This is a genomic window from Bacillus sp. C28GYM-DRY-1 (assembly GCF_030519405.1).
Classification (GTDB): Bacteria; Bacillota; Bacilli; order Bacillales; family Bacillaceae; genus Bacillus; species Bacillus spizizenii_A.
Genome location: NZ_JAUMKF010000001.1, coordinates 1 through 57,671, shown reverse-complemented (window position 1 = coordinate 57,671; position 57,671 = coordinate 1). Strand labels below are relative to the sequence as shown.

General features: G+C 42.9%; 59 protein-coding genes and 1 pseudogene (1 of these 60 running past the window's edge). 12 read left to right on the top strand and 48 right to left on the bottom strand.

The window, feature by feature from the left end; all coding sequences use genetic code 11:
* From ftsA to Q3W56_RS00215, 18 genes are all read right to left on the bottom strand, one after another.
* Positions 1-1,018: the 5' portion of a cell division protein FtsA gene (ftsA, locus tag Q3W56_RS00300; RefSeq protein WP_302894119.1), read on the bottom strand. 305 nt of this gene lie to the left of the window's left edge; 1,018 of the gene's 1,323 nt are visible here — the first part of the coding sequence; it begins with the start codon at positions 1,016-1,018; the stop codon falls past the left edge of the window.
* A gap of 176 nt (positions 1,019-1,194) precedes the next feature.
* Entirely contained in the window at positions 1,195-1,560 is a 366-nt protein-coding gene (locus Q3W56_RS00295) for a small basic family protein (RefSeq protein ID WP_268399442.1), read from the bottom strand.
* A 17-nt stretch (positions 1,561-1,577) separates the two neighbouring features.
* On the bottom strand, positions 1,578-2,285 hold the full coding sequence (locus Q3W56_RS00290) for a DUF881 domain-containing protein (protein ID WP_302894118.1): 708 nt from the start codon (positions 2,283-2,285) through the stop codon (positions 1,578-1,580).
* Positions 2,286-2,308: 23 nt separating this feature from the next.
* Positions 2,309-3,001, bottom strand: coding sequence for a DUF881 domain-containing protein (locus Q3W56_RS00285; RefSeq protein WP_302894117.1), 693 nt, complete (start codon positions 2,999-3,001; stop codon positions 2,309-2,311).
* Positions 2,998-3,789, bottom strand: a complete 792-nt coding sequence (gene divIB, locus Q3W56_RS00280; RefSeq protein WP_268399446.1) for a cell division protein DivIB — start codon at positions 3,787-3,789, stop codon at positions 2,998-3,000. Before divIB ends, Q3W56_RS00285 begins: the two co-directional genes overlap by 4 nt.
* 130 nt (positions 3,790-3,919) lie before the next feature.
* Complete coding sequence (gene murB, locus Q3W56_RS00275) at positions 3,920-4,831, bottom strand: UDP-N-acetylmuramate dehydrogenase (RefSeq protein ID WP_302894116.1); 912 nt, start codon at positions 4,829-4,831, stop codon at positions 3,920-3,922.
* Positions 4,832-4,862: 31 nt separating this feature from the next.
* The gene (murG, locus tag Q3W56_RS00270; RefSeq protein ID WP_302894115.1) at positions 4,863-5,954 is read right to left on the bottom strand and encodes an undecaprenyldiphospho-muramoylpentapeptide beta-N-acetylglucosaminyltransferase; all 1,092 of its coding nucleotides are present in this window, start codon (positions 5,952-5,954) and stop codon (positions 4,863-4,865) included.
* Positions 5,955-6,073: 119 nt separating this feature from the next.
* Entirely contained in the window at positions 6,074-7,174 is a 1,101-nt protein-coding gene (spoVE, locus tag Q3W56_RS00265; protein ID WP_019714328.1) for a stage V sporulation protein E, read from the bottom strand.
* A gap of 60 nt (positions 7,175-7,234) precedes the next feature.
* Positions 7,235-8,590 carry a UDP-N-acetylmuramoyl-L-alanine--D-glutamate ligase gene (murD, locus tag Q3W56_RS00260; RefSeq protein ID WP_302894113.1) on the bottom strand — a complete coding sequence of 452 codons (1,356 nt, stop codon included), beginning with the start codon at positions 8,588-8,590 and terminating at the stop codon, positions 7,235-7,237.
* Positions 8,591-9,565, bottom strand: coding sequence for a phospho-N-acetylmuramoyl-pentapeptide-transferase (gene mraY, locus Q3W56_RS00255; protein ID WP_302894112.1), 975 nt, complete (start codon positions 9,563-9,565; stop codon positions 8,591-8,593).
* Positions 9,566-9,676: 111 nt separating this feature from the next.
* A complete protein-coding gene (locus tag Q3W56_RS00250; protein WP_302894111.1) occupies positions 9,677-11,161 on the bottom strand; it encodes a UDP-N-acetylmuramoyl-L-alanyl-D-glutamate--2,6-diaminopimelate ligase in 1,485 nt (494 codons plus the stop codon).
* A gap of 175 nt (positions 11,162-11,336) precedes the next feature.
* Complete coding sequence (locus tag Q3W56_RS00245; RefSeq protein WP_302894110.1) at positions 11,337-13,277, bottom strand: stage V sporulation protein D; 1,941 nt, start codon at positions 13,275-13,277, stop codon at positions 11,337-11,339.
* 116 nt (positions 13,278-13,393) lie between these two features.
* Complete coding sequence (pbpB, locus tag Q3W56_RS00240) at positions 13,394-15,535, bottom strand: penicillin-binding protein 2B (protein WP_483298512.1); 2,142 nt, start codon at positions 15,533-15,535, stop codon at positions 13,394-13,396.
* A gap of 5 nt (positions 15,536-15,540) precedes the next feature.
* A complete protein-coding gene (gene ftsL / locus Q3W56_RS00235; RefSeq protein ID WP_003221405.1) occupies positions 15,541-15,894 on the bottom strand; it encodes a cell division protein FtsL in 354 nt (117 codons plus the stop codon).
* Between the two features lie 36 nt (positions 15,895-15,930).
* A complete protein-coding gene (gene rsmH, locus Q3W56_RS00230) occupies positions 15,931-16,866 on the bottom strand; it encodes a 16S rRNA (cytosine(1402)-N(4))-methyltransferase RsmH (protein WP_014113706.1) in 936 nt (311 codons plus the stop codon).
* Positions 16,867-16,935: 69 nt separating this feature from the next.
* Positions 16,936-17,367, bottom strand: coding sequence for a division/cell wall cluster transcriptional repressor MraZ (gene mraZ, locus Q3W56_RS00225; RefSeq protein WP_003221402.1), 432 nt, complete (start codon positions 17,365-17,367; stop codon positions 16,936-16,938).
* 125 nt (positions 17,368-17,492) lie between these two features.
* The gene (gene bshC / locus Q3W56_RS00220) at positions 17,493-19,112 is read right to left on the bottom strand and encodes a bacillithiol biosynthesis cysteine-adding enzyme BshC (protein ID WP_302894108.1); all 1,620 of its coding nucleotides are present in this window, start codon (positions 19,110-19,112) and stop codon (positions 17,493-17,495) included.
* A 70-nt stretch (positions 19,113-19,182) separates the two neighbouring features.
* Complete coding sequence (locus Q3W56_RS00215; protein ID WP_302894107.1) at positions 19,183-20,079, bottom strand: 2-dehydropantoate 2-reductase; 897 nt, start codon at positions 20,077-20,079, stop codon at positions 19,183-19,185.
* A 159-nt stretch (positions 20,080-20,238) separates the two neighbouring features.
* On the opposite strand from Q3W56_RS00215, the gene Q3W56_RS00210 reads away from it, so the two are divergent.
* On the top strand, positions 20,239-20,721 hold the full coding sequence (locus Q3W56_RS00210; RefSeq protein WP_014113703.1) for an N-acetyltransferase: 483 nt from the start codon (positions 20,239-20,241) through the stop codon (positions 20,719-20,721).
* Positions 20,722-20,777: 56 nt separating this feature from the next.
* On the opposite strand, the gene gerR is transcribed toward Q3W56_RS00210, so the two are convergent.
* The 3 genes from gerR to Q3W56_RS00195 all read right to left on the bottom strand — a co-directional run bounded on the left by gerR (position 20,778) and on the right by Q3W56_RS00195 (position 22,224).
* Positions 20,778-21,359, bottom strand: coding sequence for a sporulation-specific transcriptional regulator GerR (gene gerR / locus Q3W56_RS00205; RefSeq protein WP_302894106.1), 582 nt, complete (start codon positions 21,357-21,359; stop codon positions 20,778-20,780).
* Positions 21,360-21,504: 145 nt separating this feature from the next.
* Complete coding sequence (rpmF, locus tag Q3W56_RS00200; RefSeq protein ID WP_003154457.1) at positions 21,505-21,684, bottom strand: 50S ribosomal protein L32; 180 nt, start codon at positions 21,682-21,684, stop codon at positions 21,505-21,507.
* A 21-nt stretch (positions 21,685-21,705) separates the two neighbouring features.
* Positions 21,706-22,224 (bottom strand): YceD family protein, encoded by a 519-nt coding sequence (locus Q3W56_RS00195; RefSeq protein WP_019714319.1) that lies wholly within the window; start codon positions 22,222-22,224, stop codon positions 21,706-21,708.
* A 27-nt stretch (positions 22,225-22,251) separates the two neighbouring features.
* Between Q3W56_RS00195 and Q3W56_RS00190 the strand changes: the two are divergent.
* A pseudogene (locus Q3W56_RS00190) lies at positions 22,252-22,435 on the top strand (hypothetical protein).
* The gene (locus Q3W56_RS00185; RefSeq protein ID WP_302894105.1) at positions 22,432-23,679 is read left to right on the top strand and encodes a nucleotidyltransferase; all 1,248 of its coding nucleotides are present in this window, start codon (positions 22,432-22,434) and stop codon (positions 23,677-23,679) included. Before Q3W56_RS00190 ends, Q3W56_RS00185 begins: the two are co-directional and overlap by 4 nt.
* A 15-nt stretch (positions 23,680-23,694) precedes the next feature.
* On the opposite strand, the gene ddcP is transcribed toward Q3W56_RS00185, so the two are convergent.
* Together ddcP and Q3W56_RS00175 are read right to left on the bottom strand one after the other, a co-directional pair.
* Positions 23,695-24,720 carry a protease DdcP gene (ddcP, locus tag Q3W56_RS00180; RefSeq protein WP_302894104.1) on the bottom strand — a complete coding sequence of 342 codons (1,026 nt, stop codon included), beginning with the start codon at positions 24,718-24,720 and terminating at the stop codon, positions 23,695-23,697.
* Between the two features lies 1 nt (position 24,721).
* Positions 24,722-25,504 carry a patatin family protein gene (locus Q3W56_RS00175; RefSeq protein WP_302894103.1) on the bottom strand — a complete coding sequence of 261 codons (783 nt, stop codon included), beginning with the start codon at positions 25,502-25,504 and terminating at the stop codon, positions 24,722-24,724.
* A 180-nt stretch (positions 25,505-25,684) separates the two neighbouring features.
* On the opposite strand from Q3W56_RS00175, the gene spoVV reads away from it, so the two are divergent.
* A complete protein-coding gene (spoVV, locus tag Q3W56_RS00170; protein WP_268399473.1) occupies positions 25,685-26,911 on the top strand; it encodes a dipicolinic acid transporter SpoVV in 1,227 nt (408 codons plus the stop codon).
* Between the two features lie 10 nt (positions 26,912-26,921).
* On the opposite strand, the gene coaD is transcribed toward spoVV, so the two are convergent.
* The 8 genes from coaD to Q3W56_RS00130 form a co-directional block, all read right to left on the bottom strand.
* Positions 26,922-27,407 carry a pantetheine-phosphate adenylyltransferase gene (gene coaD / locus Q3W56_RS00165; protein WP_019714314.1) on the bottom strand — a complete coding sequence of 162 codons (486 nt, stop codon included), beginning with the start codon at positions 27,405-27,407 and terminating at the stop codon, positions 26,922-26,924.
* Between the two features lie 4 nt (positions 27,408-27,411).
* Entirely contained in the window at positions 27,412-27,966 is a 555-nt protein-coding gene (gene rsmD / locus Q3W56_RS00160) for a 16S rRNA (guanine(966)-N(2))-methyltransferase RsmD (RefSeq protein ID WP_302894102.1), read from the bottom strand.
* Positions 27,967-28,290: 324 nt separating this feature from the next.
* The gene (locus tag Q3W56_RS00155) at positions 28,291-28,563 is read right to left on the bottom strand and encodes a YlbG family protein (protein WP_019714312.1); all 273 of its coding nucleotides are present in this window, start codon (positions 28,561-28,563) and stop codon (positions 28,291-28,293) included.
* A gap of 54 nt (positions 28,564-28,617) precedes the next feature.
* Positions 28,618-29,067 carry a regulatory iron-sulfur-containing complex subunit RicF gene (gene ricF / locus Q3W56_RS00150; protein WP_019714311.1) on the bottom strand — a complete coding sequence of 150 codons (450 nt, stop codon included), beginning with the start codon at positions 29,065-29,067 and terminating at the stop codon, positions 28,618-28,620.
* Between the two features lie 118 nt (positions 29,068-29,185).
* Positions 29,186-29,425 carry a YlbE-like family protein gene (locus Q3W56_RS00145; protein ID WP_268399477.1) on the bottom strand — a complete coding sequence of 80 codons (240 nt, stop codon included), beginning with the start codon at positions 29,423-29,425 and terminating at the stop codon, positions 29,186-29,188.
* A 15-nt stretch (positions 29,426-29,440) separates the two neighbouring features.
* Positions 29,441-29,839 carry a YlbD family protein gene (ylbD, locus tag Q3W56_RS00140; protein WP_019714309.1) on the bottom strand — a complete coding sequence of 133 codons (399 nt, stop codon included), beginning with the start codon at positions 29,837-29,839 and terminating at the stop codon, positions 29,441-29,443.
* Positions 29,840-30,089: 250 nt separating this feature from the next.
* Complete coding sequence (locus Q3W56_RS00135; RefSeq protein ID WP_302894101.1) at positions 30,090-31,127, bottom strand: CAP domain-containing protein; 1,038 nt, start codon at positions 31,125-31,127, stop codon at positions 30,090-30,092.
* 84 nt (positions 31,128-31,211) lie between these two features.
* Complete coding sequence (locus tag Q3W56_RS00130; RefSeq protein WP_302894100.1) at positions 31,212-31,658, bottom strand: CBS domain-containing protein; 447 nt, start codon at positions 31,656-31,658, stop codon at positions 31,212-31,214.
* A 139-nt stretch (positions 31,659-31,797) separates the two neighbouring features.
* Between Q3W56_RS00130 and Q3W56_RS00125 the strand changes: the two genes are divergently transcribed.
* Complete coding sequence (locus tag Q3W56_RS00125; RefSeq protein ID WP_080010280.1) at positions 31,798-32,160, top strand: YugN family protein; 363 nt, start codon at positions 31,798-31,800, stop codon at positions 32,158-32,160.
* A 31-nt stretch (positions 32,161-32,191) separates the two neighbouring features.
* On the opposite strand, the gene ctaG is transcribed toward Q3W56_RS00125, so the two are convergent.
* The 6 genes from ctaG to cyoE all read right to left on the bottom strand — a co-directional run bounded on the left by ctaG (position 32,192) and on the right by cyoE (position 38,199).
* On the bottom strand, positions 32,192-33,085 hold the full coding sequence (gene ctaG / locus Q3W56_RS00120) for a cytochrome c oxidase assembly factor CtaG (protein ID WP_302894099.1): 894 nt from the start codon (positions 33,083-33,085) through the stop codon (positions 32,192-32,194).
* Between the two features lie 26 nt (positions 33,086-33,111).
* Positions 33,112-33,444 carry a cytochrome c oxidase subunit IVB gene (gene ctaF / locus Q3W56_RS00115; RefSeq protein ID WP_302894098.1) on the bottom strand — a complete coding sequence of 111 codons (333 nt, stop codon included), beginning with the start codon at positions 33,442-33,444 and terminating at the stop codon, positions 33,112-33,114.
* A 2-nt stretch (positions 33,445-33,446) separates the two neighbouring features.
* A complete protein-coding gene (gene ctaE, locus Q3W56_RS00110; protein WP_019714303.1) occupies positions 33,447-34,070 on the bottom strand; it encodes a cytochrome c oxidase subunit III in 624 nt (207 codons plus the stop codon).
* Positions 34,070-35,938, bottom strand: coding sequence for a cytochrome c oxidase subunit I (ctaD, locus tag Q3W56_RS00105; RefSeq protein ID WP_302894097.1), 1,869 nt, complete (start codon positions 35,936-35,938; stop codon positions 34,070-34,072). Before ctaD ends, ctaE begins: the two co-directional genes overlap by 1 nt.
* Before the next feature lie 32 nt (positions 35,939-35,970).
* Entirely contained in the window at positions 35,971-37,041 is a 1,071-nt protein-coding gene (gene coxB / locus Q3W56_RS00100) for a cytochrome c oxidase subunit II (protein ID WP_302894096.1), read from the bottom strand.
* Between the two features lie 240 nt (positions 37,042-37,281).
* The gene (gene cyoE, locus Q3W56_RS00095) at positions 37,282-38,199 is read right to left on the bottom strand and encodes a heme o synthase (protein ID WP_019714300.1); all 918 of its coding nucleotides are present in this window, start codon (positions 38,197-38,199) and stop codon (positions 37,282-37,284) included.
* Between the two features lie 354 nt (positions 38,200-38,553).
* Here cyoE and ctaA point away from each other — a divergent pair, with 354 nt between their 5' ends.
* Positions 38,554-39,474 (top strand): heme A synthase CtaA, encoded by a 921-nt coding sequence (gene ctaA, locus Q3W56_RS00090; RefSeq protein ID WP_302894095.1) that lies wholly within the window; start codon positions 38,554-38,556, stop codon positions 39,472-39,474.
* 425 nt (positions 39,475-39,899) lie between these two features.
* Here the strand turns inward: ctaA and pyc are convergent, their stop codons facing one another.
* From pyc to glsA, 4 genes are all read right to left on the bottom strand, one after another.
* Positions 39,900-43,340 (bottom strand): pyruvate carboxylase, encoded by a 3,441-nt coding sequence (gene pyc / locus Q3W56_RS00085; RefSeq protein WP_302894094.1) that lies wholly within the window; start codon positions 43,338-43,340, stop codon positions 39,900-39,902.
* 75 nt (positions 43,341-43,415) lie between these two features.
* A complete protein-coding gene (gene ftsW, locus Q3W56_RS00080; RefSeq protein ID WP_302894093.1) occupies positions 43,416-44,627 on the bottom strand; it encodes a cell division protein FtsW in 1,212 nt (403 codons plus the stop codon).
* Between the two features lie 199 nt (positions 44,628-44,826).
* Positions 44,827-45,108, bottom strand: coding sequence for an Fpa/YlaN family protein (locus Q3W56_RS00075; protein ID WP_003221339.1), 282 nt, complete (start codon positions 45,106-45,108; stop codon positions 44,827-44,829).
* Between the two features lie 97 nt (positions 45,109-45,205).
* Positions 45,206-46,135, bottom strand: a complete 930-nt coding sequence (glsA, locus tag Q3W56_RS00070) for a glutaminase A (protein WP_302894084.1) — start codon at positions 46,133-46,135, stop codon at positions 45,206-45,208.
* 102 nt (positions 46,136-46,237) lie between these two features.
* On the opposite strand from glsA, the gene Q3W56_RS00065 reads away from it, so the two are divergent.
* The gene (locus tag Q3W56_RS00065; protein ID WP_302894082.1) at positions 46,238-46,723 is read left to right on the top strand and encodes a peptidyl-prolyl cis-trans isomerase; all 486 of its coding nucleotides are present in this window, start codon (positions 46,238-46,240) and stop codon (positions 46,721-46,723) included.
* A 2-nt stretch (positions 46,724-46,725) separates the two neighbouring features.
* Here the strand turns inward: Q3W56_RS00065 and Q3W56_RS00060 are convergent, their stop codons facing one another.
* Positions 46,726-48,054 (bottom strand): PhoH family protein, encoded by a 1,329-nt coding sequence (locus Q3W56_RS00060; protein WP_268399495.1) that lies wholly within the window; start codon positions 48,052-48,054, stop codon positions 46,726-46,728.
* 155 nt (positions 48,055-48,209) lie between these two features.
* On the opposite strand from Q3W56_RS00060, the gene Q3W56_RS00055 reads away from it, so the two are divergent.
* Positions 48,210-48,839: a YhcN/YlaJ family sporulation lipoprotein gene (locus Q3W56_RS00055; protein WP_302894079.1), complete on the top strand. Its 630-nt coding sequence runs from the start codon at positions 48,210-48,212 to the stop codon at positions 48,837-48,839.
* Between the two features lie 82 nt (positions 48,840-48,921).
* Entirely contained in the window at positions 48,922-49,131 is a 210-nt protein-coding gene (locus Q3W56_RS00050; protein ID WP_080010279.1) for a YlaI family protein, read from the top strand.
* Positions 49,132-49,186: 55 nt separating this feature from the next.
* On the opposite strand, the gene Q3W56_RS00045 is transcribed toward Q3W56_RS00050, so the two are convergent.
* Entirely contained in the window at positions 49,187-49,504 is a 318-nt protein-coding gene (locus tag Q3W56_RS00045) for a YlaH-like family protein (protein ID WP_003221327.1), read from the bottom strand.
* A 55-nt stretch (positions 49,505-49,559) separates the two neighbouring features.
* Positions 49,560-51,398: a translational GTPase TypA gene (gene typA, locus Q3W56_RS00040; protein ID WP_019714290.1), complete on the bottom strand. Its 1,839-nt coding sequence runs from the start codon at positions 51,396-51,398 to the stop codon at positions 49,560-49,562.
* A 111-nt stretch (positions 51,399-51,509) separates the two neighbouring features.
* Here typA and Q3W56_RS00035 point away from each other — a divergent pair, with 111 nt between their 5' ends.
* Both Q3W56_RS00035 and Q3W56_RS00030 read left to right on the top strand, forming a co-directional pair.
* Positions 51,510-51,698 carry a YlaF family protein gene (locus Q3W56_RS00035; RefSeq protein ID WP_003221324.1) on the top strand — a complete coding sequence of 63 codons (189 nt, stop codon included), beginning with the start codon at positions 51,510-51,512 and terminating at the stop codon, positions 51,696-51,698.
* A 272-nt stretch (positions 51,699-51,970) separates the two neighbouring features.
* Positions 51,971-52,582, top strand: a complete 612-nt coding sequence (locus tag Q3W56_RS00030) for a hypothetical protein (protein ID WP_302894068.1) — start codon at positions 51,971-51,973, stop codon at positions 52,580-52,582.
* A gap of 40 nt (positions 52,583-52,622) precedes the next feature.
* Here Q3W56_RS00030 and Q3W56_RS00025 read toward each other — a convergent pair whose 3' ends face one another.
* Genes Q3W56_RS00025 through Q3W56_RS00010 form a run of 4 tightly spaced genes read right to left on the bottom strand, consistent with a single transcriptional unit; the run spans position 52,623 to position 55,630 of the window.
* Positions 52,623-52,916 carry a zf-HC2 domain-containing protein gene (locus Q3W56_RS00025; RefSeq protein ID WP_302894067.1) on the bottom strand — a complete coding sequence of 98 codons (294 nt, stop codon included), beginning with the start codon at positions 52,914-52,916 and terminating at the stop codon, positions 52,623-52,625.
* Complete coding sequence (locus tag Q3W56_RS00020; protein ID WP_302894319.1) at positions 52,913-53,434, bottom strand: sigma-70 family RNA polymerase sigma factor; 522 nt, start codon at positions 53,432-53,434, stop codon at positions 52,913-52,915. Before Q3W56_RS00020 ends, Q3W56_RS00025 begins: the two co-directional genes overlap by 4 nt.
* Entirely contained in the window at positions 53,434-53,703 is a 270-nt protein-coding gene (locus tag Q3W56_RS00015; RefSeq protein WP_302894065.1) for a hypothetical protein, read from the bottom strand. The genes Q3W56_RS00020 and Q3W56_RS00015 overlap by 1 nt, the downstream gene beginning before the upstream one ends.
* Entirely contained in the window at positions 53,693-55,630 is a 1,938-nt protein-coding gene (locus Q3W56_RS00010) for a hypothetical protein (protein WP_302894063.1), read from the bottom strand. Before Q3W56_RS00010 ends, Q3W56_RS00015 begins: the two co-directional genes overlap by 11 nt.
* Positions 55,631-55,917: 287 nt before the next feature.
* Between Q3W56_RS00010 and nprE the strand changes: the two genes are divergently transcribed.
* The gene (nprE, locus tag Q3W56_RS00005) at positions 55,918-57,483 is read left to right on the top strand and encodes a neutral metalloprotease NprE (protein ID WP_302894062.1); all 1,566 of its coding nucleotides are present in this window, start codon (positions 55,918-55,920) and stop codon (positions 57,481-57,483) included.
* Positions 57,484-57,671 lie beyond the last annotated feature (188 nt).

The window sequence follows — 57,671 nt, the reverse complement described above, 5'->3', positions numbered from 1 at the left end:
CCTGTGCCAATGACATGACACCCGGCATTGCTGCTTGTCCCCCTGTCAGCACGAAGCCTCCCGGCAGATCGGTAATGCCCATACTGCTAAGCTCTTCTGAAACAATGTCAAGAATCTCTTCTAGTCTTGCTTCAATGATATTCGCTGCTTCCTGCTGTGTAAATGTTTGTTTTTGATTGGTGCCTATAACGGTTACCTCAAATACTTCATCTTCCGAGGCTTCGTCATAGTAGGCATGTCCAAATTGCTTTTTCACGCGTTCTGCTTCTTCTGTTGACGTTCTCAATCCGATGGAAATATCTTTGGTGATATTTTCGCCTCCGAGAGGAATGACACGGGTAGAAGTGAGATGTCCGTTCTGGAATACGGCAATGGTTGTTGACCCTCCCCCTATATCAATGAGAGCCACACCAAGGTTTTTTTCGTCCTTTGATAATGCAGCAGAACCGGCTGCCAACGGCTGAAGACAAATATCAGTTATTTCAATACCGGCTCTTTCAACACAGCGGAGTAAGTTATGTAAGATTGTTTTTGAACCGGTGATCAAGGTGCCCTCAACTTCTAAACGCACACCCAGCATTTTTTTCGGGTCGGTGATTTCATCTCTTCCATCAACGATAAACTGTTTAGGAATGACGTCTACAATCAGCTGTTCGTGCGGTATTGAAACAACCTGTGCTGCCTCCATGACACGGCGCACATCTTCAACTTGAATTTCCTTATTTTCACTGGAAACTGCTACGACACCGTTTGTATCTTGAATATTGATATAATTTCCATTAACGCCGACAATAGCTTTTCTAAGCGGAAAACCTACCATTCTTTCAGCTTGGTCAAACGCTTTTCTTATAGAATGAACAGTCTCATCTATATCAACGATTGAGCCTTTTTTCAACCCTTCAGACGGTACATTTCCCACACCGATAATATTAAGGGAATCATCTGTCATTTCTCCGACGATCACTTTTGTATTGGACGTACCGATGTCAAGACTGACGTAAAGTTCATTGTTGTTCATTCTATGGCACCTCCTCACATTTCGATCATTTCTATTCTATTATTTGCGGAACAACAATACAATGAATGTGGCTTTACAAGTGTGTAACAAAAAAAATAACAACGGAATATTCCTTATATGCTAATCACATTTTATGTTTATTGAAAATATTCGTTATATCCTATGTATATCCTCTTTTATATCACATTTTTTTTATTTTTTTTAGAAAGACTCCACTTTGTTAGTAGATTTCTTCTGATAACGGCTATATTCTGAAATAATCTGACTCCAAATGCGAATATACCTGCTAAATACAAGTCTACACCAAGATGGACTCCCAGAAAAGCTAAACTTATTGCCAATATAATATTAAAAAAGAAACCGGAAACAAATACCATTTCATCATATGTACCTTGTAAATGCGCCCTGATTCCGCCTATTAAAGTATCAAGTGCGGCAAGCACGGCAAGTGACAAATAGTTTGAGTATTCACTCGGTATCGTTAGGTTTGTCATCAGTCCGATCGCTATTCCGAGCACCAGTCCCAGCACGGGCAGCCACATGACAATTCTCCTCCTTTTCAGTCTTTAAGCGGTTTCAGCTGTTGTACGTCTAATGGTCTGTCATATGCTTTTAGTGTCAGGTCGCTGTCAGATTTACCGGCCTTTAATGCTAAATTTTCAGATGCAAAAAGGTCCTCAAGTCCTGATCCCTTCACTCTGCTGTACAGCATGACCGGATCTTCGGCAAGCACTTTTACTTTTAAAGGATAATCGTCAAGGCTGTATCCGTCTATTTTCGTTGTGCCGTTTATATCCCTTATGACCGTATGATTCACAACTCTTCGCTCATTAATCGAGATATGTTCAGCACCGAAGGAGTTGAGTTCATTGATCAGCTTCTTCAGCAAATCCGGAGGCGGATTTTCGATCGGCTCTCCTGTTAAGCTTTCAGAAAAAAGCGGGGAAATGGTGATGACAATTCCGCTACCAGTTATATCGGTCATGCCGGCTGTTTTTTTTAAGGTTTGCAAGGTATTATTGAGCGCGGTTTCTTTTGTCATTTCTTTCGTTTGCGAATAGCTATTGAGCAGTTTATCATATTTGTTTATTTCAGCCAGCAGTTTTTCCTGCTTCTTCTGCTCTGACGTCAGCTCTTCCCTTATATCCCACATATCCCTTGTGTCTCGGACTTGAGGGTGCTTCAATGAGTTAAACTGAACAGCTATCATGAGGCCAAAGATGACCATAAGCACACTGATGCTTATGAAGGAACGCTTTATTTTCAATCCGTTTCACCCGCTTTTTTCAATCATTCCTTCGTTTTCAGAATCGGTTTCATTTGTACGTTTTTCTCTTTTTCTGCGGAAACAGAAATATGATCCATTGACAGCTGATCAATCAGGCCTCCTGCTATATTTAACGAAGGCAGCAGGACATCAGGATCGCCAATAGCAGATATCGTAAATGGGGCGGGGTGCTGTACCCCGTCTACCGTTACAACAGGACCATTGCACTTGATATAAGAATCATATGTCAAACGCTGGCCATTAACGGCGACGGCCGCCGCACCAGAGATATACAATTCGTTTACCACTTGAAAGATATGGCTTTCGTGAACGATGTAACTGTTCACATTCTCCCCTTCCGGTATGTACGACGCATCCTCCAAGGTCACCTCAATGCCCTTTCCCTGCACACCGACTTCCCCAATATACATTCTGTATTTTTCTGTATCTTCGAGGACGTTATAGTATTCCGTCTTTTCTTTTTTCAGTTTATTTTCTGCCTGACGGACTTTGTTTTGCTTTTGATATAATTCTTTTTCAAGATTTTTATTTTCTTTCTCCTGTTTCAGGAGTTCATCTCTCAACGCATATTCTTTTTTCCATTCTTCCGTCTCACCCGCGCTTTTGTTTTCTTTTGCCGTTTGAAAGGAGAATGAAATCAAAAAGCCTGCGATAAGCATAATTAAAGAAAGGAGGACTGCTGATTTGCCCCTCAATTTTCATCTTCCTTTTTAGCAGCTTTATCGTTTTTTCCAAATTCTTCAAAATAGGTAGCGACTTCTAAATGAATAATTCCTTTTTTATTGCTGCTAAGCTGCGAAATGATAGAAGGATATGTTTTCATACGGTCTGCAAAGGTTTTAATAGACGCAGTGACAACATAACCGTCGTTCATGTACAACTTAATACGGTTTTCATCCATTTTTACTGGCGTATAATAAATTTCTGAAATCGACTGTTTTAACGAATTTGACAAAGCATCGAGCTGCTTGGCCATTTGAGACCGTTTCTTCGCGTTTGTCCAATTTACCAGTATCGGTCCCGCATCATCCGGCGTTACTTCGTTTGGCAGCACTGAACCGTTTTCAAGCACTTCATAGTACACATCGTCTTTTTCTAAATAAGCAATCGCTTTATATTCTTCAATCGCAATGTTGATTTTATTAGGAAGCGATTTGCTGATCTCCGCTTTTTTCACTAATTTATTTTGCTGAATCTTCTTTTCTGTTTTTTTCTTGTCCAAACTCCAAAACTCAGTATCTCCGCTGTTAATATCGGAAAGGTCGATAATTTCCTTTTTGGATACATTCTCATTCCCTGTAATAGAGATTGTTGATACTTTACTGATTGGCGTCTGCAGATACACGATGATCAGCACCATAATAAAAAAGAGCATAATAAATGAAATGAGACGGCGGTTGGCCTTCTGTTTCCGCTGCTCTTTAATTTTAGGAATCCGTTCCTCTATGTTTACGATTTTTTCTTGTTCATGACCCGGGTTCATTGCCTGTTCACCTCATTCAAATGAAACAGCTGTTAAAAGTCTGTCTATTCCAAAACAAACGGCATACTATGGATGCCGTTTGTCATTTGCTTACAGTATATCATAAGAACAGCTTCAGTCAGAACTTGAATCAGCGATTTTCGCCGATGATTTCAACCTCTGTGTGCATATCAATCTCGTATTTTTCACGGATTGTCTTTTTCACATGGTCAATGAGATCAAGCACATCTTTTGCTGAAGCTCCGCCCGCATTGACGATGAAGTTTCCGTGCATTTCCGATATCTTTGCACCGCCGATTTGATATCCTTTCAAGCCAGCTTTTTCTACAAGGTTTCCAGCATGATTCGGAAGCGGATTTCTGAATATGCTTCCCGCACATGGGCTTGAATACGGCTGTGTATTTTTTCTGTAGTCTTTATTGCTTTGCATTTGCTGAACGATTGATTCTTTATCCTTCTGCTCCAGCTGCAGAACAGCTTCAAGGCAAACGCCCGGGCGTTTCTTTTGCAATACAGATGTTCTGTAGCTAAAATCCATCTGCTCATTTGTCAGCCACTCAATCGTACCGTCTTCAAACAAAATATGTGCTTTGACGAGGATTTCGCTCATATCAGAGCCGTGAGCGCCGGCATTCATGTAAACCGCTCCGCCGATTGATCCAGGAATACCCGCAGCAAATTCCAAACCGGACAGGCCTTTTTTGCTCAATGATGTAGCAAGACGGACCACTGAATAACCGCCTCCGACCGTTACTTGGTCCCCTTCAAGCTCCAAATGGTCAAGACCTGCACCCAGCTTAATCACTACGCCTCTGATTCCCTCATCTAAAACAAGAAGATTCGATCCGCGGCCGATGACTGTCCACTTCACATCATATTTTTTAATCACGTCCATGATATCTTTGACAGCATCTACACTGCTTGGAATGACCAATACATCCGCAGGTCCGCCGATTTTCATCGTTGTATGATTCGCGAGCGGTTCGTTTGCAAGAACCTTGCCGACTCTGCGTTCTTTTAATTCCTGTATCACTTTCTCCATCGTAAACCTCCGCATTCCATTTGCTTTTCTATTATTTTTTCAATTCTTCGAGTACGCTGTATAAACGGGCAGCCGCATCAGGAACACCGAGTGACTTTGTCCGTTCGCTCATTTCCTTTAACGTTTGCTCATTCAATACAATCCGGTCGAGCGCATCAATCAGCTTTTCACCGCTAAGCTCTGTTTCTTTCAGAACAATCGCCGCATCATGCTGGCCGAGAGATCTCGCATTGACCTCCTGGTGATTCGCTGTTACATATGGACTTGGGATCAAAACACTTGGGATTCCGAGAGCAGTAATTTCGGCAATAGTCGTCGCACCGGCTCTGGCCACAATGACATCAATGGCCTTTAAATATTCTGGCATTTGATGAAGAAATGGCTTTGTGACCATATTATCAGCGGCACCCTTGCTATTCAGCTCACTCATCACTTTTTCATAGTGAACCTCACCGGTGATATACAGCACTTGATAGTCTCTTGTTTTCAGCGCATCCTGCATGTCAATGACAGCACGGTTAATCGGTGCAGCGCCTCGGCTTCCTCCGAAGATTAAAACTGTTTTTTTCTCTTCAGAAAGCCCAAATTCGTCCATTGATCGGCCCGTCTCTATTGAGACGACTTCAGAAGCTCTCGGGTTTCCCGTAAAAACAACTTTCTCACTAGGAAAATGTGATTTTGCTTCTTCAAAACATATCGCTACTTTATTAACATATTTTGAAAGAAACTTATTCGTGATGCCCGGGAGGCTGTTTTGTTCATGGACAATAGTTGGAATTCCCATTTTTGCAGCGGCATAGACAACCGGCCCGCATACGTAACCGCCCGTTCCAATCACGGCATCGGGCTTAAATTCCGCTAAATACGACTTGCTCTTTTTTACACCCTTCAGAAAACGCATCACAGTTTTGACGTTCTCAAATGACAGCTTTCTTTTAAATCCTGTAATCTCAATTGAACGAAACGGTATATTCTCCCGCTCAACAATTTTTTTCTCCAGTCCGTTTTCTGTTCCGATATATAAAAATTCCACATTAGGATGACGGCGCTGAACTTCTTTAATAAAAGCAAGCGCAGGATAAATATGTCCTCCTGTACCGCCTCCGCTTATTGCAATTCGCATATCTCTTCCCCCAGTTTAAGTTTCTCTATAACATAGCGATAACCCTGTTTTGTTGGACAGGGTTATCGCATCAATTGGTTCCCAGCTTCCTGTTCATAGGACGCCTGGCAATACATTCATTAATACCTCGAGTAGCGGCTCACATTCAGCAGCACGCCGACAGCCATCAGCATCAGGGTCAATGAAGAGCCTCCGTAGCTCAAAAACGGGAGCGTGATGCCTGTTACCGGAATAAGACCCGTTACTACACCGATATTAATCATGACTTGAATAGCAATCATTGAAATAATGCCGACTGCGACAAAGCTTCCGTACAGATCAGGGGCACCGAGCGCAACTCTGATCCCTCTCCACAGCAGAACACTGAAGAGAAGCAAAATAAGCGTTCCCCCGATAAAGCCAAGCTCCTCTGACAAGATGGCGAAAATAAAGTCTGTTTGAGGCTCAGGCAGATAAAAGAACTTCTGTCTGCTTTGTCCAAGTCCCATTCCAAACAATCCGCCCGGCCCCACTGCATAAAGCGATTGAATGATTTGAAAACCGCTTCCGAGCGGGTCTTCCCACGGATTTAAGTAGGAGGTAATCCGCTTAATCCGATATGGGGCCGATAGTACGAGCCCGACAAATCCGCTGAGGCCAATCAGCCCTAGAAAGACAAAATGGGCGATTCGCGCGCCGGCTACAAAAATCATGACAATACAAGTTCCGACCATCACCGTTCCCGTTCCGAGGTCAGGCTGGCACATGATAATCAAAAACGCTGAAAACACGATGCCAAGTGCCGGGACGAATCCCCGTCTGAACGATGTGATGTTTTTTTGTTTTTCAGAGAGAAATTTAGCAAGGAATGCGATCATCGCAAGCTTCATAAACTCTGATGGCTGTATGCTGAATGCCCCGACTCCGATCCAGCTTCTTGAACCGTTTCGCACCATGCCAACGCCCGGTATCAAAACAAGCACCAGAAGGAAAAAGCAGATAACCAATAGCAACTTGGACCATGTCCTCCAAGTCCAATAATCAACATTCATGATAAAAAACATGGCAATGACGCCGATTCCCGCAAACAGCAGCTGCCGTTTCGCGAAAAAGAATGAGTCGTCAAATTTATAATCTGCCCATACCGCACTCGCACTGTACACCATAATTAACCCGATTGTTAATAATAATAACGTAATGATGACCAATAAGAAATCAGGCGATGTTTTTTTAGTAGTCAAAGCAATCGACACCCCAAGCTTAAAGTCATTAGGGCTGCCGATTTACTCCAAGACAAGCCCTTACTTAAGCATATGCACGGCATGTATAAACATGTCACCACGTTCTTCAAATGTTTTGAATTGATCCCAGCTCGCACACGCAGGTGACAGCAGGATGACATCTCCTTCATTTGAGAGCGCAAACGCCGCAGATACTGCTTGTTCAACATTATCGACACGTTTGACATGTTGTATTCCCATCTCATTGCCGAGCTTCTCAAGTTTCGGCGCTGTCTGGCCAAATGTAAGCACTGCTTTGACATGTTTCATATACGGTTTTAAGTCGTCAAAACCATTTCCGCGATCCAGTCCGCCCGCAAGCAAGATGACCGGTTTGTCAAACGCTGAAAGCGCCTTGCTTGTCGCCAAAATGTTTGTCGCCTTACTGTCATTATAAAATTTGCGGCCTTTCACTGTTGTGACATATTGGAGACGATGCTTCACGCCAGTAAAGCTTGTCAGCACCTTTTTGACTGCTTCGTTGGACGCTCCTGCTGTTTTCACAACTGCAATAGCAGCTAAAATGTTCTCCAAATTATGAGCGCCGGGCAGCACAACCTCTTCCAGAGGAATAATGGCTTCGCCGTTAAACATAATCATACCGTCTTTTACATAAGCGCCCTGTTCAAGCGTTTTGGTGACTGAAAATGGGATGATTTCGGCTTTTCCTGCTTCAGCCAGACGCACGACAGTTTCATCATTCTGGTTGACAATGGCTTTATCTGAGGCAGTCTGATGAAGATACACTTTCTGTTTCGCTTTTTCATAGTTTTCTCTCGTATGGTGATAATCCAAATGAGCGTCAAACACGTTTAAAATCAGACTGATTTCCGGTCTGAAAGCGTGTGTTCCCATCAGCTGAAACGAAGACAGTTCAGTAACGATCCATTCATCCCCATCAGCATGATAGGCAACCTCACTTGCGACTGTGCCGATGTTCCCCGCAATCAGTGCCTTTTGCGAGTCAGCTTTGAGCATTTCATAAATCAGCGTTGTCGTGGTCGTTTTTCCGTTTGATCCGGTAATCCCGATATACTTGGCGTTTGTCAAGTAGTAAGCGAGCTCAATTTCCGTCCAAACCGGAATGCCTCTTTTTTCCGCTTCCTGAACCATAATATTTTCATAAGGAATTCCCGGGTTTTTGATCAGAACTGTGATTTGATGCTGATCGAACAGAGAAACTGGATGCTCCCCGCAAACAACCTCGATTCCTTTTTCAGAAAGCTTTTGCGCTGGTTCGTTTTCTTCAAAAGGCTTTTGGTCGTTGACTGCAACATAAATGCCTTTTTCATGAAGAATGGATGCCGCCGCATACCCGCTTTTCGCGAGACCAAGGATTAAAAAATGCTGATTCTGTAAAAATTGATCATTTTCCACTTATAACCACACCTCGATGTAAATTCCTAAAACGGCAAGCAAAAGTCCCGCAGCCCAAAACGTCACGACTACTCTCCATTCAGACCAGCCGACAAGCTCATAATGGTGGTGAAGCGGACTCATTTTAAAGATTCGTTTACCTGTCGTTTTAAAGCTGATAACCTGCAGAATAACGGATAATGTCTCGATAACGAATACACCGCCGATGATAACCAGCAGGATCTCTAGTTTCGTTAAGATGGCAATGGCAACGATAGCTCCTCCCAATGCAAGCGATCCCGTATCTCCCATAAAGACTTTGGCCGGATGAGCATTAAATACGAGGAAGCCCAGCACTGCACCGACAACGCCAACTGAGAAAATCGCTACGTCATATTGAGACTGATTCCATGCCAGGATAGCAAATGCGCCAAAAGCGATCGCAGCCGTACCGGATAATAGACCGTCAAGACCGTCAGTCAGGTTAACTGCATTTGATCCGCCGACAAGCATAAAGAGCACCAGGATAAAGTAAGCCCAGCCAAGATCAAATGACAAGTCAGTTCCGGGCACGCGAATGTCCGTCGCAAAATTGTAGTAATGGTACACGGCATAAAATACAACCGCAATAATAATTTGCCCGATCAGCTTTTGCTTTGACGTCAATCCAAGGTTGCGCTTCATGACGACCTTGATGTAATCATCTAAAAAGCCAAGCAACCCGTAGCCGAGCGTAACAAACAGTAGCAGCACCATTTCCGGGCTTATTTCTGAAAACTTCTGTGTCATAACAATTGTTGTCACAATGATAGAAAGTATGATCATGACCCCGCCCATTGTCGGCGTCCCTGATTTTTTCTGATGTGATTTCGGTCCTTCTTCTCTAATACTCTGGCCGAATTTTAATCTTCTTAAAAACGGAATAAGAATTGGAGAGAGCAGAACACTAATTAAAAATCCCATTAAAATTGTAAACAGAATGACTTGCTCAAGCATTGTCCTTTTCTCCTCCTGTTTCTTTCAAACGACATACGTAGTTATCATATTCATGATTTTTTTCCATATGAAACATCTTTTCAAGCTCCATTATTCCATAACATCTCTTTCCTATGAATTTGTCTTATTTTTATTGAGTTCGACAATGGCTCTCGCCGCCACTTCAGTATCGTCAAAATCGAAAGTTTCGCTTCCAATCTGCTGATAGGTTTCGTGTCCTTTTCCGGCAATAAGAACAACGTCACCTTTTTTGGCATTGGCAATCGCGAAAAAGATCGCCTGCTCGCGGTTTGCAATGCTGTGATAGTATTCGTTCTCAACGCCAGCTTCCATATCTCTTAAAATCGCGCGGGGATCTTCGCTTCTCGGATTATCTGAAGTGAAAATCGGTTCGTCAGCCAACTCCACAGCAATTCTAGCCATTTTCGGGCGTTTCGTCTTATCTCTGTCTCCCCCGCAGCCAACAACGACAAAAAGCTTTCCTTCCGTCATGTCCCTGCAAGTCTTCAGCACATTTTCAAGGCTGTCCGGCGTGTGTGCGTAATCTACAATGACCGGAAACTCCTGCTGCTGATTGACCAATTCAAATCGGCCTTTTACACCATGCAATTCTTCAACAGCTGCGGTAATGGTATCAAACGGAATGCCCGCTGCGATACATGTTGCAACAGCTGCCAGCACATTATACACATTAAATTGTCCGACAAGCGACATTGTAATGTGCTTAGTGCCTTTCATTGTCACAAGATCAAAGCTTGTTCCTTGTGCAGTGATCGTGATGTTCTTCGCCATCACATCAGCGTTGTTTTTAATTCCGTATGTAGAGATATGCGCTGCGGTTACCTTTTCAAAATAAGCGCTCGCCTCATCGTCAGCATTCAGTACGGCACGCTTTGGATGTTCGTGGTTGAAAGCCCCGCCAAGCTGAGAAAAGAGCAGGCTTTTTGCCTGTCGGTACTCATCCATCGTTTTATGGTAGTCCAGATGGTCCTGCGTTAAATTCGTAAACACGGCAATATCATAATCACACCCATGAACACGTCCCAAAGACAAAGCGTGAGAAGAAACTTCCATGATGGCAGTGTCTACTTGCTTGTCATTCATTTTCTTAAACGTTTTCTGCAGTGTGACGCTTTCCGGAGTCGTGTTTTTAACGGGAATTGTTTCATCACCGATTTTCATGTACATGGTACCGATCAGGCCTGTGCGTTTTCCCGCTTTTTTCATAATCTCATCGACCATATGGGTCGTTGATGTTTTGCCGTTTGTACCTGTGATTCCGATCAGCTGGAGCTTCTTAGTCGGCTGTCCGTAAAACGCATCCGACAAAACGCTCAGCGCTCGCAGTGACCGCCGGACTATAATGACAGGCACATCCACATCGAGCTCTCTTTCTGCCACAATAGCCGCTGCACCGTTTTCTACTGCTTTTTGCGCAAAATCATGACCATCCACCGTATACCCTTTTACACATACAAAAAGACTCCCTTCTTTTACTTCTCTGGAGTCCATCTCAATTGAAGTTATTTCAGGGTCTTGTGAGTCGTTTACAGAAGGTTCGGTTGTTAAATATGTAAGCAGCTTTGTAAGTTTCATCGTATCAAACCTCTCAACATTCTAGTTCGTTCTTTTTATCATTGAAGTCACGTCAACTGATGTGATAATGATTTTAAGCATACAGTTCATATTTTAGCGTAAATAAAAGGATACATCCAGCTAATCTTGAAAGATATCAGCAATTTTTCTGCAATAATATAAAAGGCAGCCCGAATTAATCGGCTGCCTCCTTTTCATCTTCTTCAGTCAAATAAACGCGTATCTTTGAGCCCTCTTTTACTTTCGTTCCGGCAGCTGGCGATTGTTTAACGATTTTGCTTCCTTTCCCGGAAGCATCCACATTGAGATTCACCAAAAGTGACTCAAGATCTGAGACAGACATCCCTACAACATTCGGAACTTCTACTGTTTTTGTGTCGTTCCATTGGTATTTTTTCTCGATTTGATTTTTCCGAGGCTTCACACCAAGCTCCGGCAGGCTGTCTCTCATAATATTACCGACAATTGGCGCTGCAACCGTTCCACCAAACTGAATCGTGCCTTTCGGGTTATCTACCGCGACATAGACGACAAGACTCGGATCGTCAGCCGGCGCGAAACCGATAAATGATACAATATGGTTGTTTTCAAGGTATTTTCCATCTTTAACCTTTTGTGCAGTTCCCGTTTTACCGCCGACACGATACCCCTCAACAAATGCGTTGCGGCCCGTGCCTTCCGCGACGACGCTCTCTAGTGCATAACGGATTTGTTTTGATGTCCCCTCAGAAATAACTTGTTTCTTTGCGATTGGTGATTGTTTTTTAACTGTTTTTTTCGTTACAGGGTCAATCCATTCCTTTGCAATATAAGGTGTGTAGAGCGTTCCTCCGTTTACAGCGGCAGATACGGCTGCAACCTGCTGAATCGGCGTGACAGATACCCCCTGTCCGAAAGCCGTAGTCGCTTGCTCCACCGGACCTACTCTGTCAAGCGGGAATAAAATTCCTGTTCCCTCGCCCTGCAGATCAATTCCCGTTTTTTGTCCAAAACCAAAGCCTTTGATATATTTGAAAAGCTTCTCCTTTCCTAAGCGTTCGCCTAATTCAACAAACCCCGGGTTGCAGGAGTTCTGTACAACTTCAAGGTACGTTTGCAGTCCGTGGCCGCCCCTTTTCCAGCAGCGCAGTCTCGCTCCATCCACTTCCGCATGCCCTTTATCGTAAAATTGATCACGTTTTAAATTTACTTTTTGCTCCTCTAGTGCTGCTGCAAGTGTAATAATTTTAAAGGTAGATCCCGGCTCATACGTGCTCCATACCGGAAGATTCCGATTGTAGACTGACGGATCGACCGATTGATAATCAGCCGGGTCAAAGTCAGGTCTGCTCGCCATTCCCAATATTTCTCCGTTTTTCGGATTCATGGCGACGGCAATCATACCGTCAGGGTGGTATTTGGCCTCAGCGTTATCAAGCTCTCTTTCCATTATCGTCTGAACCTTTGAATCAACTGTCAGCTTCATATCAAGCCCGTCCTTAGGCGGCGTGTAGTCATCCGCTTCATCAGGCATTTTCTTCCCCTTGGCATCCGTATAAAACTTAACAGACCCTTTTTCACCTTTGAGATCATCGTCGTAATAGGCTTCAAGTCCAAGGAGTCCTTGGTTGTCAATACCGGCAAATCCAAGCACATGAGATAAAAAGCTGCCGAACGGGTAATGGCGGATACTATCCTCCGCTACATACACTCCCTTTAAATCAAGCGCTTTAATTTCTTTCGCCTTTTCATTTGATATCTTTCTTCCTTCCGGAGTTATCTTTTCAATTGACGCTTTTTTCGTCACATGCTTATATACTTTTTCTTCTGACATGTTTAATACCGCCGCCAGCTGCTTGCTCGTTTTCATTGGATTCTGGACTTGGCGCGGCACGACGAATACGGTCGGCGCACTTTTGTTTGTTGCGAGTTTTACACCGTTCCGATCCAAAATCTCGCCTCTCTCCGGCTCAAACGGCAAGTTCCTGCTCCAGGAATCTTTCGCCAGCGAAGTCAGTTTCTCGCCCATCACAAACTGAACATACCCCAGCCTAGTATCAATGATCAAAAACACGATCACGCCAAAAAGCAAAACAAATAATAAACGTTTTCTAACCGTTACATTCGAGACGCGCAAGAGACCGTTCACTCCTTATTTAGGCTTGTTTCATTTTATGCCTGTAATCGGACAGGTAGAACGATGCTCAACTGAAGGTATAAAAAAAGAAAGCCTGCATAACGCAAGCTTTCTTTTTAATCCGGATTTTTAAACTTAACCTTGATGACGGTTTTGTCTTTTATTTCTTTGTCCTTCTTAACGCTTTGGCTGACAGCATAGCCTTGTCCGCTTACCTCAATATGAATTCCCGCCAGCTCGGCGTACTGAAGAACCTCTCTTCTCGACCAGCCTGTCATATCAGGCATTTTGATGTTGCCGCCCGTTTTCAGGAACACCTTTTGATTGGTCAGAACTTCCTCATCTGCTTTTGGATACTGTTCTTTTACAGCGACATCACTGCCGATGACAATCGGTGTGAGATTCTCTTCTTTTGCTTTCTTTTGGGCAGCAGTTACCGTTTGATCTGTTAAATCAGGCATTGTCTGCGCTTTCGTTTCTTCCTTATTTGAATCAGACGTTTCAGTCGGTTCAATGTTCAGGTAGTGCAGGCTGTTTTTCATTGTTGGGTTGAAGATTTCTGATACTGGATCTGAACTGCTTTGTCCTACTTTTAACTGCGGCTGCTGTACAGCAACATAAATTAAAAGCTCAGGGTCATCTTTTGGAGCCATACCCATAAACGAAAAGATATAGTTATCTGTTCCGTCCAAATATCCGCCTTTACCTGCTATTTGTGCAGTACCTGTTTTCCCGGCAACATCAAATCCTTCGATTTTATAGGGCTTCCCTGTTCCGATTTTCGACGTAACGACTTCTCCCAATATATCTCGCACCTTTTTCGCTGTGCTTGCAGAAATCGGAGTTCCGGCTGATTCTGGCTTATTTTGATAAATAGTTTTATCTTTATCAGGGTCAACGATATGGTCAATGACATAAGGCTTCATCATTTTACCGTCATTCGCAATTGCCGTTGCGGCCTGAAGCTGCTGAATTGGTGTGACCGCAGACGCTTGGCCGTATGCGGTTGACGCCTTATCAAATTCATATTTAAAGTTAATTTTACTGGAGACTTCTCCTGGCAAATCAATACCTGTTTTTTGATAAAAATTGAATTTGTGCAAATATTGATTGAGGCGGTCATATCCCAGCTTTTCTTTCGCCAGTTTCGCAAATGCAACATTCGAAGACCTTAGGACGCCGTCATGATATGTTGTCGGACCCCAGCCTACACCGTTATTGTGATCCTTAACAGGTGCTCCGCCAACTTCAAATGTTCCTGATTTATATTGTTCGTTCGCATTAAACACATTTTCCTGCATTGCAGCAGCGAGTGTGAAAATCTTCATTGTCGACCCGGGCTCATACGCATATGAAATTAAATCATTATAGTAGTTCGTCACATCGCGCGTGTTCGGATCAAAGCTTGGGCGCTGCCCCATGGCAAGCACTTTGCCTGTTTTCGGGTCGACGACTGCGGCCATGATTTTTTTCGGATTATACTTTTTCGCCACTTTCGTCATGCTGTCTTCCAAAAAGGTTTGAATTTTCTGGTCAATGGTTAGATATACATTGTCACCATTTTTTGGTGCTGTAATTTTATTTTTGCTGTTCGGGAGCTCCCAGCCGAATTTGTCACTTTCATATGTCACATATCCATCCCGCTCCTTCAAATACTTATCCAGCACTTTTTCTAATCCCATCGCGCCGGAAATTTCATTTGTTTCTTGATCAACCTCGGCATAGCCGATTAAATTGGATGCAAAAACGCCGTTTGGATAGTAGCGTTTTGTATCCCGTAAAAATGAAATGCCCGGGAGTTTCAGCTTTTCGATTTTTTGCTTTTGCGAATACGTAATATCCCGGCCTGCTGAGCCGAACTCGACTTGTTTCGCATCCTTATTTAAGATATCAAGAATGTCAGCCTTGTCCATCTTTATCACTTTAGATAGCGCTTCCGCCGTTTTTTCTTTATTTTGGACATGTTGAGGATGCTTGATATCAGTGGTCATTTTTTCATCGAGAATGGCAATCAGTTTATATGTCGCTGTATCCTCTGCTATCACTTTTCCCTTCCGGTCTAAAATCGAGCCGCGGCTCGCTTCGATGGTCCGCTTCTTTTCATGCTGCTCTGTCGCTTTTGTCGCAAGCACTTCGCCATTCGCTTTTCCGGTTATTTGAATATATGCCATTCTCCCCAGGATGACAAAGAAAAAGAGAGCGAAACAAATACTTAGAATCGCTGCTCCTCTATTCATAAATTTATTCTTTTTTGGCATTTGAATCATTCCTGTATGTTTTTCACTTTTTTATCTTTTAAATTCAAGCCGTTCTTTTTCGCAATGTCCATAATGCGCTGGGGTTTGCTTAAATCAGCAACATTTTTTTCGAGGTCACCAATTTGCTTGTTTTCGGCTGAAATTTGCTCCTCAAGCTTTTGCACCTCAATATTGGTTTGATATGCCGCATACGCCTTCGATACAATCAAAAGCGATACGCTGAGCACCGCCGCAGCAAAGAGGACAAGGAGCACTTTTTCCCCGAGAGTAATGGAAGCCCTTTTCTTGACAATCACTTTTTTCTCAGGACTAATCGCATGCCGCTGCTGTTTCTCTGGTTGGTAAGCTAAATTGCTCATAGGCTGATGACCTCCTTTTAATTTGCTTTCGCGTTTTTATTTTCTTTTTTCGGCAATCCGAAGCTTCGCAGAACGAGCCCGGTTGTTTTCTTCAAGCTCTTCTTGAGATGCCGTAATCGGTTTTCGTGTGATGAGCTTTAGCTCCGGTTCAAACTCTTCCGGTATGACTGGAAGACCCGGAGGAAGTTCCGGAAGTGACGACTTTTCTTTAAAAGTGGATTTGCAAATTCTGTCTTCAAGCGAGTGGAAGGTAATGACTGATACCCTTCCCCCTGGCTTCAGAACCTCAATTGCTTGCTCCAAAGCCTCTTCAAACACCTTAAGTTCATCGTTCACAGCAATTCTGATTGCCTGAAACACGCGTTTAGCAGGATGTCCTCCGCTCCTTCTCGCTGGAGCGGGAATCGCGTCTTTTATTAGATCGACCAGTTGGCCCGTAGTTTGAATAGGAGATTTGATTCTTGCCTCTTCAATTTTTCTGGCGATCTGTTTACTGAACTTTTCTTCGCCGTATTTAAAGAATATACGAACGAGATCTTCATAGCGCCACTCATTAACGACTTCTTTCGCCGTAAGTGTGGCCGACTGGTCCATCCTCATGTCTAACGGTGCGTCATGATGGTAACTGAATCCGCGTTCCGGTGTATCCAGCTGCGGAGAAGACACCCCTAAATCAAATAAAATACCGTCTACTTCAGTAATGCCTTGTTCATTCAAACATTCTTTTAAATACCTGAAATTGCTTTTAATCAGAATAAGCTGCCCTTTATAATCGGACAACGCTTCTTTCGCATGCTGTAATGCCATATCGTCTTGGTCAAAAGCGATTAAACGCCCCTTCTCGGATAACTGCTGCAATAAGTATGTACTGTGCCCAGCTCCACCGAGTGTGCAGTCTACATATGTACCGTCCGGTTTAATATTGAGCCCGTCTACGGTTTCACGAAGAAGTACTGTCTTGTGTTGAAACATATTGTGTTGGTCCCACCTTTTATCAGGATGAATTGAAATTGTTTTTAGAGTGTTATACACGAAGAATCATTATATATCAAACCCAATCATGTTTTCAGCAATTTCAGCAAATGAATCTTCTTGCTCTTCTGTGTATTGTTCCCAAATTACTTTACTCCACAATTCAATTCGATTAGAAACCCCGATAACAACACATTCTTTTTCCAGTTTGGCGTAATTCAATAGAGATGATGCGATATTTACCCTGCCTTGCTTGTCCAGTTCGCATTCGGTCGCCCCTGAAAAGAAGAAACGGGTAAACGCGCGGGCATCTTTTTTAGTGAGAGGAAGTGCTTTTAGTTTCTCTTCTATTTGTTTCCATTCGTGCATAGGGTAGCCGAAGAGACATTGGTCAAGCCCTCTAGTCAGCACAAATTGCTCACCTAGGCCTTCTCTGAATTTAGCGGGTACGATCATGCGGCCCTTCGCATCGATGGTATGCTGATATTCACCCATAAACATGATCTCTTGCCCCACTTTCTCTCCTTAACTCACCACTATCCACCACTTCTCTCCACAACTTCATTTTACACTGTTTACCCTTAAAAAAAAACCCTGAACTATTCAGGGTTCTTTAAAACTTTATTTCAAAGTTTGACAACTTGATGTTGATTTTGAAAAGAAAATGGCAGATTTTTGAACGATGTGAAGAATTTTGGACCATACCTATTTAAATAGTACATAATATTCCAAATTCGTTCTTGCGGCGCAAGAAGCGGCTTAATGCTATTTTGGATTCTCTCATAATCCTTCAGGACATAGCCTTCTTTTTCTTCAATTCGCTTCGTCACAGTACGCTCTAAGAACTGAAGCTGATCCTGTATAAAGGCGGCATTTTTCAGGAGTAAAGGTTCCATGCTTTGATCAACCTTCAACGCCTCCTGCCGGACCGCTTTGTGAATCGCTTCAATTTGGCTTTTCGCCTCATCCATCACTGCTGTAAACTCTTCCGGAATCTGGTGCTCAAAGTATGTCTCTCTTTGATTCTCTGTTCCGCGTTCAATCGCGTCTTGTAATGAGATATTCCGTTCAAGCAGCTTTTTCTCAATATGCCGTTCAAGTATCGTAATGTTCAGCCTTGGCATAACAGGGGGCATTTTAAAGCCCATCACCGCAAAGGCCTGTTTGAGCTCACCCCAATAGTTGATTTCTCCGGGCCCTGCAATAAATGCTAAAGTCGGAATGAGGTATTCCTGCATTAACGGCCTCGTCACGACATTGTTGCTAAAACGCTCAGGATGCTCTTCCATATGTGTATAAAGTTCATCCATCGTCCATGTAAGATTAAGCTCATTGACGACAAAATGACCGTTGTCTTTCTCAATTAAAAAACGTTCTTCTTCATATTCATAAAACAGGTTCGCCTGTTCTTTTCCGGACTCGATAATCGGCTTGTAGCCTGCTTCACGCATGAAGGCCTGCTGATCTGAAACCGCGCGGGCGAGTTCATCATTTTCCCGAAGAATCTTTTGGAACATGGCCGTTTCCAGCTTTTTAATCCCCGGATCTCCAGAATTTAATAAAACTAAACCCTCCTCTTGGAACAGATCCGCGATCAGCAATTCAAAGAAGTCAGTGAATGTAACAGATTCCCTTAAACATCGTTTTACATTGTCGAGAAGTGCATTCGTGTGGTCCGTTTCCTCAAAAGCGGCAAATACATCATCTATCCACGCGGCACATTTTTCCTGATCAAGTGATGTGCTTGCTGCCGAAGATTTCTTCCAATAAGACTGAGGCAGCTTTTTTTTCACAGGCCCGTTCTCTTCGGATGTATGGACAAAATTAATCTCATCCAAATCGTGGTCTTCTCCGGCCACCCAGAAGATCGGTATGACAGGCACTTGCAGTTGCTTTTCTTGTTCCTTTGCTAACACAATGATTGAAATGATTTTATGTATCGTGTAAAGCGGTCCTGTTAAAAGTCCGGCCTGCTGTCCGCCGACAACAGCGGCACTTGACGGGTCCTTCAGCTTCTCAATAGCAGACTGCATGGCACTTGAACCGAATTTGTTATGATATGAGGATAAGTACGCCGCCAATTCCTCTCTTGCGAAAAACCGGGAGGATAAGTCTTTCAGTCTTTCGCCCCACATATCCTTATTATGAATGCTGTAATCAAAATAAGAAGACATATCTTCTTTGCCATCTATATAGTGCTGTACAAACACATTCTGATTTTTGATGGAAAGTTCAGTTAGCTGCATCTTCTAGAACTTCCTTTCTCCAATAAATAGTTAGTTATCCGAAATGAGTATAGCATGTTACAGAAAAAGCTCAAAAGACTTTGTTTGTATTTCGCTCCAAAGCTTTAATGCTGCCGTATAAAAACTCCAGATGGACGGCATCAAGGCCGTGAAGTCTTGCTTCCTTCAATAAATATCCGATAATGGCATCAATTTCTGTCTGCCGGCCTTCAATGACGTCAACCAGCATAGAAGAGCGATTATCTTTCGTTTGCCCGCAAACGGTCCGAACCCGCTCCCAAGCCTCTGTTTCGTTTTCAAGCCTTAAAATGCGGCATGCCTCTTGAAAAACCAGTTTCATAAAAGCCAGATAAGCTGGCGTTGTCAGCAGTTCTCCATTTTTCACCTGCAATAACGCGGTTAACGGATTGATACAGGCATTTACAATCAGCTTGCCCGTCAGCAGGGGATACCAATCCCTCTCATAAAGAATTGGAAATTCCGAGCGATTATGTTGATGCAAGATGTTCAGCCGATCTGGTTTAGCATCGTCGAACGCGCTCCATTTTATCGCACCTACGCCTGTATGATCAACAGCTGTATCTGATTTTCTTACAGCTCCGTGCTCAACAATTCCAACATAAATGGAATGTTCAACATGCCAGTCTTTTAGGTTGTGGATATGTCCCATGCCGTTTTGCAAAAATAATATGTTCGTTTTCCCGATCCGTTCAAGCAACGGAAAAACAGACTGAAGCTGATGCTGCTTCACTGTCACGACAAGAAGATCAAAATCTATATTGATACTCGTGTCCGCACTGCAATCAGCGCTGAATTCTTTGCCGCCTTTATAAAGCCGGACTCCTCCAGACTGAATGGCCGCAGCCTGTTCTTTCCGCCTTGTCACAACAGTCACCTCGTGATGAAGTGACAAATAATAGGCGCATAAAAGACCGACGGAACCTCCGCCGATAATTCCAATTTTCATGACGTCACACCCAATTTAGCTTTTACGTATTATCATAGCAGAAGTACACAGAAATTACTTCTCAAAGATTCCGAGTGCTTAAAACTAAAGTTTAAATATTTGGATTTTTTGAAAAAAGCGTTTACAATATATGCAGAAACAACAAAGGGGGAGTTTGGTTTGGTAAAGGTAGAACGTCTGCTAATCAACTATAAAACACTTGAAGAATTCAAGAAATTCAAAGAATACGGCATTCAGGAACTTTCAATGCTTGAAGACCTTCAGGATAATATTATTGAAAATGACAGCACCTCACCTTTTTACGGAATTTATTTCGGGGATAAACTTGTAGCGCGAATGAGTCTGTATCAAGTTAACGGCAAATCGAATCCTTACTTCGACAACCGCCAGGATTACTTGGAGCTGTGGAAGCTTGAAGTTCTTCCGGGCTACCAGAACAGAGGATACGGGACAGCGTTGGTTGAATTCGCTAAATCATTCAAAATGCCAATTCGCACAAATCCGCGAATGAAATCAGCAGAGTTTTGGAATAAAATGAATTTTGAAACTGTTAAATACGATATGGCGCGGGACAAAGGGGAAAACCCGCTCATCTGGCATCCCGATATGGATCATGAAATGACACCCGGGGAATCTGCATAGAAATAAAACAACCGGCCTATTTCTTACTCTAGGGCCGGTTCATTTCAGGCGTTCCATTACGTTTCTTGAGCCGCTTTTTTCATTCTTCCGTCTTCTTTTGAAACAACCATTTTTCTGGCCCGATCCATGATATCGATCAGAGCCTTGTAATCCTCTTCTGTCATCTCTAGCTGGTTCCTCAATGTTTGATTTTCACTCCGTAAATCCTCAAGCTCTTTTTGCAGCGATTGAATTTGCTCCTTCAGTTTTTCCCTTTCAAGCTGAAAGTCTCGTGCAGACGGTGCTTCTTTGAATTGTTCGAGAAATTGAATGACATCCTGAATGGACAAATCTCGTTTTCCTTCTGACGCTGCCGTTGCAGCCTGTTTAACTGAATTCGGCATACTAACAGAATGTACGCCGATTTGTTTTCTCAGTTCTTTCCTCTGCTTTTTCGCAAGCTCTATGCCTGACTGGTATTGTTTTCTCACATACGAGTTCCACCTGAAACCACAGGCTGCAGCAGTTCTGGTCAGCGCCCTTCCAACCTCCTCAAAGGCGGAAAGCTGTGTTCCTCCCTCTCGAATATGACGAAGCACCACTTCTGCCAGCAGCAAATCCTCATCCTGAGTCCAAGCATCTTGTCTTGTAATGGTCAAATTCAATCTCCCTCCATGTCAGCTTATTTATCTCATACATATGCCGGTAATAGATTAGATAGACTATTTGCACTCACAAATTTTCCGCAAGCTGACATGAAGAGAAAAAGAAAAAGCGCAGGGCTTTCAGCCTGCGCTTTTCTTATTAGTTACTTTTTACATTTATGTCTTTGCCGTTGTATGATCCGCATGCTTTGCATACACGGTGAGACAATTTCATCTCTCCGCATGACGGACATTCTGTCATACCAGGTACATTAAGTTTGAAATGTGTACGGCGCAATCTTTTCTTCATTTTAGAAGTTCTTCTAAAAGGTACAGCCATTATTCCCACCTCCTTAAAGAGTTAAGATTCATCATCTTGTTTTAAGAGCTTTTCAAGGGCTGCGAGTCTCGGATCAACTTGCTTCTTCTTGTCTTCCTCCGAAATGACTTGCCAGTCCTTTCCTTCTTGAGGAGCAGCTCCTTTTTCTTGTTCAGATTCACAAAAGATTTGCATAGGGATTTCTAAAAGAATTTCTTCTTTCACGATCGGAGTTAAGTCGATAGTATCGTCCTCAACAATGTGAACGTCATCATCTTCTATATCATCCGTCTGATGAAATATAAACAGTTCTTTTGTTGAAATTTCAAATGGATACGGAACATCAACGAGTGTTCTTGAGCATGGCAAAATCATTTCGCCTGAAATTGTAAAATCAAACGAAACCTGTTTGGGTTTGATATCCGCTCTGCCCTTCACCCGGACGGGAGAAATGCGGCGAATGTCAGAATTCAGCTTTGTCAGCTCATTTAACTCAACTGTTTCATCAAACTCAAAACTTTGTTTTGGCATTTGATGCAGCTGATAAATCGTCCATTTCATTTGTATCACCTCATGAAAGCAACAAACATGATTATAGCTTTTAAGATTGTTTTTGTCAATATTTTTTCTTTACAGCATAATGCTGCCATTCAAGTATTATTGACAGTTGAATATGCTATGCATACACTTAAACAAAAAAAGACGTAAGAGTTTCCATTTGCAAATGTACCATACGTTTTTAAACATAGCAAGAAAGGCGGAAAAAATATGAAAGCTGTCGGATTGGTGGTTGAATATAATCCCTTTCATAACGGTCACCTTTATCATGCCCAAACAGCAAAGCGGCAAACCGGATGCGACACGGCTGTCGCGGTAATGAGCGGACATTTTTTACAGCGCGGAGAACCAGCTGTAGTATCAAAATGGGCCCGAACAAAAATGGCGCTGCAAAGCGGAGTCGATCTTGTCATTGAGCTGCCATATCTTTATGCAGTGCAAAAAGCGGAGATTTTTGCACGCGGCAGTGTTTCCATCCTGAACAAACTTGGATGCGAGGCGCTGTTTTTCGGTAGTGAAAATGGTGATATTGAGCCTTTCTTAGAAACAGCAAAGCTTATTGATAAGCATAAACTTACATTTGATCAGCGTATTAAAGAAGAACTTAAAAAGGGTGCCAATTATCCAGCCGCGGCAGCTATCGCATTCAGCTCCATTTTACATACCGCAAATACACTTGATTTGTCAAAACCAAATAACATTCTAGGATACCATTATGTGACTTCTATTCTTTCCGGGGGATATTCGATGAAACCTTGTACTACAGCACGCATCTCCTCGGACTATCATGATGCCGACCTTCCTGAAGGCGAAAACCATATCGCAAGTGCTACAAGCATCAGAAAAGCGATGATTGAACAGAATCTTAATGCCTGCCTTCGTTTTCTGCCTGTTGCATCCGCACGTGAATTAGCACATTACCGAAAGTCTTTCGGACTGTGGCATACACCTGAAAGCTATTTTTCTTACCTGAAATACAGCCTTTCAACTCTAACAGCACAGGAATTACAGGAAGTATACGAGGTGGAGGAAGGCTTAGAGCACAGAATTCTACGTTCGATCAGAAAAGCCAGCACTTATCAGGAATTTATGGAGCTGCTGAAAACAAAACGTTATACGTGGACAAGACTCCAGCGGATGAACACGCACATTTTAACCAGAACGAAAAAACAAGATATGCACAAGCTGCTTAAAGACGAAGAAGTGCCTTATATCAGGCTTCTCGGCATGACAAAAAAAGGACAGGCTTATTTATCGGGAAAGAAAAAAGCACTGTCTGTTACGCTTGTCAGCAAACTGTCCTCATTCTCCCATCCAGCTCTCAACCTGGACATAAAAGCAAGCAGAATCTACAGCCTGCCAATAGAAGAACCGCTGAGAACTGAGTTTGACCTGCAAGAATACGGACATGCGCCGATTCGATATGATGAGGATGAACGACGTTTTTTAAACATATAAAAAAGCACCTGAGGATCAGGTGCTTTTCGCTTTCAGCTTATTCAAATAATTAATCGCATCCTGCATCGTATCAACAGGCACAATTTTCATGTCTGAATCAATATCTTTTGCTGTTTTCACCGCATTTTTATAATCAGAATTACTGGCGCCGTTTTGATTTGGCGCGAAGAAAATGTCTTTTCCGGCTTTGTCTGCGGCGACGACTTTTTGATCAATGCCGCCGATCGGGCCTACTGTTCCGTCAACATCAATCGTACCGGTTCCCGCAATATCGTAGCCTTTTGTTTCATCTATTTTTGTCAGCTGATTATAGATTTCAAGTGACATCATTAACCCCGCTGACGGACCGCCAATATTTTCGATTTCAAAATCAATATCAGGTTCTACTTTGACGTTTCTGTCCGTATAGAGCGAAACTCCAATTCCTGCCCGATCCGGCTCATCAGGAAATTGTTTTAACGTAAGGGTGACACGTTTTACTTTTTCTTCTCTTTCGATTTTTAATGCGACTTTATCTCCCGCTTTTTTACTGCTGATATAATCAATCAGTTTTTCGGCAGACTGATAGTTTTTGCCGTCTGCACTGATGATTTTATCACCTACTTCTATTTTCCCTTTTGCAGGCATGTTTTCTACAACCGAGCTTGCGTATATGCCGTTAAAGCTATAGCTGACTTTTTTTCCTGCCTGTTCATAGGCCGCTATAACCGCGTTTTCTTGCGAACTTCGCATCATTTGGAGCTGCCTTTTCATATACTCCTTATCTGATTCACCTTCTTCCTTGATGCTCTCATCAGGAACAATTTCATAATAAGGGTGCATCTTTGCCCACACATATGTGAACGGATTAGCCGGTCCCACTTTGACGGTCATTAAGGACAGACTCCCTGTTTCCGGGTAGCCTCCCTCTACTTTTATCAGTGAAGCAAGTTCAGTCGCTTCTCCCGGTTTTGTAATATAGTATGGAAGTTTTATAAATGATAAAACGGCAATCAGAATGAGGATGACAAGCATCCAGGTGAAATGTTTATTACGTAGCAAATTATGAGCCCTCCCAATTCTCTATTTCTTTTCTTATCTTGCTGATCATTCGATTTGTCGCCTCCTCGCCTGCCGATATCATTGCATCAATATTAGCAAGCGAGCTTGAGCTGTATGTTTCAAGAGAAGGGCGAATCATGATATCTGCGGCGATCGTTTGATGTCGCACCAATTCATTTTGAAGTATATCCATACTTTGCATAATCACATCAAAAATATGCGCCGCTGTTTCGGTTTTTCGAACCCTGGAGACATCCGAGGCGATGATGATATCAGCCCCCATGTCTTTTACAACTGAAACCGGAATTCGGTCGACGACTGCCCCGTCTACAAGAAGCCGTCCGCCCAGCCTCTGCGGAATAAAAATACCCGGTATGCTGATGCTGGCCCGCACCGCATCTGACACTGATCCTTTGCGGAACACAATCTTTTCTCCCGTCTGTAAATCACAGGCTACAATGCCCAGCGGGATTTGGAGCTCTTCGATCGGTTTTCCGAATGTATAAGCATGCACAAGCTGCCTGACGCGGTCACCCTTTAAAAAACCAAGTCTGGGCACCGTATAATCAGCATAAAGCCGCCGCTTAAAGGCTTTGGCGACTTTTTTCATCGTTGCCACATCATGGCCGGCGGCATAGAAACTGCCCACCAAAGCGCCCATGCTGCTCCCCGCAATCATATCTACTTCAATTTGGTGCTTATGTAAACTGGAAAGCACACCGAGATGAGCGAGCCCTCTGGCCCCTCCCGATCCTAACGCTAACCCGATTTTAGGTTTGGCCAACGCGTTAACCTCCTGCCTGAATTCCCTGTATACTGAATTCTATGGTCTAAACTGAGCCCCTATGCTCGTATATTAGTACAAAGAATCAAGAGGACAGGTACTGCTTGGCCGTTTCGTGTCATACATTATTTTATCATGATATACATGTCATTGGGCATTTTTAGCATCGGGGAGGTAAGAATGAACTTGTCGAAGATTAACACACTTTTAATTGCTTCGTTTTTTCTATTTTTAACAGCAACTGTTATCTCACATCCGCAGGCCTCATTCGAAGCCTCTAAAACCGGGCTTTCTATGTGGTGGGAGGTTGTGTTTCCGTCATTGCTGCCATTTTTTATTCTGTCTGAACTTCTAATCGGTTTCGGCATTGTGCGGTTTGTCGGTGTGTTGCTTGAGCCTTTTATGCGGCCAATCTTTCGGGTGCCTGGTGTTGGCGGCTTCGTTCTTGCTATGGGAATGGCATCAGGAAATCCAGCGGGAGCAAAACTCACTGCCCGTCTGCGGCAGGAAAAGCAGATTTCAAGAGTAGAAGCAGAACGGCTTGCGTCATTTACCAATTCTTCAAACCCGCTCTTTATTTTCGGCGCTGTTGCCGTCGGTTTCTTCCAAAACGCGTCATTGGGCATTTTATTGGCTTCTGCACACTATTTGGGGAATCTGGCTGTCGGTTTAACGATGCGTTCTTATGGCCGCAAGGAAGAGCAGCTTCTCAGAGGGAAGAATACAATACCTTTTCCTTCGATTAAAGATGCTTTACACGCTCTGCATACCGCCAGACTCGCGGAAAAACGGCCTCTGGGCAAAATTTTAGGCGACGCCGTGACCTCTTCTGTTCAAACCCTTCTTATGGTGGGAGGCTTTATTATTTTATTTTCTGTCTTTAACCGGCTGTTGTCCGTGGTGCAGCTGACTGAAATTCTGTCTGTTATCACAAAAGGCGTGCTGACCTTGTTTCAGCTACCGGCACAATTGGACATTCCCCTTTTATCAGGGATGTTTGAAATCACATTAGGAAGCAAGCTTGTCAGTGAGACAGATGTTTCTCTTCTGCAAAAAGCCATTGTCGTCAGCTTTATTCTCGGGTTTAGCGGCTTTTCCGTTCAAGCTCAGGTGGCAGGCATTTTATCGGAAACGGATATCAGATTTAAACCATTCTTTATCGCACGATTGCTGCAGGGCGTTTATGCCGCCGTCTTCGTCATGCTTTTATGGAAACCGCTTTACACGGCATGGCATGATCCGTATCAGTATGTATTTAAATCTCTTAATACAAGCGAGATGCCTACTGCATTTATAAACGGCTGGAATCTGCTTGTGCAGATTGGGCCTGCTGTCACATTATGCGCGTTGTTTACGTACATTATCATTTTTTCTTACAGACTGACGAACGGAACAAAAAAAGGATGAGTCAAAAACCTCATCCTTGTCCGAATTTTTGCTGAAGCGCCAGCTCTACTTCAGGCGGCACAAACTCTGATACTGATCCATTGTATCTAGCCACTTCTTTTACGATGCTTGAACTTAAAAACGAATACTGATTGTTTGTCATCATAAAAAACGTCTCAATGGATTCATCAAGCACACGGTTTACGGATGTCCCCTGCATCTCGTATTCAAAATCAGATACCGCTCTCAATCCTCTTAAAATTGCTTTCGCCTTTTTTCTTTTTGCATAATCAATTAACAGTCCTTGCGACGTTTCAACTGTTATGTTCGGAATGTCTTTTGTTACTTCTCTCAGAAGCTCACACCGCTCTTCCACACTGAACAAAGGCTTTTTCGAAGAATTATTCAGCACACATACATATACTTGTTCAAAAATATGCGCCCCGCGTCTAATGATGTCCAGATGCCCGTAGGTCACCGGATCAAAACTGCCGGGACAGACAGCTATACTCGCCACATCACTACCCCCTCTTTTTATAGATCGCTACACCAGTAAGTCCATAGGTTTCTTTTCTTGTCATCACAAGATCTCCTACGGTTTCGGGAAGCTCGACCTCTCTGTCATGCTCAGCAACGATAAAGCCGTCCTCTTCCAGCATTTGATATTCATCAATCATAGTTAAAAGCGCTTTTAGCTTTTGTTCCTTATACGGCGGATCAAGAAAAATGCCGCGAAAGCCTGTTTCTCTCTTTGCAGCAGCGTGCAAAGCCCGTTCCGCATCATTCCGGTATACCTGGGCATTTTTTGTAAGCTCCAGCATGTTTAAATTTGATTTTACCGTTTGAATCGCTTTAAAATCACGGTCAACGAATATACAATGCTCAAACCCGCGTGAAAGCGCTTCGATTCCAAGTCCTCCGCTCCCTGCGAATAAGTCAAGTCCCCTGCCCCCGTCAAAATAAGGGCCGATCATATTGAATATGGATTCCTTCACTTTGTCGGTTGTCGGTCTTGTTGATGTTCCCGGCACAGCCTTTAGTGAACGGCCTTTTTTTGATCCAGAAATTACTCTCATGTTCCACACCACTTTTTCTAAAAGCTATTTTGTTTCTTTGTTCGGCCGGACGCCGCTATGTACATAGAAAAAAATCAATCCTATCTTAACATAAAGCATTCTTTCAAACAATGAACGCTAATCTTGATAAACAGGTGTATAGGCAGACTGATCCTTGTCCATACTATAAGCAACAGCATCTAGAGGATGTTGTTGCCAACCGCGGAGAAGACTTACGTTTCCCCATAAGTTCTTCCTCCGGTTTCTCCTCTCCCTTTGCCTTCTCCTTAACATGTTAAGGAATAGAAGGACCCCGCAGAAGTCTGCGGGGATTTTTTTATATAGCTATATGCCGATTTTATAATCGTATTCTTTTGCTTTATCAAGCTTTGACTCGAATTCCAATTTTAAAAACGGTTTATAAGAAGGCTCTACTTTTTTCACAAAAGAGTAAGACGCAATCTTGTCCATTGTTTTTTCAATTTGGTCCATATCGCAATACAGCACGACATATTTTAATCGTTTTGATACATAGTGCACATTTCCGAACTTCCTCAGCATTTTGCTTTGCTTTAGGGATTGCAAATACACAATCATGCCCTGGCGCCTATTCTCCAATACAATCACCTGCCTGATTTTTCTTATATGTAAAAGACGAGACGGCCAGTCTCGTCAGGACACTTTGCATCCGCAGCTTCCGCCTGAACCGCAGCCGCCTCCGCATGAAGACAAACCGTCAAAATAAGGGTTCCCAGTCGGAACTTTAACATGCTCCGAAACAGCAGTCCCAATCTCGACGCTAACCTCATCAAGAATAGACTGGAGCTCATTTTCAGCTCTCTTGAAGTCAGCCACCTTATCATTCAGGTCCAGATCCCGCTTGATCTCCCTCATTTTCCGGGTTATTTCTCTATAGTCAGGATGATATTTGCCAAAACGCTGTACATCCTCATACTGCTCTTTTATTTTGATAAAAGAACGAATAATCCGTCCTGCCTCTTCATCTTCTTGGAGACGCTTATAACAATTGCGGTAGTTCTCAGCCGTCTCCGACTGCAGAATCATCTCGGCAAGCTGCTGAGCTTCACTTTGAAGCCGCACGGATTCCATCGTCGCATACATAGCACGCACCTCCAGTTGTTAGTTTACCACGAAACCAGCCAATTGGAAAATGCTTAACCGCAACCCGAAAACAATCCCCTTCATTTACAGCATGAAAAAAGACCCTTTTTCGGGCCTTTTAATCTTTTGTCCGCATCGCATGAAACATTTGCATCATCATTTGCGCCATTTGAATCCCGTTCGTAAATTGGTTCACCCGGTGCGGTATGGTTTTTTCATAAAAGTTCATCATCTCAAGCTGAAAGGAGGATAGATCATCCGGTTTTCTCGAAAGCCTGCGGTACCATATCGGCTGTTCTCTGATGAATCGTTTCCGTTCTTCGTTTGCTGAAATAAATTCCTGTACCTCTTTGCGCATATGAGCTCCCCTTTTTTAATCCTTTCGAAAAGAAAAAGGATGCTGTCCAGAGCCTGGCTGAGATTGTTTCTGGTCGCTACTGGAAAATGTATGAAGAAGATTTTGCAACGATGAGATCGACTGACTCATTTTATCAATTTGTTCGTTCATTTGATTGACATCCATCTTTTTCACCGCAGTCACCATTTTAGAGACAAAATCATTTTTTTGCTCTGTTTCAGGCACAGCTTTCGCAGCTTCTACCGGTTCCCGATACGGATCCCAAATCGGGTCGCTCTCCCCGAAGAGGACCCAATTTTCATATACGTCCTGCCAGCTTCTTTGTTCTTTGCGTACTTCTTTTATCAGCTTGGGATGCTTTTTGACGAATTGTTTAAAGTCATTGATTGAATGATTGGCATGTTGATTCGCCACAATCCTCACCCCCTCCGAAAATCGATACCTACTACAATGTATCGTTTTGTCAGGCATTGTGTTCGCCTATATTCGTTCTCGAATGAATTTTTAGAGCTTTGCCCCATACACTCGCGAAAAAGACTTTATTGAATAGAGACTCTGTTTCCTCATTACATTGATCCCGCTAAAAACAACGACACATGCATAGTTAAGTTTTTTGTGAAAATTAGAAAAGCCGTGGGACCATTCGTCCCGCGGCTTTTCATTACTATCGCTTAATAAAATTTTGAGTGTAATATTTTCGGTCTACTCCGACACCGAGATGCGTATATTCTGAATTCAGAAGCGCTTTTCGATGGCCCTCACTATTCAGCCAGCCTTCTACAGCAGCCGGGCCGTCCACATAATTATAAGCAATATTTTCTCCCGCTTGCTGAAAGTCAACATGACCTTCTTCTAAGCGGTCTTTCAGCGTTCCATATTTTTTAGATACATGGGAGAAATAATTATTTTCCTTCATATCATGGCTATGTCCAAAGGCCACTTCCGCCGTCGGCTGATCCCACTCAAGCTTTGCAAGCCCATGTTTGACGCGTATGACATTCGTCAAATCAAGTATTTGCTTTTCGCTCGTCGTTTGGATCTTTTTCCACTTATCATCTGAAACAGCTTCCGGTTTCATTAATTCACCGCGGTACACAACCTCATAAGGTCTTTGCTTTACAAAGGTTTGCGCATCAAACGCCCTGATGCTGGATAGCTTCCCCTCAAATTTGTCCATATACAGCTGGACATACATTTTACCTACCTTAACAGTCGGTCTGGTATTAATATCTTCTTCAGAAAACTCAAACCGATAGGAATTTCCTTTATACTCTACATTCACAAACGGTGCCACCTGGGTCGTCTTGAATACTTCTCCTGTTGTTTCACCAATTTCGAAAGGCTTCGCGTTAATATCATTCCCAGTAGCAAATAATGTGACCACTTTATTGTTTAATACCCCGATTTGGACATACTGGTCCTTGCCTTGATTGTATACCCACCAATCGTAATCATAAGCTGAAGGATCAATTCGTTCAGGTTCCCCGAGCTTTTTCAATACGTCATCAGCGGACTTGCCCATAAAGGATAATAATCCTGAAGTCGGCATATGTATTCGTTTGCCGCTTTGCGCTTCCTCGTTAGACACTCGGGGCTCGCTGTCATTTGATTTTTTTTCAGGAACAGATCCATATTGAATAAACAGAACATAAGTTCCGCAGATAATAATGAGGATCACCATCGCCCTCAAAATATTTTTCAATCTATCACCCCCGTGGCAAATCACAAAGTCTTGCCTTACATCTCATTACAATACAGCCTATTTAACATGTCAAAGATTTATGTGTTAATGAAAAAAACCTTCTTCTCTATTATCACCCTCGGAAATATCCGATAAGGCGCTGCCAGCCCGATCATTCGTTTGCTCAGATAAAGAAAGATCACCAAGCGTGACAATTCCAGTCAGCTTTTTGTTTTTAGTAACAGGTATCCTTCTGAGCTGATGGGATGCCATCAAATGAAGAACCTCATCGACTGAAGCATCTTCCTCTACGCTGACAGGTTTTTCGGTCATCGCGTCAGTGATTTTTTGCGAGTTTGGTTTTTTTATGGCGATTCCTCTTAACACGAGATCACGGTCGGTCACGATGCCGACAAGTGTTTCTCCATCCTCACCAACTACCGGAATCGCCCCTATATTCGCGTCTTTCATCTTTACCGCAGCTTCATATACATTATCTAATACCGTGCAATATTGCAAGTCGGCTGTCATCAGATCTTTTATTTTTGTCATCCGTATAACCTCCTTTAGTCTAGTGCTATTGTCGTCAAAATTTAATTTTTGCATACTTTCAAAAGAAGAAGATTCATTGAAAGTTTAACGCTTTCATACTATGATTGTCAGGAAAGGTCATTTTTATAAGGAGGGGTCAGTGTTGAAGTTTACTGAAAGCGGACTTGAAGGGGTAAAGGCTGAGCTCAGCTGGCTAGACGACTTGATGGAAAGCAAAGGCCTCGTCAGAGCGGGTCAATGGGATTACGAAAGAGTCACCTATGACAAGAAATTTTCGACGATTGAGGGTACGTTTTATCTGCGGATACAGGGCATTGCGGCAGAGGGCGATGTTGGAAGCGGCCGCGCCGTGATTCAATTAATGTCCCCTCTCTTAGGCAAGCATTACTACCCGCACGGAGTAGAATATGGAGAAACAGAAGAGTTTCCCGTACAGGTTGTGACAAAAAGCAAGTCACTGATCCAGGACATATCCGACATGTTAAAAACAGTTCAAATGTAATGAAAAGGTACAGCATTTTACGCTGTACCTTTTATGATATCGTTTGCTGAATATACGGCGGCTCCTCCTGCCCGTCCTTTTCCCTTTCTTTCTTCACCCATTGAAAAAAAACAATCGCCAAAAAAGTGCCGTACACAATTTCCTGAATGATTTTCATCATAACTGCTCCGAGCTGCTGATCCTCTAACAAAGGCAGTGTATTAAACATCTCCGGTCCTGTTAATGGGACCTGCCCCATCATATCGGCAGGTACACAAAGCTTCATTGCCTCAGCCCACGCAGACGGATCAGTATAGGTGGCATATAACGGCGCGCCGCTGAACATGATCAGGGCGCAAGCAGGCGTGAGCAGCATACCGTCCGCCATAATATATCCCAGCTTCATCAAGCCGCTGAGCTGGCGAAGACGCTCGACCTTATGTACAAGCAGCCACCACATCAAAAACGCAAGCACAAAGATAAGCCAAGTCATTAATGTATGGTATAACGAATCTGTTTTGACAGTATCAAATATAAGCGGAACGTGATATAAAGAAAAAATGCCGTTAAACAAAAGCAAAGCAATTAAAGGCTTCGTGAAAAATGAAAAAACCGGTTTAATGGCAGGCCTGAAAATGACTTTCTCCCAGAGCCATGCAGGAATTCCCGCGATCAATAACGGCGGGACGACCAAATACAGGACAGCCATCTGCACCATATGCGCACTGAACATAATATGTCCGAGCAGGTCAACCGGACTTCCCTCGGCTGCATATAAAAACAGCATGGCCGATAGAAAGCACATCATCTCTTTACCTGTTATCCGTTCAGGCTTTGAAGACATTCGCCAGTAAAAATAGAGATAAATTACCGTAATACCCAACAGGATACAAAAAAGATAAGGGCTCCACATCGCGCGAAACCCAAACACGTCTAACTGATTCATTCCTTCACCTCCGGCGGCTGTTCACATTACCACCATATAATTGTGACAAACGCAAGCACAGTGATGAACGCGACAAACATGCCTGAATACAAAAACAGTGCCGGCGCTTCATGCCCTTTTTGATTCATATGCATGAAATAATAAAGCTGGAAGATAACTTGAATCGCAGCAAGCAAAATAATGAAAGGAATCGTAAACCAGCTGCCGACACCGTCCGTTGCCACTGTCAGAAATGCAACAATCGTAAGACCAATCATTAAACCAAAAGACAGAACCTGATATTTCATCTCCTGAGCGTGCTTCTTTTTCTTAAATTCAAGGTCGCTGTTGATATGCTCTCTGCTTTTTTTACCGACCATGTTTATCCCACCATCCCCATTAAATATACAACGGTAAAGATGAAGACCCACACGACATCAATAAAGTGCCAATAAAGACTGGCAACATAAAACTTAGGCGCCGTATAAAGGTTCAGCCCCCTCTTGGCATTACGGATCATCAGCGTGCTGATCCACATAAGCCCAAATGCCACGTGGGCGCCGTGTGTACCGACAAGCGTGTAAAACGCGGAACCGAGCGCAGAGCTGGTGATCGTAAAGCCAAACTCATGTGTGTAATGCGTAAATTCATAGATTTCCAGTCCTAAAAAGCCAGCCCCCAATAAAATCGTAATTCCCAGCCAAAGCTGCATTTTGCCGAAAGAAAAGTTCTTCATGTGGTACATCGCGTACACACTTGTTAAACTGCTCGTTAATAGCAGCATTGTGGCTATAAACACAAGTGTTACATCGAACATTTCCGTCGTAGGCGGATCACCGGCATTTGAATTCCGAAGCGCAAGAAACGTTGCGAAGAGAGACGCAAACAATACTGTCTCTCCCCCAAGAAAAAGCCAAAAGCCTAAAAATTTATTTTTCCCTTCCAGTGTTACTTTTTCGGGAGAAGCTGGAAAGGTTTCTGCGGTGAATTTTTCTTCAATTTGCATTATGCCTTCACCCCTTTATCATCGTTCGGCAGTTCCTCTTTATGAATATGATAGCCGTGATCATCAATTACTGAACGAAGCAGCATCGTAATAAATGTGATGCCGAGTCCGATAAAGATCACCGGCAGCCCCCAAGCGTGATCGGTTCTGTACAGCAGCCCGAACGCTGCGACAAAGAGGCCTAAAGAAATGATGAACGGCAGGATTGAGCCGTTTGGCATATGAATATCATCAACCGGTTCAGCCGGTGTCATTGAATTGTGTCCTGCCTGCTTCTCGATCCAAAACGGATCAAGCCCTCTGACAAAAGGAAGCTGTTTAAAGTTATACTCAGGCGGCGGTGAAGAAACGGTCCATTCAAGGGTACGTCCGTCCTGCCATGGATCAGCTCCGACAAATTCGCCTTTTACAGATGTCCAAATGACATTGACCAGCAGCAGAATAACAGCTGCCGCCATAAAAAACGCCCCGATTGTACTGATCAAGTTACCTGTTTCAAGACCCTGGCCTGGCAAAAACGTATAAACCCGGCGCGGCATTCCCATTAATCCGACAAAATGCTGGATGAAAAACGTGAGATGAAAGCCGATAAAAAACAATACAAATGAAATTTTCCCCATCGTCTCATGCAGAATTTTACCGAACATTTTCGGCCACCAGAAATGAACACCGGCTAAAAGGCCGAATACCACGCCGCCAATAATGACATAGTGAAAGTGCGCCACCACAAAATACGTATCATGGAACTGATAATCAGCAGCTGCCGCTGCCAGCATGACACCCGTCACACCGCCGAGCACGAAGGATGGAATAAATGAGACGGCGTATAGCATTGCTGTCGTATACTTTACATTCCCTCCCCAGATCGTCAAAAGCCAGTTAAAAATCTTAATCCCGGTCGGTATCGCGATAGCCATTGTGGCAACCGCAAAAATCGCATTTGCAATCGGGCCGAGACCTGTCGTAAACATATGGTGCACCCAAACCATAAAGCCCAGAAAACCAATGAGCACGATGGCAAAAACCATTGATGAATACCCAAACAAACGCTTTCTGGCAAACACAGGGATGACCTCTGAAAAAATACCAAATGCAGGCAAAATTAAGATATAAACCTCCGGATGGCCAAAGATCCAAAATAAATGTTCCCAAATGACCGTATTTCCGCCAAGCTCCGGATTAAAGAAATTGGTGCCGAACAGCCGGTCGAGCATCATCAGAGCCAATCCGGCCGTAAGCGGCGGAAATGCAAACAAAATTAATGCCGAGGCTACAAATGTCGTCCATGTGAACAAAGGCAGCCTCATGTATGTCATGCCGGGAGCCCTCATGTTGATAATCGTGGCCAAAAAGTTAATCCCGGCTATCAGCGTCCCGAGCCCCGATATTTGCAGTCCGAGGACGAAAAAGTCTATGCCGTGCCCTTCAGAATGTAGCGAAAGTGAGGCGTATGACGTCCAGCCCGCGTCTGGCGCCCCGCCTAAAAACCAGCTTAGATTTAAGAAAATGCCCCCGAAAAAGAAGAGCCAAAAACCGAGCGAGTTTAAAAATGGAAACGAAACGTCGCGAGCCCCAATCTGCAAGGGAACGACCGCATTCATCAAGGCAAATAAAAGCGGCATAGCAGCCAGAAAGATCATTGTCGTCCCGTGCATAGTCATTACTTCATTATACGCTTGGGCACTGAGAAAAGCGTTTTCCGGCTTTGCAAGCTGAATTCTGATAAACATCGCTTCAATTCCACCGACAAGAAAGAAGAACCCCCCGGCGATTAAGTAAAGAATTGCGATTTTTTTATGGTCCACCGTCGTCAAATAATCCCAAAGTATAGATCCGCGCGTCCGTTTTTCTGTAAGCGCATTCAACATATGTGACCTCCCCCAATATCTCCCTTTCTTCCCTACTTGCTTTCCGTTTTTAAGCCTTTTAAGTATTCATAAAGCGCATCTGTTTCACTGTCTGAGAGCTTCGGATAGGTTCCTGTCATTTTGTTACCCGGTTTTATGCTCTCAGGATCCTTCAGCCAAGCCTTCACATTTTCTTCGTTGGCGTCTTTCACCCCTGCCACTTTTGCCCTTTCACCGAAGGTCGCCAAATTAGGGGCCGTTCTCGCTGCTTCTGCACGCTTATCATTCGGCTCTACTGCATGGCAGCTCAGACAGTTCTTCTCTTTAAACAGTTCTTCGCCCTGCTTAGCCAAATCGCTCTCTGTTGTAGACTTATAGTTTTTCATTTCTTTTGTCCAGCTCTGGAATTCTTTTGCAGACATCGTCTTTACCTTAAAATCCATCAGCGCGTGTGAAGGGCCGCAAAGCTCTGCACACTTTCCAAAAAACATATCTCCTGCCTCTTTGCTTCGTTTTGAATCAAATGTCAGGAAAAACTTATTTTCATTATCTGTATTCGTATCAAGTTTTCCTCCTACTGAAGGAATCCAGAAGGAATGTTTTACATCTGAAGCTTTTAAATTAAAATAGACACGCTGGTCTGTCGGCACAATCAGCTCCTGGCTTGTGATAATACCGTAATCAGGATATTCAAACTCCCACCAATATAAATTTGCCCGGACATTGACTACTAGCGCATCCTCAGCTTTGCGGCCTTTCTTATCCATTGGTGATGTATCCGCAAGCTCAAGCGTATATAATACGACAGGAATCACAAGAATGATGAGCAGTAAAATCGGGATCACGGTCCATGTGATTTCTAAAAATTTGTTCCCCTCTACCTGTTTCGGTATCGTGTTCTCACCGACCCGTGATCTTCTGAATCTCACAATTACATAAAAGAAGATAACAGATACTACTGCAACAACAACCACCATAATCAATGTGCTGAGCACTGTCAGGTCAAACTGTTTATCAGCCACCTCGCCAGCAGGCTTGAGCGTGGATAAAAAAGGTTTTCCACATCCGCTTAATAGAAGCGGTACTAAGGCTAATAATAAACTAAGACGCCAATGCTTTACCATTTCACCCAACCCCTTTTCTGGTCAATACAAAGGCGGAAAGCAGAGTCAAAACCCATTGCAATCCAGCCTATCACCAATAAAGCACTTACATTTCCTCTTCTCTTAAATTATGAGTTTTTTTACTCAAAATGCCATCTATGTATAAAAGTAAAGCCGCCTGATTAAACAAGAGGTCAAGGCGGCATTTACTAGTTGTCATCGTTTATTTTGAAGCAATAAAACAAGCAACGTATCTATTTTTTAGAAAAGAGTTAAGACAACCATGGCAACAAAATAGATTGTCATGTAGTTAAGCGAGTAAACAAACATCTGCGTTGCCCACTTCATGATGTTCTTAGAGCGAAAGCCCATTAAGCCGAGAATCAGCCAGCCGATATTTAACAGCAAGCCGAGGATGACAATCGGAAGGCCAAGGCTTCCAAGGAAAAACGGAAGCGGCATCAGGCACGCAACCCACACAATAATTTGTCTTTTTGTCACTTCAAATCCGTATACGACAGGAAGCATCGGAATATTTGCGGCTCTGTAATCCTCCGTTTTCTTAATAGCCAATGCCAAGAAATGAGGAATCTGCCAAATAAATAAAATCATGAATAATACCCATGCCACGACACCGATATGCCCTTCCACTGCCGTCCATCCAATAAGCGGCGGAACAGCACCGGAAACACTTCCTACTACTGTGTTAATCGTATAGCGGCGTTTCGTCCACATTGTGTACAATACAACATACGTAAAGACTCCGATAAAACCAATAACAGCAGCCATGACAGTTGTCATCAGCAGCATAATTAATCCTAAAGCAACCAGCAAAATTCCAGACCATAACGCCTGATTCGGCTGAATTTTACCTGTAACCGTCGGTCTTACTTTCGTGCGCTCCATAAGATGATCGATATCCCGGTCATACCAGTTATTGATCGCGCAGGAGCCTGCAATAATCAGAGATGACCCGATTAATGTAAGAAGAACGGTGTTTATATTGCCTAAAAAACTCAAACCGGAAATATGCAGTGCAAGCCACATTCCAGTAAAAGTCGTGATGAGATTGGAATTGACGATCCCTATTTTAATAAGGGACAGAAAATCTTTCCACACCGTTGTTTCTTCAATTTGTCCGTCTATAGCTGTATCATTTATGATTCTGGAGTTAGCCATAACGTAAACCTCCCTTACAAACCTAACGCAGGACAATATAAAACCTGCAACTCTATCATACAAGATAACATCTTGTAAAAAAACATCCTATTAAATATTAAACGACAAACAGGAATTTATTTGTGAACTTTTTATGAATTTTACCAAGGATGAAGGCAATCGCCGAAATCGGCAGTGCGTTTACCTTATTTCTATCAGACCCAGCATGAATAATCAAGTGTACATTTTCCGGAAGCCTTCATTCTATTATATTTTTGTGAACAAAAGGCTCTAAGAATTGCCACAAAACACATATTCGCTTACACTTGGAACGTATAAAAAATTGCAGCAGTATATTGAGAAGGTGAATATTGTATGAATAAAGCATTAAAAGCTCTCGGTGTTCTGACAACGTTTGTCATGCTTATTGTTTTAATCGGGGGAGCTCTCGTTACAAAAACAGGTTCCGGCCAAGGCTGCGGCAGACAGTGGCCGCTGTGTCACGGCCGTTTTTTCCCTGAAATGGATCCGGCTTCAATTATTGAATGGAGCCACCGATTCGCAAGCGGGATCTCTATTATCCTTGTGTTAAGCCTTGCGTTTTGGTCATGGAGAACAATCACGCCGATTTTCCGTGAAACAACGTTTCTCGCGATCATGTCTATTATCTTTTTATTTTTACAGGCATTGCTTGGCGCATTGGCTGTCGTATTCGGTTCAAATGCGCTGATTATGGCGCTTCACTTTGGCATTTCATTGATTTCTTTTGCTTCAGTGCTCATTTTGACATTGCTCATATTTGAAGCAGATAAATCAGTTAGAAAACTAATTATGCCGCTTCAAATCGGCAAAAAAATGCAATTTCACATGATAGGGATTTTAATATATTCCTATATCGTTGTGTATACAGGCGCATATGTAAGACATACTGAATCAAGTCTGGCATGTCCTGATGTTCCGTTATGCAGTCCGCTGAACAATGGACTGCCGACTCAATTCCATGAATGGGTGCAGATGGGCCACAGAGCAGCAGCCTTGCTGTTGTTTGTATGGATTATTGTAGCGGCTGTTCATGCTATCACTTCCTATAAAGATCAAAAGCAGATCTTTTGGGGATGGATCTCATGTCTAGTTTTTATTACATTACAGGCGCTGTCCGGTATTATGATTGTATACTCTGAAATGGCCCTGGGCTTTGCACTTGCCCACTCGTTCTTTATTGCCTGCCTGTTTGGCATTCTATGCTACTTCTTATTATTGATTGCACGCTTCCGTTATGAATCAAGACAATCATAATAACTCTAGACCAAAGCTTTCTGCGCTTTGGTCTTTTTTGTCTCCTGTTTTTTCCCGCTTCATACGTATCACAAAGACCTCCGCTGGACTTGATGATCATTGAGCGGCTCGCTGCGCTCCGTATTTTTTGTCATCGGATCCACATCACAGCCTGCAAAGCGTAAGCATTGCTTCATGATAAAAAATGTGCATAAAGAGCCATTTTGGCCATACTTCATATAAAAAACAGGATCGTGCCTTAAAGAAAAACATTTATGGCTCATATCTGAGAGTTTGGGAGCAGATAAGCCTGTTTTTGTTTTAAATATGTAATGGCTTGTGACAGTGCTGTATTGTCTTCTAGACTCATAATTTTCATTTCCTACGATTTTCCCCTAAAAAAACAAGAGTGTATATCAAACGATATACACTCCAGTTTATTATGTTTATTCAATTTCGAGAAGCAGATCTCCCGTTTGGATCGGCTCGCCATTTTTCACATGAACCTGCTTGATTGTTCCTGAGAAAGGTGCCTGAACCGTTGTTTCCATTTTCATCGCTTCATTGATCATCAAATGATCACCTTTATTGACTTTTGTACCTGCTTCAGTCAATACCTTAATAACCGTTCCAGGCATAGAGGCTGCGATGTGGCTTGGGTTTGTCCGGTCCGCTTTCAGTCTTTCCTGAACGGAAGACTTAATGCTTTCATCTTTGATGACAACTTCACGCGGCTGTCCGTTCAGTTCGAAATAAATGACGCGAGTGGCATCAGGCTGAGGCTCACCGATTGAAATCAACTTAACGATCAGCGTTTTTCCGCGCTCAATTTCCACTTCTATTTCTTCACCTAATGTCATGCCATAGAAAAATGTCGGCGTATCTAATACCGAAATGTCTCCATAGCTTTCAGCCGTTTTCACATAATCAGAGAAGACTTTAGGATAAAGGGCATACGCCACAGCATCTTGATCTGAAATCTCCAAGTTATGCTGCTCTTTAAATTCCTGTTTGATCGCTTCAAAGGATACCGGCTCAAGCAGTTCTCCCGGTCTGACCGTAATCGGCTCCTGTCCTTTTAAGATCAGCTTTTGTAGTTTTTCCGGGAATCCGCCATGAGGCTGGCCGATGTTTCCTTTGAAAAGCTCCACAACAGAATCAGGGAAATCTAATTGTTCGCCTTTTTCGTATACGTCCTTTTCAGTCAGATTGTTTTGCACCATGTAGAGCGCCATATCTCCGACTACTTTAGAGGAAGGTGTGACCTTCACGATGTCGCCGAACATATCGTTGACGCGTCTGTACATTTCTTTGACTTCATTCCAGCGGTCGCCTAGGCCTACTCCCTTCGCCTGCTGCTGCAAGTTGCTGTATTGGCCTCCAGGCATTTCATGCTCATAAATTTCAGTATGCGGAGACTTCATTCCGCTTTCAAATTCGCTATAATATTTACGAACTGACTCCCAATATTGGGACAGCATTTCAACGTTTTGGACATTCATTTCCGGACGGCGGGCGTGACCTTCCATCGCATGATAAAATCCGCTCGCGCTTGGCTGAGACGTTAATCCTGCCATTGAGCTGACCGCCACGTCTATGATATCAACGCCAGCTTCAACAGCTTTCGCATACATATAAATACCGTTTCCGCTCGTATCATGCGTATGGAGGTGAACCGGGATGTCGATCGTCTCTTTCAAAGCAGAAACGAGTTCATATGCAGCCTGCGGTTTTAACAGCCCTGCCATATCTTTAATTCCGAGAATATGGGCTCCGGCAGCCTCAAGCTCCTTCGCCATCGACGTATAATAAGCAAGATCATATTTCGTACGGTTCTTGTCAAGGATATCTCCCGTGTAACATATCGCTGCTTCTGCCACTTTGCCGGTATCCCGAACGGCATCAATGGCTAATGTCATCCCTTTTACCCAGTTTAAGCTGTCGAAAATACGGAACACATCAATACCGGATTGAGCAGATTGCTTCACAAATTCTTTAATCACATTATCCGGATAATTCGTGTAGCCGACCGCGTTTGATGAACGAAGCAGCATTTGGAATAAGGTATTCGGCACTTCTTTGCGAAGCTCCTCCAAACGTTTCCACGGATCTTCTTTCAGGAAGCGGTAGGCTACATCGAAGGTCGCGCCTCCCCACATTTCCATACTGAATAGCTCAGGCCATAACGCAGCCGTCGGATTCGCGATTTTTTTCAAATCATGCGATCTGAATCTCGTCGCCAATAAGGATTGGTGAGCATCTCTGAATGTCGTATCAGTTAAAAGGACAGATTTCTGTTCCTTAACCCAATTTGCAAGCCCTTCAGCACCTTTTTCATCAAGAATTTGCTTTGTTCCTCTGGCAGGCTGCTGATCGATGTCTACTTTTATGTTTATCGGTTTGTCAAACGCAGGTTTTTCTTTTTTCCCGATTCCAGGGAAGCCGTTCACTGTCACATTGCCTATGTAAGTGAGCATTTTTGTTCCGCGGTCTTTCTGTCTAGGGAAAATAAATAATTCAGGTGTTGTATCAATGAAAGACGTATCATATTGCCCTGTCAGGAACTTCTCATGCTTTGCAACGTTCTCAAGAAACGGAATGTTTGTTTTAATGCCTCTGATTCTAAACTCCTGAAGGTTTCGGACCATTTTGGCCGCCGCCTGTTCAAACGTTAAAGCCCAAGTTGAAAGCTTAACGAGAAGTGAATCATAATATGGCGTAATCACGGCGCCTTGGAAGCTGTTTCCGGTATCAAGACGGACTCCAAAACCGCCACCTGAGCGGTAAGCCATGATTTTTCCTGTATCAGGCATGAAATCATTTTGCGGATCCTCTGTCGTTACCCGTGACTGAATGGCATAGCCGATTGTAGAAATGTCCTTTTGCTCAGGAATATTTACTTTATTGCTGTGAAGGCCGTGCCCTTGGGCAACAAGGATCTGTGTTTGAACGATATCGACACCTGTAATCATTTCTGTAATTGTGTGTTCAACTTGTACGCGAGGGTTTACTTCAATAAAGTAAAATTCGTTGTTTGCAACAAGGAACTCTACCGTACCCGCGTTAATATAGTTTACATTTTTCGCAAGCGCAACTGCTGCTTCACAAATTTGGTTTCTTAATTCAGGTGATAGAGAGACACTCGGCGCCACTTCAATGACTTTTTGGTGGCGTCTTTGAACAGAACAGTCCCTCTCAAAAAGGTGAACAACATTGCCCTGCTTGTCACCAATCACCTGAACCTCAATATGTTTTGGATTTTCAATCAATTTTTCTACATACACTTCATCATTGCCAAAGGCTGCTTTTGCCTCTGATTTTGCACGCTCATATGCTTCTTTCACTTCACTTTCAGATCTGACAATCCGCATACCGCGTCCGCCGCCGCCCAGTGAAGCTTTAATGATAATCGGATAACCATTCGTTTGCCCAAATTGTTCGACTGCTTCAAGCGTTTCTGCAGGGCCGTCGCTTCCGGGAATCACAGGGATTCCAGCTTTTTCTGCCTGCTCACGCGCTTTTACCTTGTCACCAAACATATCTAGATGTTCGGATTTTGGACCAATGAATACGATGCCTTCTTCTTCACATCGCTTCGCAAAATGGATATTTTCAGACAAGAAACCGTATCCCGGATGAATCGCATCCACTTTGTTTCTTTTCGCAATATCAATGATTCCTTCAATATCCAAATAAGCATCAATCGGTTTCTTCCCTTCACCGACCAGGTATGCTTCATCCGCTTTGTACCGATGGTAGGAACCGGAATCTTCTTTTGAATAGACCGCAACTGTACGAATATTCAACTCGGTGCACGCCCGAAATATTCGGATTGCAATTTCTCCCCTGTTTGCTACTAATACTTTTTGTATTAATTGCTGTGACAAACTTTTCTCCCCCTTACCCGAATGGAATATAATCTATCATAGCGGAATCCCCTTCCCCTGTACACACTTGTTTTTTTACAGATAAGCAGTTTTTTTGGTCTGTTTCTTTTTCATTCCCTTCGGCGCCAAGGGCTCTCTCTTTTTTTTATTCTCTGAATATTTCACAAACATACTGATATTTGCTAATATCCCCATACTCGCCAGCAGCAGCACCAAAGAAGAGCCCCCGTAACTGATAAATGGCAGCGTAACCCCTGTAATCGGAATTAATCCGCTTACTCCGCCAAGGTTAATAAACGATTGTATGGCAATCATACTCGAAATGCCGATCGCTAGAAGACTCCCAAACGGATCCTCGCATTTTCTGGCTATATAAAACCCTTTTATGACGATAAAGCCCAAAAGAAAAATCACAAATAATACCCCAAAAATACCTAGTTCTTCAGCAATAACAGCCATAATAAAGTCAGTGTGTGATTCAGGCAGATATCCATATTTTTGAATACCTTCACCGAGCCCAAGACCGAAAATGCCGCCTGAGCCGATCGCATAGTAAGAATTGATCACTTGTAAACCTGATGAATTTGCATACTTAAATGGGTCTTCAAGACTCTCAAAACGTGCCAAACGACCTTCAGTTAAAATTTTGTCCTGATTTAAATAGATAATTGGGCTGATTAAAATTAAAACAATTCCGCCCAGCAAAACAAGCCTCATCAGTGTCTTTCCACTGAAACCGGAGCACAAAATCATGCACGTCGCAATCAGCCCTATAATCATGGCTGTACCGAAATCTGGCTGCATGGCAATTAAACTGCAAATTACAAGCGTCATGACTACCGGAGGAGCGACTCCCGTTAACAGATGGTCGATATAACTTTGTTTTTTGGCATATACGGCTGCAAGGTATAAAATCACTGCAAGTTTAACAAACTCCCCCGGCTGGATACTCATTCCGCCGATTTTAAACCAGCTTTGCGCGTTTCCGGCAACATGACCGAATACAAACAGCGAGATAAGCGCAAGAACAGAAACAAGCAGTATTGCCTTCTGAAACTTTTGATGAGCCAGTGCTTTGTAAGGAAACACAGCCATGAGAATAAAAAGAGCGCCACCTGCAATTAAAGCAAACAGCTGCCGCATGAAGAAAAAATTACTGCTTACGTTATATCGTGAAACAGCCGTAATCATGCTTGAACTGTATACCATCACTAAACCGAATCCGCATAGTAAAACAATTGCGAATATCAGTGAGTAATCATAAGATTTGAGCATTTTTTTTAACATAACATCCTCTTCCCTGCTTCTAGCTTCCAATATCTATGGTTTTATGTATTTATCTTTTTTATTTTACTACAATTTATCAAATGAGACGAAGAATCTCTATACGATTCGGAAGGAATGTGTAAAAAAAGACCGTCTTTAGTGAGAGAAAATTAGCGGTTATAAAAAAACCCAAACTGTTAATAAGTTTGAGTTTTATCATTTATTTACCTGTAAACGCGTCATGCAAAGCAGACAATTCGCGCTCCAATGTGTATAAAAGGTCTTTACCGTCTTTTTCATCAACCAATCCCAGGCGGACAGCAAAATCGATTTCCCTCGAAAGCCCGAACATTTGAGTATCTAAAACCTCTTCATATAGAGGACATTGAGGCATCGTTAAGTTATCCATTTGTACTCGGATCAGCTTCAAAATCTTCTCAGCGTCTACTTTTAAGAGTTCAAAAGCTTTTTGCCGATGGTCTACTATCATCTCTGAAGCCAAAAGTATCCCTCCGTTCCCCAGGCGAGTACCTAATTCTTCTATTTATCATAAAGGGTATCAGCAGAAAATGCAAGAGGATTTAAGCAGATGACATAAATTAAAAAATACTCAGCCTGTACATCTCAGACATTATTTCCAAAAGCTTTATACCTGCAATGCTGTTCCCTTTTTCATCCAATGCCGGACCAAAAATGCCGATCCCGAAATCGTAGGGTGAAAGGCCCATAATCCCTCCGGATACGCCGCTTTTTGCAGGAATCCCGACCTTAATTGCAAATTCCCCGCTAGCATTGTACATTCCGCACGTCACCATAAATGTTTTGCAAATTCTGGCGACATCTTTTGGAATGATTTGCTCCCCAGTCTCAGGTTGTCTGCCGTTCAGCGCAAATACAGATCCGATTTTCGCCAAATCGAGACTGTTCATCTCAATTGCGCATTGCTTCGTGTATAAATCCATTACCGCTTCTACATCATCCTCAAAAATGCTGTACTGCTTCATATAATAACACATTGCCCGATTTATCATTGATGTGCTGTATTCGGATTCAGCCACTTCCCGGCAGTAAGTAATCTCTTGGTTGTTTGTCAGCCTTCTGATAAAAGAAAGTAAATAATCAAGTCTCTCTTTCACCGTTTCCCCTCTAATCAAGCTTGTCACTACCAAAGCCCCGGCATTGATCATAGGGTTTAACGGCTTGCTCGGATTCACTGTTTCCAGCTTGATAATAGAATTAAACGGATCACCAGTCGGCTCCTGTCCAACATAGCTGAAGACCTTACCTTTGCCGTATTCCATTAGTACCAAAGCAAGTGAGAGGACTTTCGATATACTTTGAAGTGTGAATGTTTTTTCTACGTCACCTGCTGACAGACAAATATTATTGGAATAATAAATCGCCACTGATAGATCGTGTTTATTGGCTTTTGCCAAGGCGGGAATATAGCTGGCTACCTCCCCCTTGTCCGTCACCTTTTTCGCCTCTTTCACTAAAGCTTCAAGCTCATCATTATGCCGGCATACCATGCAACCACCCTCGCTCCCTGAGCATTTCAATACACATAATTTGTACACAAAGTGACAATTCATGCGAAAACTTTTATAATTTTGAGAGAAGGGGGTTATATCATGAGTGTTATACAAGTAAAAGGCAATGTTACATATCCGATCACCATTGATCCAAGCGTATGGATTTTTGATGATCGCAAATTTTCGTTTGACCGCAAAGGGGACAGTCAAGACTCACATTTACAATCAGCCGGGGATAAATCCGATCTTGATCCTGAACGCGTTATCAGAGAAGGACGAATTGCGCCGCCGACATTAAAGACAGAAAAACAATACGAGAGGCAAAAACTGATGAACGGCAGTTTTGCAATGAAACTTGGGACTGTGCTGAAAAATGCCGAGCCGCTCAGTTCTGCGGCACAATGCGTATTTGTCACAAGTTCGGGAAAGGCCGCCGTTCCTCTGGAAACCGCTCTAAACAGTATTGTCCATTTCAGTGAGGCGGGCAAGCCGATTCAAGAAGGCGGCCCCGTTCATATTTACTTTGAAGATCCAGTTGATCACAAACAGCCGATCACCGATATAAAAGAAATCGAAATCATTTAGTGTTACAGCAAGTCAGCGGCAAGCTGGGCGAGGCCTGATCTCTCACCTTTTAACAGCTTCACGCTGCCTGATATGGGTTGTCCTTTAAACCGCTCAACCACATAGGCTAAACCATTATTCAGACTGTCTAAATATGGGTGATCAATTTGTTCGGGATCGCCCATTAAGACAATTTTACTCCCCTCACCGACCCTCGTCAGCAGTGTTTTCACCTCATGCCTGGTCAAATTTTGCGCTTCGTCAATAATAATAAATTGGTCTGGAATGCTTCTCCCCCTGATATAAGTCAGCGCCTCTACCTGAATTGAGCCAATACCCGCCAGAATGGCCTCAAGCTCCCCCGGTTTTTTCGCATTAAATAGAAATTCCAAATTGTCAAAAATCGGCTGCATCCAAGGCTTTAGCTTTTCCTCTTTTTCGCCCGGCAAGTACCCAATATCTTTGCCCACAGGAACAATAGGCCTCGCCACGACCAGCTTTTTGTATATTCCTAGGTCTTCTGTCTGTAATAGTCCCGCCGCCAATGCTAAAAGCGTCTTGCCGGTTCCGGCTTTTCCGATCAGGGTGACAAGCGGAATATCTTCACGCAGTAAAAGCTCTAATGCCATTGTCTGCTGTACATTTTTCGGTCTGATTCCCCAAATATGTTCATCATCAAATACGAGTCTTTTTAATACCGTGCCGGTTTTATCTGCAATTCCGACTGCCGAGGAGGATCCTCCCAGTTCATCCTTCATTAATGCGAATTGATTCGGGTAAAACGTATGCTGTTTTATATCATTTACTGAAATTTGATTTTTCCCGTAAAAAGAGCTGAACAGCTGCTGGCTGATATATAAATCCTTATAGCCGCTGTACATTTCATCATTGTCCACAACCCGGTCATTTAAGAAATCCTCGGCGAGCAGTCCGATCGCGTCCGCTTTCACTCTGACAAGTACGTCCTTGCTGACAAGGATAACCGGCCTGCCATTTTCCTTCGTTTCTTCCTCGAGGCTTAAGTTTTTCGCAACGGCTAATATGCGATTATCGTTCGTCTTTTCAATAAAAATCTCTTGAAGTTGGTGAAACGAACGATGATTTAGTTCAATTCTCAGTGTGCCGCCCGTGTCGAGCGGAACATGCTCATGCAGCCTGCCCTTTTGCCTTAGCGCATCGATCAGCTTAGATACATGCCTTGCATTCCTTCCAACTTCGTCCATATACCGTTTCTTTGAATCAACCTCTTCTAATACGACAGCAGGGATGACAACCTCATTTTCTTCAAAAGAAAATATCGCGTTAGGATCCTGTAATAACACATTCGTATCTAACACATAAATTTTACTCAAGTCTCAGCCTCCTGATATAAGGGTCAATGTTCTTCCTGCTTCTCTTACGATGAAAAAAGGTGAATGCCTGCTAAAATATATGTTTTTGTGCATAAAGATAGAAGGTTAATTCAACAATAAAATTAATGAATGCATTTCAAGGAGGGAACCCGCAAGTGCGAATTCTTTTCATTCTCATACAGCTGACACTTATCCTGTCCGCATGTGCCTATCAACAAGGAAAACAGGATCAGGATGTTGAAAAAGAATCAACAAGACAGCAGGAAACCAAACCGATTCACGTAAAGGACACAACTCAGGAGACAAAAGACAATGGAACAAGAACGGACATTGCCAAGCATCTTGTCAGCGTTGCTGAAAAAATTCCAGATGTCAAGGATGCAACAGCCGTTGTGCTAGGGGGTTATGCCGTTGTTGGGATTGATGTCGATGATAATTTGGACAGAAGCAAAGTGGAAACGATTAAATATTCTGTGGCACAGGCTCTAAAAAATGATCGATATGGCGCCAACGCAGTTGTCATCGCTGACCCAGATACGGTCAGCCGCCTAAATGAAATGAGCAGAGAAATCAGTAAAGGCCGTCCGGTAACAGGCATACTAGATGAATTAGCTGCGATTGTCGGCCGAGTGCTTCCGGAAGTGCCTAACGATGTGATTGACAATGAAGACGAGCCGCAAACAAAGCAGCAAAATGACCAATTAAACAGAAATCAGCAGCAGGAAATGGAACAGGAGCAAAACGATCAATCTGATCATCATATGAAAAAGAATACCAATAATTAAGCTATAGCCTCGTGCTTTAGCTTTTTCTTATTTTGGACAGCTTCTGATCCGTGCTATAATACATGTTAGTGAAAGAGGTGATATGATGAGGGTCCAATGTTCTATTTGCGAAAAAATTGAAACAATTGATGATGATACCCTGATCGCGAAACGGCTTCGAAACCGCCCAATCCATACATATATGTGCCAGGAATGCCACGACCGGATCGCCCAAAAAACAGAAGAACGACTGAAAACGGGAAAATTCACTTTTCACCCGGGACAGCCAAAAAAAGAAAAAGTCAAAAAATAACGCAATCGCTTTCATACACAACACAAAAAAGACTCAGCTTCTCAGCTGAGTCTTTTTATGATTTTGCAGACTGTCCCTTTTTCGACTGATACAGCCGAATTTTGTAAATGATTAAAATCAGCGCAGCGACGATCAATCCCTCTGCCACGGGCAAAAACACTCCTAAAAAGGTCAAAACAGTGCAGCCCAAAGCCAGAAATACATACACCACTGCTGATTTTAATACCGGAAGCCGTTTAGCAAATCCAAGCTTAAATACAATAACGGCCAACACAAAAATCGTGCCGTACAGCAGCCACATGCCTGCCGCAGGCTGCCGGTCTACTTGATATAGAGCGGCGAAGAACGACAGGCGTTCACTTACGTCATTCAAAAAGATTCCCTCCCCTGCAAAGTGCGGGTTCTATCTTTTCAAATTCTGCAAGTGATTAAGACAATCCTGCTGTTTTTTTCTTTTTAGCCGCTTTTTCACGTTCGTTTTTATTGAGGATTTTCTTTCTTAAACGGATAGATTCAGGAGTTACTTCACAGTATTCATCTTCGTTTAAGTACTCCAGAGATTCCTCAAGAGACATGATGCGCGCTTTTTTAATTGTAGTTGTCTGGTCCTTTGTTGCAGAGCGGACGTTCGTCTGCTGTTTCATTTTGCTGACGTTAACCACAAGGTCGTTGTCACGGTTATGCTCTCCAACGATCATTCCTTCGTATACTTCAGTACCCGGCTCAACGAAAATGACACCGCGGTCTTCAATTCCTTGAATTCCATAAGATGTCGCTTTTCCGTTTTCCATTGATACAAGCACACCCTGGCGGCGTCCGCCGACTTGGCCCGCCTGCATCGGCTGGTAGCTGTCAAATGTATGGTTCAGAATACCGAATCCGCGTGTTAATGATAGGAACTCTGTAGAGTAACCGATCAATCCGCGGGAAGGAACTGTAAAGATAAGACGAACTTGGCCGTTTCCATTGTTGATCATATCAATCATTTCGCCTTTGCGGGCACCCATTGATTCCATAACTGAGCCTGTATGCTCTTCCGGAACATCGATTTGTACACGCTCAACAGGCTCACAGCGTACGCCGTCGATTTCTTTGATGATAACTTCAGGTTTTGAAACTTGAAGCTCATAGCCTTCACGGCGCATATTTTCAATTAAAATTGACAAGTGCAGCTCACCGCGTCCGGAAACAACCCAAGCATCAGGAGAAGCTGTTGGCTCAACACGCAAGCTCACATCCGTCTGAAGCTGAGAGTGAAGACGCTCCTCGATTTTGCGGGCCGTTACATATTTGCCTTCACGTCCTGCAAACGGACTGTTATTCACGACAAATGTCATTTGAAGTGTCGGCTCATCAATGCGAAGCACTGGAAGCGGATCTTGATGGTCTACAGGACATACCGTTTCACCAACGTTAATATCTTCCATGCCGGAAACCGCTACAAGGTCTCCTGCTTTTGCTTCTTCAATTTCCACACGCTTTAAGCCTTGGAAACCGAAAATCTTTGTTACACGGAATGACTTAGCCGTTCCGTCAAGCTTCATAAGAGAAACCTGCTGACCGACTTTCATTGTCCCGCGGAATACGCGGCCGATTCCGATACGGCCTACATAGTCGTTGTAGTCAAGAAGGGCAACTTGGAATTGAAGCGGCTCATCTGCATTTTCAACAGGTGCCGGAACATGCTGAATAATGGTTTCATATAAAGCTTCCATGTTTTCATCTTGCTGTTTCGGATCAAGACTCGCTGTTCCATTAATTGCGGAAGCATACACCACTGGGAACTCGAGCTGCTCTTCATTGGCATCAAGCTCAATAAACAGATCAAGAACCTCATCAATCACTTCCTCAGGACGAGCAAAGTCACGGTCAATTTTGTTTACAACAACAACCGGGTTCAGATTTTGCTCAAGAGCTTTTTTCAGAACGAAACGAGTTTGAGGCATGCAGCCTTCATATGCGTCAACGACAAGCAGTACACCGTCAACCATTTTCATAATCCGTTCTACTTCTCCCCCAAAGTCTGCGTGTCCAGGGGTATCCAAAATATTAATGCGCGTATCTTTATAGTTAATCGCAGTATTCTTCGCCAAAATTGTAATGCCGCGTTCGCGTTCAAGATCATTAGAGTCCATTGCGCGTTCAGCAACCTGTTCGTTGGCACGGAACGTACCAGCCTGGTGTAAAAGCTGATCGACTAAAGTCGTTTTCCCATGGTCAACGTGGGCAATAATCGCGATGTTGCGAAGATCATTTCGAAGTTTCACTTTTTCATCTCCTAAAAAAATTAGATAACTTTCATATTATACCACACATCCTCTTTAAAAGCGTCACGTTTTTCTGTAAACTTATGATAAGACGTAAAAGGGGATGGAAATATGAAAAAAATGAATTGGCTTCTATTATTATTTGCATTTGCAGCGGTTTTCAGCATAATGCTGATCGGCGTCTTTATCGCTGAAAAGAGCGCTGCAGGCATTATCGCCAGCATTGTGCTTGTTTGCGCCGTAATGGGCGGCGGTTTTACATTAAAAAAGAAAATGCGCGAGCAAGGCTTGCTTGATTAAAAGCATTGCCCGTCTGGAGACATTGTAATCAAAAAACACCGCAAAGAAAGCGGTGTTTTTCATTTGATTAAGTCTTATCTCCCCTGTTTCTTAGTCAGGAAGATGCAAAACAGCATTCATACATAGACAATTGTTCTAATGATGACACATGCGATCGGCAAAAAGTAGTTCGGTAACGATATACATAAAATACCATAAAACCTATTTTTTCGACGCCAATCTCTCTCTATAATGGAATTCGTAGCACAATTCACAAAAGGGAGAGAAGAAACATGAAGAAAACATTTGTAAAAAAAGCAATGCTAACGACTGCCGCAATAACTTCAGCTGCTCTATTTGCGTTCGGCCCTGATGCAGCCAGCGCAAAAACTCTAGGTGATAACACGTCTGTCCATGTTCAGCACCAGACAATCACAAACGAAGATCTCAATGCATTCATTGATATACTAAATCAATGTATATACAAACAAGACGGTGTATATTATTTTGACAGCGAAAAAGCTGTCGAGCTAGGAATGACAAAAGAAGAGGCTCAAGTAATCGCATCATTATGGGAGTCAACATCAGAATTTTTCAACATCGTTTCACAATGTGTGTATGTCGAAGATGGGCAATATAAATTCGATACAGAAAAAGCAGTAGAACTTGGCTTCACAGAAAAAGAGGCACTCGCTCTTGAACAATTTTTATCCGCTGTTTCCCTAAAGATTCACATTCTTCAAGAAGCAATTGTATTACAAGACGATGTATACAGCTATGATAAAGATGCAGCGGTACAAGCAGGCGCGACACCTCTACAAGCTGACGTTTATGAAAAACTTTTCAGTGCGCTGTCACAAGAACAGCTTGCCGCGATTTACGATATGCTTCACCCCCAGGCTTAATGTAAAAAAGCGCTTGCCCGATTTCGGCAAGCGCTTTTCTTTATATCAGCAATTTGATGATCAGCATCATGGCAACTGCCGCTCCAAACCAACAGGCAGCTTTAACGATTAGCAAACCGTAGTACCTCTGCTTGAACCGCATTTCTTCTTCCGGCAGAAAAGCTTCCTCAACGGCCTGTCCACCTTCCAATTCAAAAGGCTCAGCCATCACGTCATACATTTCTCTGCAGTTGCTGCAGGTCTTTAAATGTTCTTCAATGACGTGTTCCGTTTCACTTTTACAATATTCTTCAAGATACAGAGGGAGCAGGTCTCTTACTAGAAAGCAGGTCATATCCGCTCCTCCTCTCTTCTTTTCGTCATGTTTTTCTTTAGCTCTAATCTAGCCCGGTGAAGTGTGGTTTTCACCTTTGAAGGACTCCACCCTAATATCTCAGCGATTTCTTCATAAGAGAGCTCTTGAAATTCTCTTAAAATCAAAACCGATTGATGCTGATCCTTTAACTGGAGAAGCTCCTGCCTCAGCATTTCGCTTTTTACCGCCCTTGACAGATACTGTTCAGGCTGCTCGTAAGTTGTTTGCGTTAATCCTTCATTCTTGCTGATATCACTAAATTGGTATTTGACATCCCTGCGGTACCAATTGATGAAGGTGTGATGTGCAATTGTGTAAAGCCACGTTCTGATGGAAGAATGCCCCCTAAACGAAGCCAGGCCGTTAAGAGCTTTCACAAACGTGTCCTGTGCTAAGTCCTTGGCTGTTTCAAGGTGGTGAGTCCTTCTGAATAAATAATTTAGAATTTCTTGGTAATACTGTCGATACAAATCCTCAATAGAATCCCCATGTCTCATTAAAAGTAAAACCACACCGTCATCCAAATGGCCAATAAAATGAAACAGATATACATGGAAGACAGGCATACTTTCATATGTCTGATTTGGCTCTCTTCTTCAGCACCCGGGCTTCTCTCTGAACAAGATTCACTCTTTAACCCTTGCGCATTCTTTCGAAATAACAGTTCGTGCTGTTTCATCCATTCCATTGATTTATCCTCTAACTCTCCTTCTTTATATAGGTCATATAAATCTAAAAATACAGACTCTTTTTCTTTATGATTCATAAAGACTTTTCACCTCTTGTGTTTCTCCATCCACCACATAGGCATCGTGGCGATTAGAACCAAACGGCTGAATAATGATCAGCCATGCATAATAGCGTTCATTTCCTCTTTGAGCGATGATCGGACGCATTCGTTTTTTGTATATAACATCCTGGTATGCAGAAGCTACTTTTTCATAAGCCAATTTTCCATTACTGTACGTGTACGGGAATGACTTATCGAGTGTATCGCTGTAAACATAAACGTTTAGCTGCCCTTGATCTTCAAAAAACTCATACGTATGAGAGGAATCAGAATACACCGTCTTATCACTATGCCGGCTCTTTATCTTTATTTCTGATACATCAGCATCGAAGACCGATAATATTTGCCGCTGTAGCTGGTTGTTTGTCAGTGGAATATTCTTTTTCATTGGAAGCGAAATACTTTGTAAACTGCCGGATTCACTTTCAAATTCCACAACAATTCCGTCTTTTGTTTCAACATGCACTAAACCTCCAAGCAGGCCGTTGCTTTCAACATCTGTAATCTGATAAGGCTGTTTCGGTATGTTTAAAGCTGTAAACATTTTCTTCATTTTGCCTTGTATGTCTTGTTCTGTGATATGAACATGCAGGAGAGAATCAAGCTGATAAATAGAAGGGTCTTCACTAAAGCTCATTAAGGTTTCCTTTTCCCAATAAAATACCGTTCCATCATCATGATCTTTTTTATGAAGTTGATTTTTCAGAAATATACGAACGGCTGTCTGGCCGTCTTCTTTAGATACCTTTGTTTCGATATGTTCTTTATTTAATACACGTCCATGTTGCTCAAGGAAAGCGATGGACTTCCGTACGTACTCCTGATCAGCCAGCGTTTTCCCTTTCGGCTTTTTCAAGTACTGATAATCGCGAATCATCTGGGATACTTCATCGACGTCTGCCTCATAGCTCATGCTTTCAAATGAGTAGAAATAATGCACATCCATGTTTGTATCGTGCAAATACAATGTCTCATCAGTAGGAAAAAATGACCTTAGAATCTTTTCCGCTTTATCAGATGAAATGTGCTCTCCTACAAAATGGAATGAGTCATGAACATTTGCTGGTTTTGATACAGCAAAGGCAGCCGTTCCTATGTTATATATCGGATTTAAGAGCGAGACAAAAAACACAATAACAGTCATCGTCAGCCACTTATTCACACGCACATAAACTTTGCCTGACTTTTGGAACAAATGATAGCTCATCAAAAATCCAGCCATTGTTAAATAAATCGTAAACGGCATTACTGCACCATAGTCTATGGAGATTTGCCCGGAAAATGGGACAAGCAGCAAGACAAGCAGTCCGATAATCAGCGTATAAAATAACCCTAGTAAAACCTTATTTGTTCTCCAATACAGCTTGAAAAACAGTACATTCAAAACAATAGGTAAAGTGATGATGAGGAACAGAAACACAAATTCAATCGGCTCGACCCCATCAGGATACTCCTTCCAATACGAAAAGAAACTGAATATCATTTGTACGATCGGCAAACTGACAACGGCAAGATCGAACGTATAAAACATGCCCTTTCCGCTATGATCACGAGGCATCAGCATATAGTGAAAAGCCGTCAGCAGCACATACCCGTATAACAAAAAATGCACCAGCGGCAGCAGTTCATTGCCGTCCTCTCTTAAGTAAGCGCTGGTAAAGTTTGTAGCCTGCACCTGATGAATGAGTTCAACAGACACCCCAGCCAGCAACACAATCCGCAATAAGACACCTGCCAAGAACATCATGCGGTACCGGTTTATTTTAGGATGACGCCCCAATAGATATAAACCCGCCAGAACAACTATTGACCATTGAATCAGCAAGGTGCTTTGTCTGCTTAAGATAAAATAACGTTCAAAATGCAATACATAATGACTGAATAACTCCAACACGAACAACAATCCTTTACTTCTTATTAAGGCCTCATTCAGTTAGACAGCCGGCTTTTCAAAAAGTTTCAATAAAAACAAACATGTCTTACCTTTCCCTTGTTATGTAAATAGACAGAACACTTGCAATGAGCCATCACATGACACTTGACTCACCTTGATATTATTCAACAAAAATAAACACAGGACAATTCTATCAATTTTGTCTAGTTTTGTTAGTTTTTGTTGAGTATTCGAGAATGCTAGCTTAATATAACAACATAAAGATTTTTCAGTATTTTCAAAAAGGGGGATTTATTGTGGGTTTAGGTAAGAAATTGTCTGTTGCTGTCGCTGCATCGTTTATGAGTTTGTCAATCAGCCTTCCTGGTGTTCAGGCTGCTGAAAGTCATCAGCTTAAAGAGAATCAAACAAATTTTCTCTCCAAAAACGCGATTGCGCAGTCAGAGCTCTCTGCACCAACTGACAAGGCTGTCAAACAGTTTTTGAAAAAGAACAGCAACATTTTCAAAGGTGATCCCGCCAAAAGGCTGAAGCTTGTTGAAAGCACGACTGATGACCTTGGGTACAAGCACTTTCGATATGCACCTGTGGTTAACGGAGTGCCTATTAAAGATTCACAGGTAATCGTTCACGTTGATAAATCCGATAATGTCTATGCGGTCAATGGAGAATTACACAATCAATCTGCTGCAAAAACAGAAAACAGCCAAAAAGTCTCTGCTGAAAAAGCGCTGGCACTCGCTTTCAAAGCCATCGGCAAATCACCAGACGCTGTATCTAACGGAAAGGCCAAAAACAGCAATAAAGCCGAATTAAAAGCTGTAGAAACAAAGGACGGCAGCTATCGTCTTGCTTATGACGTGACGATTCGCTATATTGAACCTGAACCTGCCAACTGGGAAGTCTTAGTTGATGCTGAAACAGGCAGCATATTAAAACAGCAAAACAAAGTAGAACATGCTGCTGCCACTGGAAGCGGAACGACACTAAAGGGCGCAACTGTTCCTTTGAATATCTCTTATGAAAGCGGAAAATACGTACTAAGAGATCTTTCTAAACCAACAGGCACTCAAATCATTACATATGACTTACAAAACAGACAAAGCTTCCTTCCGGGAACGCTTGTCTCAAGTACAACAAATACATTCACATCTTCATCACAGCGGGCAGCCGTTGACGCCCACTATAATCTCGGTAAAGTGTACGATTATTTTTATACGACATTTAAACGGAACAGCTATGATAACAAAGGCAGTAAAATCGTTTCTTCCGTTCACTACGGCACTCGGTACAATAATGCTGCATGGACAGGAGACCAAATGATTTACGGTGACGGCGACGGTTCATTCTTCTCCCCGCTTTCAGGCTCATTAGATGTGACAGCGCATGAAATGACACATGGCGTCACTCAAGAAACGGCCAACCTGATTTATGAAAATCAGCCGGGGGCATTAAACGAATCTTTCTCTGACGTATTCGGTTATTTTAACGATACAGAAGATTGGGACATCGGTGAAGACATTACAGTCAGCCAGCCTGCTCTCCGCAGCTTGTCCAATCCGACAAAATACGGCCAGCCTGACAATTACGCCAATTACAGAAACCTCCCAAATACAGATGAAGGCGATTATGGCGGCGTACACACAAACAGCGGAATTCCAAACAAAGCCGCTTACAATACTATTACAAAGCTTGGTGTCTCTAAATCACAGCAAATCTATTACCGTGCGTTAACAACGTACCTCACGCCTTCTTCCACGTTCAAAGATGCCAAGGCAGCTCTTATTCAATCAGCCCGTGATCTGTACGGGTCAACTGATGCCGCTAAAGTGGAAGCAGCCTGGAATGCTGTTGGTTTGTAATGTTAAAAAAGCCTGAAATGTCTCAGGCTCAGGCTGTCGAGAAAATCTCGACAGCCTTTATTTTTCCCTTAAAATATCCATTCTCCTGTAATAAAATAAAAGAAAGACTTCAAAAGGACGGTGTCTTTCTTATGTTCCACACAAGAAATTCTTCTCAAAACGCAGCCGAATTTGTTCTTCTCGACCAA

Bases quoted from the DNA above. Each gene is read 5' to 3' on its own strand.
- Q3W56_RS00295 (WP_268399442.1), bottom strand. From the start codon at position 1,560: ATGTGGCTGCCCGTGCTGGGACTGGTGCTCGGAATAGCGATCGGACTG.
- divIB (WP_268399446.1), bottom strand. From the start codon at position 3,789: ATGAACCCGGGTCATGAACAAGAAAAAATCGTAAACATAGAGGAACGG.
- murB (WP_302894116.1), bottom strand. From the start codon at position 4,831: ATGGAGAAAGTGATACAGGAATTAAAAGAACGCAGAGTCGGCAAGGTT.
- murG (WP_302894115.1), bottom strand. From the start codon at position 5,954: ATGCGAATTGCAATAAGCGGAGGCGGTACAGGAGGACATATTTATCCT.
- mraY (WP_302894112.1), bottom strand. From the start codon at position 9,565: ATGCTTGAGCAAGTCATTCTGTTTACAATTTTAATGGGATTTTTAATT.
- Q3W56_RS00250 (WP_302894111.1), bottom strand. From the start codon at position 11,161: ATGAAACTTACAAAGCTGCTTACATATTTAACAACCGAACCTTCTGTA.
- pbpB (WP_483298512.1), bottom strand. From the start codon at position 15,535: ATGCCAAAAAAGAATAAATTTATGAATAGAGGAGCAGCGATTCTAAGT.
- ftsL (WP_003221405.1), bottom strand. From the start codon at position 15,894: ATGAGCAATTTAGCTTACCAACCAGAGAAACAGCAGCGGCATGCGATT.
- rsmH (WP_014113706.1), bottom strand. From the start codon at position 16,866: ATGTTTCAACACAAGACAGTACTTCTTCGTGAAACCGTAGACGGGCTC.
- mraZ (WP_003221402.1), bottom strand. From the start codon at position 17,367: ATGTTTATGGGTGAATATCAGCATACCATCGATGCGAAGGGCCGCATG.
- bshC (WP_302894108.1), bottom strand. From the start codon at position 19,112: ATGCAGCTAACTGAACTTTCCATCAAAAATCAGAATGTGTTTGTACAG.
- Q3W56_RS00215 (WP_302894107.1), bottom strand. From the start codon at position 20,079: ATGAAAATTGGAATTATCGGCGGAGGTTCCGTCGGTCTTTTATGCGCC.
- rpmF (WP_003154457.1), bottom strand. From the start codon at position 21,684: ATGGCTGTACCTTTTAGAAGAACTTCTAAAATGAAGAAAAGATTGCGC.
- Q3W56_RS00195 (WP_019714319.1), bottom strand. From the start codon at position 22,224: ATGAAATGGACGATTTATCAGCTGCATCAAATGCCAAAACAAAGTTTT.
- Q3W56_RS00185 (WP_302894105.1), top strand. From the start codon at position 22,432: ATGAAAGCTGTCGGATTGGTGGTTGAATATAATCCCTTTCATAACGGT.
- spoVV (WP_268399473.1), top strand. From the start codon at position 25,685: ATGAACTTGTCGAAGATTAACACACTTTTAATTGCTTCGTTTTTTCTA.
- rsmD (WP_302894102.1), bottom strand. From the start codon at position 27,966: ATGAGAGTAATTTCTGGATCAAAAAAAGGCCGTTCACTAAAGGCTGTG.
- ricF (WP_019714311.1), bottom strand. From the start codon at position 29,067: ATGTATGCGACGATGGAATCCGTGCGGCTTCAAAGTGAAGCTCAGCAG.
- Q3W56_RS00145 (WP_268399477.1), bottom strand. From the start codon at position 29,425: ATGCGCAAAGAGGTACAGGAATTTATTTCAGCAAACGAAGAACGGAAA.
- Q3W56_RS00130 (WP_302894100.1), bottom strand. From the start codon at position 31,658: ATGACAAAAATAAAAGATCTGATGACAGCCGACTTGCAATATTGCACG.
- ctaG (WP_302894099.1), bottom strand. From the start codon at position 33,085: ATGAATCAGTTAGACGTGTTTGGGTTTCGCGCGATGTGGAGCCCTTAT.
- ctaF (WP_302894098.1), bottom strand. From the start codon at position 33,444: ATGGTCGGTAAAAAAAGCAGAGAGCATATCAACAGCGACCTTGAATTT.
- ctaE (WP_019714303.1), bottom strand. From the start codon at position 34,070: ATGCAAATTGAAGAAAAATTCACCGCAGAAACCTTTCCAGCTTCTCCC.
- ctaD (WP_302894097.1), bottom strand. From the start codon at position 35,938: ATGTTGAATGCGCTTACAGAAAAACGGACGCGCGGATCTATACTTTGG.
- coxB (WP_302894096.1), bottom strand. From the start codon at position 37,041: ATGGTAAAGCATTGGCGTCTTAGTTTATTATTAGCCTTAGTACCGCTT.
- cyoE (WP_019714300.1), bottom strand. From the start codon at position 38,199: ATGGCTAACTCCAGAATCATAAATGATACAGCTATAGACGGACAAATT.
- ctaA (WP_302894095.1), top strand. From the start codon at position 38,554: ATGAATAAAGCATTAAAAGCTCTCGGTGTTCTGACAACGTTTGTCATG.
- ftsW (WP_302894093.1), bottom strand. From the start codon at position 44,627: ATGTTAAAAAAAATGCTCAAATCTTATGATTACTCACTGATATTCGCA.
- glsA (WP_302894084.1), bottom strand. From the start codon at position 46,135: ATGGTATGCCGGCATAATGATGAGCTTGAAGCTTTAGTGAAAGAGGCG.
- Q3W56_RS00065 (WP_302894082.1), top strand. From the start codon at position 46,238: ATGAGTGTTATACAAGTAAAAGGCAATGTTACATATCCGATCACCATT.
- Q3W56_RS00050 (WP_080010279.1), top strand. From the start codon at position 48,922: ATGATGAGGGTCCAATGTTCTATTTGCGAAAAAATTGAAACAATTGAT.
- Q3W56_RS00035 (WP_003221324.1), top strand. From the start codon at position 51,510: ATGAAAAAAATGAATTGGCTTCTATTATTATTTGCATTTGCAGCGGTT.
- Q3W56_RS00030 (WP_302894068.1), top strand. From the start codon at position 51,971: ATGAAGAAAACATTTGTAAAAAAAGCAATGCTAACGACTGCCGCAATA.
- Q3W56_RS00025 (WP_302894067.1), bottom strand. From the start codon at position 52,916: ATGACCTGCTTTCTAGTAAGAGACCTGCTCCCTCTGTATCTTGAAGAA.
- Q3W56_RS00020 (WP_302894319.1), bottom strand. From the start codon at position 53,434: ATGAGACATGGGGATTCTATTGAGGATTTGTATCGACAGTATTACCAA.
- Q3W56_RS00015 (WP_302894065.1), bottom strand. From the start codon at position 53,703: ATGAATCATAAAGAAAAAGAGTCTGTATTTTTAGATTTATATGACCTA.